Genomic DNA, 56532 nt, shown 5'->3' with positions numbered 1-56532 from the left:
CGGAGGATTAGGCATGGAAGTAATGAATGACGAGTTCTACATGTCGCTTGCGCTCGATATGGCCGAGCGGGCCCAGGGACAGACGGGAATCAATCCGGTTGTAGGCTGCGTCGTGGTCAAAGACGGCGCGGTAATCGGACTGGGTACCCATCTGAAGCGGGGAACGGGCCATGCCGAGGTGCACGCGTTGAATATGGCGGCAGGGCAGGCCGCGGGAAGCACCGCCTACGTAACGCTGGAGCCGTGCAGCCATTACGGCAAGACGCCTCCATGCAGCGAGAGGCTGATTGCCGAAGGCGTCGCAAGGGTCGTTATCGCTTGCGAGGACCCGAATCCGCAGGTTGCCGGACGCGGTGTTGCGATGCTCCGGGAAGCGGGAATCGAGGTCGAGGTCGGGCTGCTGCGCGAACGCGCCTTGCGGCTCAATGAGAAATTTATCAAATATATTTTGACGAAGCGCCCCTTTGTCACCTTGAAAACGGCCAGCACTCTGGATGGCAAAATCGCCACACGCACCGGAGACAGCAAGTGGATTTCCAACGAGTCGGCGCGGAAAATCGTACATACGCTGAGGCACCGGCACCAGGGGATCATGGTCGGCGTAGGCACGGTTATAGCCGATAATCCCTCGCTGACGACCCGGACCGAGGTGCCGGGCATTAACCCCGTGCGGATTATCATCGACTCCGGCCTCCGCACGCCGCTGGATTCGGCGGTTGTCACCGATGGGCAGGCGCCGACGATCATCATTGCGGCGGAAACCGCCGACGCCGCGAAGGAAGAAGAGCTGACGGCAGCTGGAGTACAGGTGCTGCGCTGCGGCGCCGGGCCGCGCGTCGATTTGGCAGCCGCTATGGATAGGCTCGGCGAGCTGGAGATCGGCTCGATCCTGCTGGAAGGCGGAGGAACCCTGAACGGGGCGATGCTGGAGCAGGGGCTGGTGGACCGCGTGGTGCTTTTCTTTGCTCCGAAGATTGTGGGAGGCGCCGGGGCGCCGGCTGCGTTTGCTTTTGACGGAGTGGACCTAATGAGGAACGCCGTTACGCTGCGGGGTGTGGAAGTGGAAGTTCTCGGAGATAATGTGTGCATCAGCGGCATACCCGAGCTGGTGTAAAAGGAGGGAGGAAGCAGAATGTTTACTGGACTGATTGAAGAAGTCGGCACGCTGCGGGGCGTTTCCTCGAGCGGAGAAGGCATGGTGCTGCATATCAATGCTTCAGGCATTATGGACGATCTTAAGATCGGCGACAGCGTCTCGGTCAACGGCGTCTGTCTTACGGCAACCTCCCTGAGCGACCACGGCTTTACCGCCGATGTCATGCCTCAGACATACCGCAACACGACGCTTAAGGAACTGAAGACAGGCAGCCGGATCAATCTGGAGCGTGCCATGGCGGCCGGTGGAAGGTTCGGGGGACATATCGTGCAGGGGCATGCGGACGGAACGGGAACGATCAAGAGTGTGAAACGCGATCAGAACGCGGTCGTATTCGAAATCGCGCCGGCCCGAAAGTCGCTGTTCAAGTTCATTATTCCGAAAGGCTCGATCACGATCGACGGTATCAGCCTGACGGTGGCGGTCGCGTCGCCCTCATCATTCACGGTGTCGATTATCCCCCATACGCTCGCCCAAACCGTGCTTGCCGATAAGCGGGCGGGGGACAGCGTGAATCTGGAATGCGACGTGCTGGGCAAGTACGTGGATCATCTCCTCCGGTACGGCTCATCTCCGCAAAACGAAGAAGACAGGGAAGAGGCCGAGGGCTCCCGCATCAGCACCGAATTTTTGGCAGCGAACGGTTTTTTATAAGATAGTCCATTTTCTAGGAACCAGGAGGTCAGAAAAATGAGTCATTATAACAATGAAGACATTCGTTTGGACCCGATTGAGGAAGCCATTTACGATTTAATGCGCGGCAAGGTCGTTATCGTCGTCGACGATGAGGACCGCGAGAACGAAGGCGATTTTATCGCTCTAGCGGAACGGGCGACCCCGGAAGTCATCAATTTCATGATTACCGAAGGGCGCGGACTGGTCTGCCTGCCGATTACGGCGGAGCGGGCGGCGGAGCTTGATCTGAAGCCGATGGTCAGTCAAAACACCGATTTCCACGGCACGGCGTTCACCGTGTCCATCGATCACAAGGATACGACGACCGGCATCTCCGCCTACGAGCGGTCGTTGACCGCCAAGGCAATTATGGACCCTAATGCAGGTCCTGCGGATTTCCGCAGACCGGGCCATATGTTCCCGCTGATCGCCAAGAAAGGCGGCGTGCTGCGCAGAAGCGGCCACACGGAAGCCGCCGTTGATCTGGCCCGCATGTGCGGCGCTTATCCCGCCGCAGTGATCTGCGAGGTCGTCAAGGAAGACGGCACGATGGCCCGTCTGCCCGATCTGCATGAAATTGCGAAGAAGCATGATCTGAAGCTGATCAGCATCGCCGACCTCATCCATTACCGGAATGAGAAGGAGAAGCTGGTCAACCGCGAAGTTTCGGTCCGCCTGCCCACTGATTTCGGCGAGTTCCAGACGATCGCCTATACGAACGAGGTGGATGATAAAGAGCATGTCGCTCTCGTCAAAGGGGATATTTCCGGTGACGAGCCGGTGCTGGTCCGTGTGCATTCGGAGTGCCTTACCGGCGATGTCTTCCATTCCCACCGCTGTGACTGTGGCCCGCAGTTCGAAGCCGCGCTGCGCCAGATCGAAGCCGCGGGCAAAGGCGTTCTGCTCTACATGCGGCAGGAGGGCCGGGGCATCGGCCTGATCAACAAGCTTCGCGCCTACAAGCTGCAGGAACAGGGTCTCGACACAGTCGATGCGAATCTGGAGCTCGGGTTTCCGGCCGATTTGCGCGATTACGGAATCGGGGCGCAAATCCTGAAGGATCTGGGCGTTCGCCGGATCAAGCTGATGACGAATAATCCCCGCAAGATCAAAGGGCTGGAAGGCTATGGGCTTGAGGTTGTTGAGCGCGTGCCGATCCAGATGCCGGAGAACGAAGACAATACGAATTACTTGCACACCAAGCAGTCCAAGCTCGGGCATCTGCTGAAGTTTGATAACATTGAGCAGAACGAAAGCTCGAAGGCGTAAGCCCGAAAGCGAGAGCAAATTTATTTGCAAGACGATCAATTACAAAAACCGACTAATATGAGAAAGGGTTGTTGATGAGTATGCCGCAGATTTTTGAAGGACATTTAGTATCGGAAGGTTTGAAATACGGGATTGTAGTAGGACGTTTTAACGAATTTATTACGAGCAAGCTGCTTTCCGGCGCACTGGACGCTTTCAAGCGCCACGGCGTCAAGGATGAAGAAGTTTCCGTCGCCTGGGTGCCGGGAGTGTTCGAAATTCCTCTGATTGCGCAAAAAATGGCCGAAAGCGGCAAATATGACGCCGTCGTTACGTTGGGCACCGTTATCCGCGGCTCCACTACCCATTACGATTACGTCTGCAACGAAGTAGCCAAGGGTGTAGCCGCAATTAATCTCAAGACCGGCGTTCCGACGATCTTCGGCGTGCTGACAACGGAGAACATCGAGCAGGCGATTGAGCGCGGCGGCACCAAAGCGGGCAACAAGGGTTGGGACGCGGCAGTATCCGCCATCGAGATGGCCAATCTTTCCAAATTGGTCTAAGCGGGAACCGGAGCGGACGGGCAAAGGCGTCTTTGCCGTGTCCAACATCCGGAATCTGTGATATAATAATAGTGAAAGAGTCTGCTGTACGGCACTTAAACCGAATTTCATTTTTAAGTATTCACACTTGTGTGGCGTCTGATCTCGGGCGCTGCACTTTACTTTTTTGAAATGTAAGAAAAACTCATATCGGAGCCTCTCGAAGATGTTGCCGAATCCCTCTTTAGCGGTTGTTTTTCTTGCAATATCAGGAAGTCTGGTCTTTGATGTTTATTCTTTCTGATATTATAAAAAGGCCCAAGAGGTCTGTATATCTTTAATTTCTAGTTGGCGGGAGGTGCCTCGTGACTGTATTGTACAAGCTGGAGACGTTTGAGGGCCCGCTGGATTTATTGCTGCATTTGATCGACAAGGCGGAAATCGACATCCAGGACATTCCGGTCAGCGAGATCACCGAGCAGTACATGGAATACTTGCGGAACATGCAGGAGCTCGAACTGGAAATTACAAGCGAGTTCCTGGTGATGGCCGCGACGCTGCTATCCATCAAGAGCAAGATGCTGCTGCCCAAGCCGCCCGTGATCGAAATCGACGATTTCGAATACTACGAGGATGACGATTACGATCCCCGGGCGGAGCTGGTGCAGCGTCTGATCGAATACCGCAAAATCAAGAGCATCGCTTCCCAATTGATGGATATGGAGAGTGAGCGCAGCCTGATTTTTACGAAGGAACCGGACGATTTGGCTCCCTTTGTGCCATCGCAGGTCGACAATACCCTGAAAGGGCTTCACGCTTCCGATCTGATCGCCGCATTCCGCAAGGCGCTTGGCAAGGCGGCCAGACGTTCCTCGTACGCGAAGATCACCAGAGACGAGATCTCGGTCAAGGACCGCATCCGCGATGTTTCCGCGGCGCTTCGGCGAACCGGGAAGGGCGGCCGGCTGCGCTTCTCGTCGCTGCTGGATGACAGCATGGCAAGGCATGAGATCGTGGCGACCTTTCTTGCCATTCTGGAGCTGATGAAGATGAAGGCGATCTTGTGCTATCAGGAGAAATTGTTTGATGACATTGTGATGGAATGGAGAGGGGCGGAAGACTTCGATGGATTACAAACGGCTGAAATCGATTATTGAGGGGCTGCTGTTTCTGGCCGGAGAGGACGGCTTGTCCGCCAAACAAATCGCCGAAATTACGGAGCAGCGGACGGATTTCGTTAACGGAGCTGTGGAGGAGCTGCGTCAGGAGCTGGCTTCTCATGAGCGCGGCCTTCAGGTCGTACAGATTGCCGGCAATTACCGGCTGGCGACGCTACCGGACCATGCGCCTTATTTCGAGCGTCTGGCTTATTCACCATCCCGAGCGTCCTTGTCGCAGGCGGCGCTGGAGACGCTGTCCATCATCGCTTACAGGCAGCCGATTACGCGGGTGGAGATTGAGGAGATTCGCGGAGTGAAGGCGGAAAGGGCCATCCATACGCTTACCAACAAGGATCTCATTCAGGAGGTTGGCCGGGCGGAGGCGGTGGGGCGCCCGATTTTGTACGGGACGACCAAGTCTTTTCTGGAGACGTTCGGGCTGGCCAGTCTGCAAGAGCTGCCGGAGCCTTCTGCGCAGGACAATGGAGATAATCTGGAGGAAGAAACGCAGCTGCTGTTCGACAAGCTTGATACGCGTCAGTTGACGATCGATGAAATGGAGCCATCATAATATATTTTGCAGATAATGAAGAATCATAGACGAATTGGGTCTATGATTTTTTTTGCATTGAAGAGAAAAAGCTTATTTACGGGGAGGTACGAGATGGATGCCTGGAGACGAATTTGGCGTTAAGCGAATTTTTCCAGTCTGAAATTGCCATACTAATCCAAGGAGTTCTTATCAAAGAATGCTTGGAGGGTACCACGTGAAGTTATGGCTGTTGATTGGTGTCCTGCTGCTGCTTGCGGTCGCGGTCCTGCTGCTCTCTTCCCGTATTTTTTTTCATCTCAGTCTGAACCGAAGAGGTCATGATGACCAAATCGTGCTTGATATCACCGCTCTTTTCGGACTTGTCAAGCTTCATTACAAGCTTCCGGCGCTCGTATTCGAAGGTTTCAAACGCGGTCTGCATGTCAAGCTGGAAGAGACCGGTGTCGCTCCGGTCAAATCGGCGAAGGACGAAGAGACGAATATTGACAAGGAGGATGTCTCGGAATGGATCGAATACGGAAAAAAAGCGCTGAAAGCCACGTACGGACTAAGACGCTGGACTGCCGAGACGATGTCTCATGTCCAGATTACGAAGCTGGACTGGTCCACCAATTTCTCGCTTGGTGATGCTGCGGGAACGGCCACGGCGGCCGGGGCGCTCTGGGGACTGAAATGGACGATCATCGGTTGGGCGTCCCAGTGGGTAAAGCTGATGCGTAAGCCACGCCTGTTTGTCGTTCCGGTATTTGAAGATACCGTGGGATTTTCCACCGAGGTTGATTGCAAAGGGAGAATATCGGCAGGCTACGCGCTGTATGCGGTATTGAGGCTGCTAGTACGGGCCATGCAAGCCGACGAAGGAATCAGGCAGTGGAAGGATATTATTCGCGAGATCCGCTCCCGGCGGCGTGAAAAAAGCGCGGCATGACTCCGCCGGTTTACATAGTAACGCTCCTTTCGGGGGAATATAAACGACGTGACGGAAATCTATTCCCTATATGCCGAAGGAGGATAACAATATGAGTGACCACCCCATTCAAGGTCTGATGCAGACCGCGATGGAAAACATCAAAGGCATGGTCGACGTAAACACCATCGTCGGCGAGCCGGTGGAGACGAAGGACGGCAGTGTCATTCTGCCAATCAGTAAAGTCGCTTTCGGTTTTGCCGCAGGCGGCAGCGACTTCAGTGTGGAAGACGACGACAAGCCTGTTGCCGGACAGAACGGCGTGAAGATTCTTCCGTTTGGAGGCGGCAGCGGTGGCGGGGTATCCATCCGACCGATCGCTTTTCTGGTCGTCGGAAGAGAAGGCGTGCATATCGTGCCGCTTGACAACCAGACCCATATTTTCGAAAAAATTATCGACTCCACTCCCGGGCTGATCGACAAAATTCAGTCGATGTTCCAGAACCAGGGCGGATCTTCCTCCGGACAGCAGCAGCAAAATACGCAGGCTCCTCCTCCCGTTCCTTCCGAAGCTGTTACCTTTACACCGTCTACCCCGGTGTAAGCTGTCGGGTTCTGACCCGTTTAGTTACCGGAAAATCCCGGGATCTCAGAGGATGGCTTACGGATGACAAGACCGGTTCGGCCGGGCCGCGCACATAAGGATATCGCACATTAGCTGCGGTATCCTTTTTTGTCTATATCTGAAAGAGAAACGATGTGTACGTTTCTCAAGATCTATTGGGAACCTGCTGAACCGGGTGCTGGAAGAGACCCGGTTGAGCAAGTCGATTTTGCGCGACCAGCAGCCTTTGGGACATACCGCTCCGCACGTCCGCATACACTTGTACAAAATGCTAAAGAGGAAGCCGGAGGATGAACATGAAAAGAGTACATTTCAGATCTTCTCTAGTCCTGGTCAGCTGCTGCCTGCTCCTGCTCTTTGCGCCGATTGCGGCGGCGGAGCCGGGTCGAGAAAGTGTGTCCACCCATGCCAAGGCGGCCTCGCTGATTGATGTGGAGTCCGGGCGGATCTTGTACAGCAGCCACGGCGACGAGCCGATGCTGATTGCCAGCCTGACCAAGATCATGACTGCCATCGTGGCGATTGAATACGGAGATTTGAAGAGCAAGGTCAAGGTTGGGAAGAACGCTTTTGCCAAAGAAGGGTCGTCCCTGTTTCTCAGACTGGGCGAAGAGATGACGCTCGAGAACATGCTGTACGGCCTCATGCTGCGTTCGGGGAACGATGCGGCGACGGCCATCGCGGAGCATGTCGGCGGTTCGGAGGAAGGCTTTGTTCACCTGATGAACGCCAAAGCCGAGGAGCTGGGTCTAAAGCATACCCATTTTGCCAATCCCCACGGGCTTGACGCCGAAGGGCATTATTCCAGCGCGAACGATCTGGCCGTTCTGACGGCCTATGCGATGCATAATCCCGTGTTCAAGGAAATTGTCAAGACTCAGGTCAAGACGGCGGGAAATCCGTACGAGCCATGGGACTATAAATGGAGCAACAAAAACAAGATGCTGCGTCTCTATGAGGGAGCGGATGGAGTGAAGACCGGCTATACGAAAAAAGCGCTCCGCTGCCTGGTCAGCTCCGCGACCCGGGGAGACCAGCAGCTTGTCGCCGTGACTTTAAACGATGGAAACGACTGGAACGACCACTCCGCGCTGCTCGATTTCGGCTTTAACCGGTTTCCGCTGGAAACGCTGATCGAGCGGGGGGAGAAGCTGCAGGGCTACGAGCTGGTGGCCGGACTGGATTTCTCCTATCCGTTTAGCACGGGCGAGCAGGAGCGGGTTGTCACCGAGCTGGTCTTGAACGGGAGGCCGAAGACGGCAGACAGCGCCGACAAGAGCTTCGGGCTTCGCGGGACGCTCGTGCTGAAGCTTGGCGGCGTATCGATCGGCCAAGTTCCTGTCTACGAGCCGGGCCGTCTCCCGCCGGCCACGACGCCGTACGCGGAGAAGTACGCGTTAACGCAGGCCCATCCGGCGGACAACTGGCTCCAGGCGATAGGCAGCGCGCTTCGCGCCCTGTTCCGGCTTGGAGCGGAAGGAGGGGGCTCTCATGATTAATGGGATATGGCTCGGCATGATCGTCATCGGTTTTGTGTTCGCTGCGGTGAACGGCCGGATGGACGCCTTCACCGGGGCGGTGTTTGACGGCGCGAAGAACGGGGTAACGGTCAGCTTTGGGCTGATCAGCGTCCTGGTGTTCTGGCTCGGCATCATGAAGGTGGCCGAGGATGCGGGACTGCTGCGGACAATCGCCAGGGCGCTCGGCCCGGTCGTCCGCTTTCTGTTCCCGGATGTGCCGAAGGGGCATCCGGCAATCGGCTATATTCTGTCCAATATGAGCGCCAATCTGCTCGGCCTGGGCAATGCAGCGACGCCGATGGGCATCAAGGCGATGCAGGAGCTGCAGACACTGAACCCCGACAAGGAGACGGCGACTCCCGCGATGTGCACCCTGCTGGCGCTGAATACCGCCAGCATCACGCTCATTCCGGCGACGCTGATCGCGATCCGCCTGAACTACGGCTCCGCCGATCCCGCGGGCATCGTCGGGACGACGCTGGCGGCGACCGTGGTCGCGACGCTCGCCGCCATCTTCGCAGACCGGCTGTTCCGCCGGCTGCATCTGCTGCGAAGGCCGCCGGAGCCGCCGGCGGCCCGCCTTTCCCGGACCGGGGGAGGCGCGGCTTCTCCGCCCCCCGGGGCGCATTCCGAAGCGAAAGGGTGACCGGCCTTGTACCAGTTGATCAGCCTGATATCCACCTGGGCCATTCCCGTCATGATCGCTTTTATACCTTTATACGCCTATGCCCGCAAGGTTCCCGTCTACGAATCGTTTGTGGACGGGGCCAAGGAAGGCTTTGGCACGGCGATTGGGATCATTCCCCATCTGGTCGGCATGATGGTAGCGATCAGCGTGTTCCGCGCATCAGGGGCGCTTGACTACCTGATGGGATTCGTCACGCCGATGTTGCGCGGTCTCGGCGTTCCGCCGGAGGTGCTGCCGCTCGGTCTGCTGCGGCCCCTGACAGGGACGGGCTCGCTCGCTTACGCGACTGAGCTGATCCGCTTACACGGTCCCGATTCGCTTATTGGCCGAATCGCCTCCACGATCCAGGGCAGCACGGACACCACCCTGTACGTGCTGACCGTGTATTTCGGCGCCGTCGGCATCCGTAACGGGCGGTACGCGCTCAAAGTAGGGCTCTTCTCCGACCTTGTCGGCTTTGTTGCGGCGATCGCGATCTGCCTGCTGGCGTTCGGCTGACGCTGGGTCTGAAGCCGGGATTGGTCGGTGGTGAGGGGATTGACTGGGGGGAGGAGGGCTAGTTAGGGGACGGCAGGCTTGTGGGAAGTGTAGGATGTGGAAATTCCTACTAATATACATCTTTTTTTCGTGGAAATCTCATCCCTGGCCCCAATTCCAGCGAAAGTGCAGGCATTTCTCCTTCCGTTCCCCGTTTGGCAGCGCGAAAGCTCCAAAAGATGCACATATGTAGGTTTGACCTCTTCCTGCGCAAAATACACCTGACAAACCTGCAGGTTTGCAGGAAAACGCCAGCCGCCGTACCCCGGACATGGACTGAAGAGTCGCAGTTATTTATTGGGTCAATGGGTGGTTTTGCAGGGACCGGCTGCCCGCCGAGCCCGCCACAGCCTTCATTGGCATGCCCGCTGGATGGACCCCGTCGCCCCCCGGGCCGCTTCTCCTGCCCCGGTCCAACTCAGCCGCCGCCCGCCGTGCCGCATCCCTAGCCCCGGTCCAACTCAGCCGCCGCCCCCAGGCCGCATCCCTAGCCCCGGTCCAACTCAGCCGCCCCTCAGGCCGTTTCCCTTGCCCGGGCCAACCCCGCCGCCGTGTACCCGGCCGCATCCCTTCCCCCGACCCACTCAGCCTCATCCCCCCGTGCCGCTTCCCATGCCCCAGCCCCAGATCAGCCGCCGCTTACCGGCGGCTTTTCCGGCGAGCGCGTAACGCGCTATCCGCTTTTATCATATGCTATTGAAGCAATGATAAAGGGAGGCGACGCTTGCGTGCCTTACAAAGGATTTATCATCCATACTTCAGTCTGTCCGTCTATCAACGGGAAAGGCTTTGATTTCTGGATCGACGCCTCGGGAACGGTCTATGCGGCCCCGCTTCTGACGGACCCGGACTATATTCACCTCTGTCTGGAAGGAGACTTTGGGCTTTCTTCTCCAGACGCTGAGCCCGCTGAGGGCAAGCGGCAGTTTTTTGGGGCCTGCAAGCTGATTCTTGACCTGGCCGCACTGTACGATATTTCTCCACTGATCGTGAAGCCCCATAACGATCTTTGCCCCGGCTCGTATTTTCCCTGGGACGAACTTGTGCTTTATCCCGGCGATGGTTATCATTAGTCTGAGGTGACCAATCGACAATGGAAAGATTACAGAAAATACTGGCACAGGCCGGTGTGGCTTCAAGACGCAAATGCGAAGAACTGATCCTGGCCGGCAAAGTGGAAGTGAACGGCGAGGTAGTAACCACGCTCGGAACGAAGGCCGATCCAAACACCGATATCATTAAAGTGTCGGGCAAGCCGATCTCGGGCGAGAATAAAGTCTATATTATGTTCAATAAGCCAAAGGGCGTAATTACAAGCGCTTCCGATCCGAAGGGCCGCAAAATCGTAACGGATTACATGAAGGGCATCAAGGAGCGGGTGTATCCGATCGGAAGGCTTGATTACGACACGGAGGGTCTGCTGCTGCTGACCAATGACGGGGAGTTTGCCAATCTGCTGACCCATCCGAAGCATCATGTGCCGAAGACGTATTTGGCCACGGTCAAAGGCATTCCCCACGGCACGGCGCTGGACAAGCTGAAGCAAGGCATCAAGCTGGAGGACGGCATGACCGCTCCCGCCGAGGTGGAATACAAGGATGTCGACGAGGAGAGCAACGAGTCGGTCATCAGCATCACGATCCACGAGGGCCGCAACCGTCAGGTCCGGCGCATGTTCGAAGCGATTTCCCATCCCGTGATCCGGCTGAAGCGGATTTCGTTCGGCGATATCCTGCTGCAGAACCTGAAGCGCGGATCTTTCCGTCATCTGACCAAGGACGAAATCAACGGGCTGCAGCAGCTTGCCAAAGCGGGACTGGCCAAAGGAAACAACACACGTAGAGACACATAATGTTCACAACTGACGCCAAGACCTGACGGAAAAATGGAACCGGATTCGTTATAATGTTCATAGGATGTTCACACTTCTTGTTTGCGATATGAACTGTATCACAGAAGGGGGCAATCTGTGTGGGCAAAGCGAGAAAACCGGTACAAATCATAATTTTGGCTCTGATCGTTCTGCTTGGCGGTTACGCCATTGGAACTTCGGCGTTTGGAGGAGGCGGCAAGCCCAAAGAGGGAAGCCGCGCTCCATCCATCGAGCTGCTCGGACTGGACGGTCAAACCCACTCGCTGGACGAATATAAAGGAAGGCCGGTTGTCCTGAATTTCTGGGGCTCATGGTGCGCTCCATGTGTGAAGGAAATGCCTGCGCTGGAGGCCCAGTGGCAGCAGTGGAAGAACCAGGGGGTTGTCGTACTCGGTGTCAATGTCGGCGAAGATCAAATGACGGTCGAGAATTTTGTAAACGGTACCGGGGTCCACTTCCCGATTCTGCTGGATACGGACAGGGAGGCGGTGCGCCGCTATGGGATTTCTCCTCTGCCGACTACCTTTTTTATCAATGCCAAGGGAAAAATAGATACGATCCATATCGGACAGCTTGATCTGAGCACGCTGAGCGCGCAAATCGGAAAGCTGGTGAACCCATGAACGGACGCTTGCCCCTGATTATCAATACAAAATGCGAATGCGGCCATCAGAATCCGGTCGGTACGGTGCTGTGCGAAGCATGCGGCAAACCGCTGCTGGATAATCCCGAATCCGGCGAGACGCTTGAAATGCGCTATGACGGCATGGCACGCCGCTCCCAAAAGGCCAATCCGGGCGTGATCGACCGGGTGTGGAACTTTTTTTCCTCGGTCAAAATCGCGGTCTATCTGATCGTGCTGACGCTTCTCGGCTCCACGCTGGGAACGATTTTCCCGCAGGAAAGCACGTTTTTGAATATCGATCCTTCCACGTACTACGAGCAGCGTTACGGCGCAGCCGGCGAAATCTATTACAGACTCGGCCTTTCCCATACGTATGAATCCTGGTGGTTCATCACCCTCCTGGTCATGATCGGGGCATCGCTTGTCATCTGCAGCCTGGACCGTGTGCTCCCTCTCTACAAAGCGCTCAGCCGGCAGCATGTCCGCAAGCACCGCCGCTTCCTCACCCGGCAGAAGGTGGTTTTTGTGATGAAGGTGGAGGAGGACCCTGAAGCCTGGACGGCAAGGGCGGTTCAACCTCTGAAGAAGCAAGGCTACCATGTCTTTACGGACGGCGGCGCGCTGCTGGCGGAGAAGCACCGGTTCAGCCGATGGGGACCTTACGTTATACATATCGGTCTGATCGTTTTTTTGCTTGCGGTACTGGCCAGAGGGCTGCCGGGCCTACAAATGGATCAGCATCTGGCTTTTCCCCAGGGCGATCTCATCCACATTCCGGATACTTCCTATTACCTGAAGAACGAGAAATTCACTGTGGAGTTCTACTCCGACGAAGAGATGCCCAAAGAATTCCGCGGCAAAAAAGTGCTCCCGAAGCTGTACGAAACGAATGCGGTACTGTACGAATGTACGGCGAACTGCGGCGATCCTTCCAAAAAGCCGAAGCTGACGAAGGTCGCTTCCCATGCCATCCGGGTGAACGATCCTTTAAGCTACAATGGAATGAAAGCGTATCAGTTTGATTACGACCTCACTCCCGTGCTGCGCTCCGTGACACCGAAGCTGGTGAATTCCGGGACGGGCGAGGCTTACGGCAGCTTTAAGCTGGAAATGAAAAATCCGCAGCGCACGTTCACCGCCGGACCGTACACGCTGGAGCTGAAGGAAAAATACATGGAATTCGGACTGGACCCGGAAGGGCGGCCGATATCCAAATCGCCGTATCCGAACGCGCCGGCCTTTCTTTTTCTGATCAAGGGTCCAAATTTGCCGCCTGACGGAGAGCAGTATTTCTATTTTCCGAAACAGAACGACAAGGCAGAGTTTCAGCAGGACGCGATCAACGACAAGCTTGGAGGCGGGAACCGCTTTCTGGAGCTTGAGGTGGGGGATATGAGCGGCGTCGATTTCTCGGAGTCGACCAGTTATCTCAACATCCGGGTGGACCGCGCGATGCCTTTCGTCTGGACCGGCGCCGGGATTGTCATGCTTGGCCTGGTGCTTGGCTTTTACTGGCAGCATCGGCGGATCTGGCTGATCGTGGAAGGGGGAGAGCTGACGCTTGGAGGGCATACGAACAAGAACTGGTTCGGCTTCCGGCGAGAAGTTAGCTCTTTCCTAAATAAAATGGGCATTTCTGCGGATGAAAAATCACTCGACAATGGGGGAGGCCAAGCATGAATCTGCTCCAGTTCAGCAATAATGTGTTTATCGCCGCCTTTTTCCTGTACAGCCTGGCGTTTATGTTGTTTACCATCGCCATCATGGGACGCAAATGGTCCGGCCGGAATCCGGAGGCGCATACCGCGCGCTGGGGTAAAATCGCTTTTGCCGTCTCATCCCTCGGACTCCTGTGCCATCTTGCCTACTTCTTCACCCGCTGGGCCGGCGGGGGGCATATCCCGGTCAGCAATATGTATGAGTTCATGACCTTCCTGTCGATGATGGTGATGGTTGCGTTTACTGTCATTTTCTCCATTTACCGCAAAATCCTGCTCGGTCTGTTCTCCGTTCCGATTTCCATTATAGTCATGGCTTACGCGGCCGTGTTCCCGCAGGAGGTGCAGCCGCTCATTCCTTCTTTAAGATCGATCTATCTCAATATTCATGTGACCCTGGCGGCGTTTGGTGAATCGTTCTTTGCGGTAGGCTTTGCGGCGGGACTGATGTATCTGCTTCGCACGGTCAATTTTAATGGCTCGTCAAAAAGCGACAAACGCCAGCAGTTCGGCGTCGAATTTACATTGTTCATCATCATCGTCATTATCGGATTTTTGGCTTCAGTGTTCGCTTTTCGGGCGTCTGGATACGAAACGGTTTTTATTAGAAGCAATGTTACCGTTGACAATCCCGGGCTGAATGATAGTACAATAGAGAAAGTCAGTTATAAAATGCTACCCTTTGTGGCACCTTACCATAGCGAAATTGAGAGCTTTCAGTCGTTTTTTGGCATGAAGGAACCGCTCTTTGAAGCGCCTTTCTGGATGAAAGGAGTCAATGCGGGGCGGAAGCTCAATACGGTCATCTGGTCGCTGTTGTCGGGTGCCGTCCTCTACGGCGTACTGCGCCTCCTTGTACGCAAGCCTCTGGGCAAAGCGCTTCAACCCGCACTTGATGGAATCGACGAAAGCGATCTGGATGAGATTACGTACAGGGCAATCGCCATCGGTTTTCCCATTTTTACACTGGGGGCTTTGATTTTTGCGATGATATGGGCCCAGGTGGCATGGGGAAGATTTTGGGGCTGGGACCCCAAGGAAGTATGGGCTCTTGTGACTTGGCTGTTTTACAGCGCCTATCTCCATCTCCGGCTGGCACGCGGATGGCAGGGCCGCAAATCCGCTTGGCTGGCCGTACTCGGTTTTCTGGTTGTCATGTTTACTCTGGTTGGCGTCAATCTGGTTATTGCCGGACTCCATTCTTACGCCGGTACAGACTAAGTATTCGGGCGTAGACAGGGGACGCCATTCTCAGGTAATCTTCTACTTGTATTCGATGAAGGGGTTGTTGTGAAATGGCAGAGCATCTGAACAGAATTCTGGTGGTGGATGACGAAGAACGAATCCGCCGGCTGCTGAAAATGTATTTGGAGAAAGAAGGATATGAAATCGACGAAGCGGAAGACGGGGAGATCGCGCTGCGCAAAGCGACCGCTGCCGATTACGGACTGATTTTGCTGGATGTCATGCTTCCCGGAATCGACGGGATCGAGGTACTGACCCGGCTTCGGGACGTGAAGTCCACTCCGGTCCTGATGTTGACCGCCAAGGGCGAAGAGATCAACCGCGTGCAGGGCTTTGAAATGGGCGCCGACGACTATGTCGTCAAACCTTTCAGCCCGCGTGAGGTTATTTACCGGGTAAAGGCGATTTTGCGCCGCTCGTCGGCTACCGCTTTTTTGTCCAAGGAGACCAATTCCAGCAACAATATCGTATTTCCGCATCTGGTCATTGAGCATGACGCTCACCGTGTTACCGCCGGAGGACAAGAGGTCAGCCTGACGCCGAAGGAGTATGAGCTGCTCCATTATCTGGCGGTTTCGCCGGATAAAGTGTTCTCGCGCGAAGAGCTGCTCAAGGATGTATGGAATTACGAATTTTTCGGCGATCTGCGCACGGTGGACACCCACGTCAAGCGTCTTCGCGAGAAACTGAACAAGGTGTCGCCGGAATCGGCGGCGATGATTACGACGGTGTGGGGCGTAGGCTACAAGCTTGAGGTCCCGAAATAAGGTGAACTTCTGGAGAAGCCTAGTCGGCAAGCTGTGGGTGACGATCATCTGTCTCGTCGCTGTCGTGCTTATGACACTGGGGCTGTTCCTGCTGCCATACATTGACAGCAACTTCGCCAATTCCGGCGCGATCAAACGATTGTTTATGTATACGGCTCTAATTGGTTTTTCCATGACGACCTTCTTCGCCTTGTTTCTGTTCACGAAGATCACGCAGCCGATGCAGCAGGTCATTGCCGCGGCGAACGCCATTCGCCGGGGAGATTACGGCAAGCGGCTGAAGCTGGTGACAAGTGACGAAATCGGCGAGCTGGCAACCTCCTTCAATCATATGGCGGCCGAACTGGAGGGCACGATCCGGAGCCTCAACCATGAAAAAGGGCTATTGTCCAGCGTGCTGCGCAGCATGAGCGATCCTGTGATCACTTTTGACAACGAAGGGCGGATCGTGCTGACGAATCCGCACGGCGAGTCCCTGCTGGAGAGCTGGAGCGATTTGAAATGGGAGCAGGAGGGGGAGGCCGACCCGGGAGAACCGTACGCAGACGCTCAGGGCGTTCCGCTACCGCTCCGTACTCTATTCCGGCGCACGCTTGAGGAGGGCGGAGATCACAGCTCCAATGTGCATGTCCGCCAGGGAGTATGGTCCGTGCATATGGCGCCGCTCTTTTCGGATAATCAGATTCAGGGCACCGTGGCAGTACTGCGCGATGTGTCGGAGGAAGTCAGACTTGAGAAAATGCGCCGCGATTTTTTGGCTAACGTATCCCATGAAATCCGCACTCCGCTGTCGATGATGCAGGGCTACAGCGAAGCGCTGCTGGACGGTATGGCGTCTTCGCCGGAGGAGAGCAGCGAGCTTGTGCAGGTAATCCACGACGAATCGCTGCGGATGGGACGGCTGGTCAAGGATCTGCTTGATTTGGCCCGGATGGAAGCGGGACATACCGATTTGCAGAAGGCTCCGGTCGACATGAACGAGCTGCTCGAACGGATATACCGCAAATTCTCCGTACGCGCCAAGGAACGGGAAATCGAGCTGCACTATATTCGAAAGAGCAGTGAGCTATGGCTTCATGATGCCGATGAGGATAAGCTGGAGCAGGTGCTGACCAATCTGCTGGACAATGCGTTCCGGCACACTCCAGCGGGCAAAAAGATCGATATCGTTGCCGATTGGGTCGCGTATTCGAACCGGTCTGAAATCGAAATCGAGGTTCGGGACGAAGGCGTGGGTATTCCAAACGAAGATCTTCCGTTTATCTTTGAACGCTTCTACAAAGCGGACAAAGCACGGGTTCGCGGGGAAACCGGGGGTACCGGCCTTGGTCTCGCCATTGTCAAGAATATCGTCCAATCCCACGGTGGGCACATCTCGGCGGCCAGCAAGCTAGGGGAAGGTACCTGCTTTACCTTGCGTTTGCCTGTCGAAAAACAATAAATTTTAAACATTACTTGCCAGCGCCTCTTGTTTCAGAGGTGCTTTTTGTTGAATGGAGCCGATAAATCTTGTTCTCCGTGGAACAAAACGTGTAAATAAGGGTATCCGTATGACAGGAGGATTTTCCATGAGAAATATGGCAATAGTTAAGCGCTTTATTTATTCTTCGCCAATCATCCTGCTGCCGGGCAAGCGCCCGGGCGGAGGCTTCCGATGAGCCGCTATATTTTGTCGCTTGATCAGGGCACGACCAGCTCACGGGCGATTCTGTTCAACGATGAGGCCCGAATTGTCGGGCAGGGTCAATACGGGAATACCCAGTATTTTCCACAATCGGGCTGGGTGGAGCATGATCCCGAAGAGATCTGGGAAATGCAGCTTCAGGCGGCAAGAGACGCCATTGCAAAGAGCAGCGCCGATGCCTCGCAAATCGCCGCGATCGGCATTACGAACAAGCGGGAGACGGCCATCGTATGGGATAGGGAGACGGGCAAACCGGTCTATCCGGCGATTTGTTGGCAGGACCGGAGAACTGCGGAGATGTGCGAGGAGCTTAAGCGAAGAGGGCTTGAGCGCGAAATCGGGGAGAAGACGGGGCTTGTGGCGGATGCCTATTTCTCGGCCACGAAGATTGCCTGGATTCTGGATCACGTAGAGGGCGCAAGGGAAAGAGCTGAACGCGGAGAGCTGCTGGCCGGAACGGTCGACACCTGGCTGATCTGGAAGCTAACTGGAGGGGCGGTGCATGCTACTGACGTCACCAACGCATCCCGGACGATGCTGTTCGACCTGCACCGTAGGGTTTGGGATGATAAGCTGATGGCCGAGCTGAACATTCCGGCATCGCTGCTGCCCGCGGTGCGGATGTCGGGCGGGTCCTTCGGAACGGCGCTCAAGGAGTGGTTCGGAGCGGAAATCCCCATCCTTTCGGTGCTGGGAGACCAGCAGGCGGCGCTCTTCGGCCACACCTGCCTGGAACCCGGTAGCGCCAAGAACACGTACGGCACTGGCTGCTTCATTCTGATGAATACCGGGAGCGAAGCGGTGGCTTCCCGTCACGGGCTGCTCACGACGGTCGCCTGGGGAATCGGAGATGAGCTTTACTACGCGCTTGAGGGCAGCGTATTTGTTGCGGGCGCCGCGGTTCAGTGGCTGGAGGAGGGGCTCGGCGTAATTGACAATCCGGGGCAGTCCGAGCAGAAAGCCCGGGAGGTTGACGACAGCGGCGGCGTTGTCGTGGTGCCTGCTTTTACCGGCCTTGGGGCGCCTTACTGGGATATGTATGCCCGGGGAGCGATATTCGGCCTAACGCGCGGTACGTCCTCCGCCCATCTGGTACGCGCGACTCTCGAATCGCTTGCATTTCAGTCAAGGGATGTGATCGGCGCGATGGAGAAGGATGCCGGAATGCAACTTGCCAAGCTTAGGGTCGACGGCGGGGCGGTCCGCAATGATCTGCTGATGCAGTTTCAGGCTGACATTCTGGGCAGTGAAGTGACGCGGACGACGTACGCGGAGACGACGGCGCTTGGCGCGGCTCTCCTGGCGGGACTACTCGCTGGCTTCTGGAACCGTGACGAGCTGCGGAGCTTCAATCCAGCGGAAAAGACCTTCACACCCGCCATGCCGGAGGCAGAACGGGAACAGCGCTATCGAATTTGGCAGGATGCCGTTTCGCGGACCCGGGGCTGGGAGAAGCATGAGTCTCCGTAAGGCTGGTTAGCAGCTTTTCTAAAGATATTCTACGTAAAAATGGCGGATCGCCGTTCCCGATGGGGGAGACGCGGTCCGCCTTTTGTAATCTAACCGTAATCAGCCGGCTGAATGACCCTGTTTCCCGGAGATTCTATCAAAATTTAAAAATCTGAATCGTCTTCTGCAGATTGAGGACGGCTCGGGTCATTTTTTCCGTCTCTTCGGTTACGTCTTTAAGGGCATGGATTTGCTCATTCATCGCCGCCGACACCTCCTCGGTTCCCGCCGCCGACTGCTCGGTGATCGCCGAAATATTCTCAACGGCTCCCGATATTTGAAGCGCGCTTTCAAGCATTTGGTCACTCTCGTTGGAAAATACGGCGATCTGTTCCGTTATGTATTGAACGCTTTGGACAATCTCGGAGAAAATATGTCCAGCTTCCAGAATTTTTTCATTTTGAATTTGAACAATCTCCTCGTTGATGGCCGTGTTTTCTACCGCCAGCGACATATCCGCTTCGATCCGCCGGACGAGCTTGAACACTTCGGTAGCGGCCGTGGCCGATTCTTCGGCCAGCTTACGGACCTCATCGGCTACCACGGCGAACCCGAGACCATGTTCCCCGGCTCTCGCCGCTTCGATGGATGCGTTCAGGGAGAGAAGGTTGGTCTGTTCGGCAATGTCCGAGATGGTCTTCGTGATCATCGTTATGCCGCGGGCATTCCTCGACAGCGCATCAATGCTGTCTGCAACCTTTTGCGTCGCTTCGATATTTCTTCTCATTCCTTCAGCTTGAACCTCGATGGATTGGCGTCCCTTATTAACCAGACTTAGTGTGTGTTCTGACCGGTTGTTCATTTCTTTCGTGGCATCGGTGTAATTTTTCACTTTATCCTCGATGCCCTTCACCGATTCCATCACGCCCACGATGTCGTTCGAGATTTCATGGGCACCCTGCGCCAGCTCGTGTGAAGAAGAGGCCACCTGAGCCATAACGATCTGCAGCTCCAGATTTCGTTCCTCGATACCTCGGCCGGCGTCCATAACATGGCGGCTAATCTGGGAAGCATCGCTCAATATGACTCTAAGCTTGTCAATCATGGTGTTGAACGTGCGGCTGATATCTCCAATTGAGCCCGATTCGTCGGCTCTGACAGTAAAATCTCCTTTCGAAATGCTGTGAGTCACGTTTGAAATGTCCTCAAATGTAGATGTAAGCGTTCTCTCAATGATGCGTGCCAGCGGATAGGTCAAGACGACCAGCAAAGCAATCAGCACAAGCCCCAGAATAAATTTGCCGATCAATGCAAAAACGACCAGCATCGGGATTGAGAATAAAGCCGCAATCAGAAAACAACCTGCGAGTACCCTTTGGCCCAACGGGAGCTTGCTCATCCAAGTCATACGAAATTCCCCCTTGTAAAATATTTCTGTACCAGTATAGGACTTAAGGCGGTCATGGTCTATTGTGAAAAATTCTTAATCTTTTTGGACGCCTGGCATCGTGAGTTAGTCGGATTTACGTATCACGGTCTTCGGCCGTAAGATATAGAGCGGCAATGGCCCGAGCCGCTTCCGCTACCTCTTGTCTCAGCTCTGAAGGCGCTATGACCATCACATCCGGTCCAAATGACAGGACAATGCGCCGGGCCGATTCGAACGTTTGGAACTCGGCCTGCACGCAAATCCATCTCGGTTCTGACGCAGGGGAGGAAGATGTCACCACCGCGTACCGTTCCTTCTCAAGCTCCGGGAGAGCGGTGTCCCGTATCCGCAGCTCGGCGGGATAGCGGGGCAGTGAAGCCCTGAAGTCCCGGGTGGACTGCTCCCAGTAGGCCTGAAGATCGAAATTCTCCGGCCGCTGAAAATGCTTCTCCAGAATCTCCGCATGAACGATCCGAGACATCCGGTAGGTCCGATGATCTCCTTCACAGGAAGCTACGGCGTACCAGATTCCTCTTTTGGCCACCAATCCCAGCGGATCGATGAGCCGCTCCTTTGGTTCATCCTGCCGGCCATACTGGATTCGGACGCTCCGGCATTCCCGCATCGCTTGCTGAAGGAGAGTCAGATAGGGAACGGATTCGTCTATCGGATGCCAGGAGATTCCGTCGATATGAACCTGACCGGACAGATTAAACCCGGATTCGGGGCCGATGGTGCGGTTAACGGCCTCCAGCTTGCGGGCCGCAGCGGCATAATCCTCTTTAATCCCGAGATCGTCCAGAATGACCGGATCGGCGGTCAGAAGCAGGGCCCCAATCTCCCGGGGCTTCATGCCCGTAAGCTGTGTCCGGTATCCTTCAGAGAGGCGCCAGCCTCCCTCACGCCCACGCTCCGCAAGTACGGGTACGCCCGCCGCAGATAAAGCCTCCATATCCCGGTGCACCGTCCTTTCGGATATTTCAAGCATTTCGGACAGCTGGCTGGTCGTCAGCTTGCCGCGGCTCTGAAGCAGTAGCAGTATGGACAGCAGACGGTCGGCTCTCATTGATGTATGCTCCTCCTTCACTCGTTATCGTCGTTATTATCCTTATAATATTCTGAATATATGACAATCGGTGACATAATTAAAGATTAAGCTGATTATGCAGCCTGAACATTTCCGCAAGTCCGGATGCTGAAGCCGGTAAGCCGAACGGAGACAGGCGAGTTCCGATTGAAGAGAGGGAGCGGGAATTGAAGACTTTGGAGGGCAAAGTTGCGCTGGTCACCGGAGCAAGCAGGGGGGCGGGAAAAGGCATAGCGCTGGAACTGGCCGCCGCCGGAGCATATGTGTATGTAACGGGGAGAAGTGTTAAAGGGAACCGGATAGGAAACAGACCGGGGGACATTGACGCTACGCTCGAAGAGATCGAGAAGGAGGGAGGCCGGGGAGCGGCGGTAAGCTGCGATCATACGAGGGGCGGGGACACAGAGCAGTTGATCTCGCGCATCTCTTCCGAGTGGGGCAGGCTCGATATCCTCGTGAACAATGCATGGGGCGGCAATGAGCTGCCGATTGATGAGCGGCCTTTCTGGGAGCAGCCGCTGGAGCATTGGAACCATATGTTCGATTCCGGCGTGCACGCCCAACTGATCACGAATTATTATGCGATACCGCTAATGAGGAAATGCCCGGGCGGTCTGATTATTCATACCACTTTTTGGGACCGGTATAACTACCTGGGCAACTTCTACTATGATCTGGCCAAGGACGCGCTGGTTCGCATGGCGTACGGATTATCCAGGGAGCTTAGGGGTGACGGAATCGCTGTCATTCCACTTTCTCCGGGCTGGATGCGGACGGAGCTGGTGCTGGACAGCTTTCATACGGATGAAGCACATTGGCAGGAGGTGGAGGAATTGGCTTCGACCGAATCGACCCGTTATATCGGGAGGGCGGCGAGCGCTTTGGCTTCGAACCCGAAGGTAATGGAGCTGTCTGGTGTTCCCCAGCAAGCGGGCCGGTTAGCGGAGCGATACGGGTTCACCGATATTGACGGCAGGGTCGTGCCGGTATTTCTAATGGAAAAATAAAAACGCCGGCTGCCCCCGAAATGGGCAGCCGGCGCTTTATCTATGCCGTCCTACAACTTAGCGTTGAACAATTTACAGCAGTACGACCTCAGTAGCCGTGTTGATCTCCGGCAGAGCGGCCAGCTTCACAAGCACCTCATTCGGCACTTCTTTGTCGACGGTCAGCAGCATAACGGCTTCTCCGCCCACAACAACCCGTCCAACCTGCATGGATGCGATGTTGACATCGTTCTGGCCGAGCAGCGTACCTACATTACCGATAATACCCGGTTTGTCGTTATGGGACACCAGGATTTGATGGCCTTCCGGAGCGATGTCGATCGGGAATTTGCCCACTTGTACAATCCGTTCGCCGTAGCCTTGCAGAAGCGTACCGGATACAAGGCGTTCTTCGCCGCCCTCGGCGAGGAGCTTCACTGTAATGAGGTTGGTAAAGCTTTTTGGCTTCGAAGCTTTTGTCACGACGACATTAACATCACTTGTCTTGGCCAGGTGCATGGCGTTGACGATGTTGGCGTCTCCGCCGAAGTGGCGGGACAGCACGCCTTTAACAATGTAACGGTTCAGCGGCTGAGTATCGACATCAGCAAGATCGCCGGCAAATTCAAGATGAATTTCGTTGATAACGCCCTTCGTAATTTGCGAAGCGAAGCTGCCAAGCTTCTCGCCAAGATTAAAGTAAGGCTGCAGCTTGTTCATCACGCTCGGCGCAACCGGCGGAATGTTGACGGCATTGATAAACGGCTCGCTCCGCAAAATATGCAGCACTTGCTCGGACACGTCGATAGCCACGTTCTCCTGCGCTTCCACGGTGGATGCGCCAAGGTGAGGAGTGACGATGATCTTCGGATGGGTCAGGAAAGGGTGATCCGCTTCCGGCGGCTCCTTCTCAAATACGTCGAATGCGGCTCCGGCTACGATGCCGGCATCGATGGCTTCCACGAGCGCTCCTTCGTCAATGACGCCGCCGCGGGCACAGTTGACGATGCGCATGCCTTTCTTCATAACCTCAAACTGCGGCCGGGAAATCATATGGCGGGTTTGCGGCGTCAGCGGCGTATGAACCGTAATGAAGTCTGCGCCCCGAACGATGTCGTCAACGGATGCCAGCTTGACTTCCAGCTTTTCCGCCCGGTCTGCCGTCAGGAACGGGTCATAGGCCAAAATATTCATGCCGAACGCTTTGGCGCGTTTGGCGACTTCGCTGCCGATCCGGCCCATGCCGAGAACGCCGAGCGACTTGCCGCGAAGTTCGACACCGAGGAACGATTTTTTATCCCACACACCGGTAATTGTCTTCGCATAGGCTTGAGGAATGTGACGGGCAAGGGCCATCATCATGGCGAAAGCATGCTCACAGGTCGTGATGGTGTTGCCGTCGGGAGCATTGATAACAACAACGCCGCGTTTGGTAGCTGCTTCCAGATTGATATTGTCCACGCCGACACCTGCGCGTCCGATAACCTTCAGCTTGGACCCGGCTTCAATGATTTTGTCCGTAACAGTTGTCTGGGAACGAACGAGCAGACCGTCGTATTCACCGATAATGGCAATCAGTTCGTCTTCGCTGAGTCCCGTCTTCTTGTCTACCGTTACGTCGCTTGCTTCCGTCAGCTGTTGGATGCCCAGATCACTGATCGGGTCCGATACCAAAATTTTAAACATGCTTTTCTTTTTCCTCCTTAAATGTGTAAAACACTTTATATTTTGAGGAGGCCCTAATGGGGCTCTCCGTATTACCTAAAGCCATTATTATCACAGGAGAAGGCGATCATACCGCATTTTCAGGCAAGCGTCAACGCGGTACCGCAGCAAAGACCAAAGCTGGAGCAAGGCCTGAAATGAAGGTATGCCTTCCGGGCGACCAGTAAAGATACAAGGCTGGCAATAAAAAACTCCCGACCCCATACTGCTTCCACAGTAAGGGACGAGAGTATCGTGGTACCACCCTAATTCACTGCATCATTTTACAGATACAGCCTTATTTCCTGTAAACAGGAACACTGGTAACGGAGATGATCCGATTGTGCCTACTAAAGTTCAACACAATATCTCAGGAGCGCTAAAGACTACCGTCCGTCACCGGCTTGCACCACCCGCCGGCTCTCTGAAGACCTTCAGTAACTTTGTTCCATCATCGCTTTATGCTTGATTAATTTTTCATAAATGTAACATGGCCATGCGACATGTGTCAATAGAATTTTAACGGATAATTGTGATATGATGCATTAGCCGGCTTAGTCGTAGAAGAACGGAAGCTCGGGAAGCGTCTCGTTGCCGTAGTATTGATTGCGCCACTTGGAGAAATCCCGCTCCCCGAAGGCGTCGGTCGATATCAGCAAGGAGGTCGCACCCTGGATGCTGGTCAGCTTAAGGGATTCTGCTGTGCCAGAATGGATCAGGTTGTCGATCTTGGCTGTTACGTCCTGCGGATCATAATCCGCAAAAACGCCGCGGTTCAACAGGATTTCCGCGATTGTAGCGTTCTTGAGCAGAAGAGGCATCTTCTTCCACTCGCCAATTGAAACCACCTTCGGATTCCCCGTTTCGGAAGGGATGGAAGAATTCGTCTGGGAACCCCATTTCAGCATCGAGTTATAATAATTGCTCTGGCCCAAAAGTCCGAATTTAACCGCGCCCTCCGCAAACTCACCGCTTCTGAGCGTCTTCGCCGCCTGGGCTCCTCCGGAGATCCCGGACGCCTGATTCGCAGCCTCGGAGAAGAGACGCAGGCTCTTCAGAATATTGAGCTGACCCCGCTCAAGAAGAGGAGAGTCGGGGAAGAGCGAGGCCTGATTGACTTGCGCGTAGGCATCATCCGCGAGCGAGCGAAGACTCTTAAGGATATTCGAGCTGTTATCGGCGCCTCCGGCCAATAGACTTACCTTCTCATTCCAGCTCCGCTTGAATTCCCGATATGGCGAAAATACGTTATGATAGAAGGTGACGAGATCCGTCTGGCGGTATGAGGTGTAGCTTTTTTCCAATTGTGCATTGGCGTTCGATTTCTCGTATTTGGCCTCGACCTTGTCGGCCCCGACCCTTACTCCGGTAAAGAACACGGCAAAGATAAGGATCAGGCAGAACAAAAATCCGAGGGTGTACAGCAGCGGGGATTGGGATGTGCGGCGATTCATAAGCGACGGCTCCTTTTTCAGTAAAGATAAATTGAGGATGAAGCATCCGGAAAACACTATTATAGAACAGGCAGGTTATGAATGAAAAAATTTAAATTCGGCGATATAAAAGTAAAAAAGGCAACCCCGGAGCAGTTAACCGACCGGCTGCTGCTTGTTAATCTCTATTTCACGCAGGCTATTACTCTTATTATCGGTTTGGTGTGGATATTATTTCAGAAAAGAAACCCCTTTCACATATTAAATTTTCCCGAGGGTGCCCGTTTTGCGGCCTGGGGCCTAGGTCTGGCGGTCATTATGCTCATCGTGGACTTCGTGTTAACCTATATTGTCCCCGAAGAAACGATGGATGACGGCGGGATTAACGAGCTGTTGTTCCGGGGAAGGCCGATCTGGCATATTGCGCTCATTGCCGCCATCGTGTCGGTCTGTGAAGAGCTGCTCTTTCGAGGAGCGGTACAGTATGCCTTCGGGCCCTATTGGACAAGCATTCTGTTCGCCATTATCCATGTCCGTTACCTGAGGCACTGGATTCCGACCGGCTGGGTGTTTGCGAGCAGCTACGGACTTGGACTGATTTATATTTATTCCGGAACGATCTGGGCACCGATATTATGCCATTTTATCATTGACCTGTTCTCAGGATTGGTGATTCGCTACAGGAGGGAGTCATGAGTGAAGAGCTCAGCCGGATAAAGTCACGCAAGAACAAAAAGATCCGCAAGGAAACATCCGGTATCCATGAAAAAAACGCGGGCAAAGCGGAAGCTTCCGCCTCAAAGAAAAAAGAACAGACGTCCTCGCCAACCCTCTCCCGTTCCCGTAAAAGCACCTCTGCTGGCCGTAAAACCGGGCAGGAAGGCCGGAAAACCACGGCCCCAAGAGGAAGAAAGAGGGCGGACCGCCCCAGACCGGGGGAGGAAGAGGAGCAATCCGCCCCGTCCCGATCCGCAACCTATCGTTCGGAACGGGTCAGACTCAGCAAGCTGTTTGTCAATTCGCTGAACGTACTGTTTATGATGCTCCTGATCCTGCTGGTATGGTGGGGAATCAAAGGCGCCCCGCCGCTGAGGACGCTATGGTAGCGGTTTGGGTTTTGCTTCTGGCCGCAGCCTGTCTGACCACGATCGGCACGGTTATGCTGGCCGAAGCATTTCGCAGCCGTCTAACTGAGACTGAAATTGCACTGGATACGCTCCCCGTACCGTTCGACGGTTATCGAATCCTGCTCGTGACCGATATTCATCGCCGGAGCCTTCCGCATAAGCTGCTGTCCGGCTTGAAGGGCAAAGTGGACGTTGTGCTGGTGGGCGGCGATATGACGGAGAAGAATTGTCCTCTTCAGCGTCTCCGGGCGAATATGGCGCTGCTCGCTTCGATCGGGCCTGTCTACGCCGTGCACGGCAACCATGATTACAAGGCGGATATCGGCGAGGTTGACCGCATACTCGAACACAGCGGGGTCCGGCTTCTGGCGGACGAGAACATTCCGCTGACAACGGAAGGAGCGCAGCTTTGGCTCACCGGCGTAGACTACCCTAGAACTGGCGGCAAAGTCGCCTATGCTCCGCTTCCGGACCTGCCTTCGGGCAAAGAGAAGGAATGCCGGATTATCCTTGTTCATGATCCGATGTGGCTGCTGAAGCGGAAGACCGTCCCTGCCGATCTCGTCCTTTCCGGCCATACGCACGGGGGGCAGGTGGTTTTGCCCTATATCGGCCGAAGACATGTGGAAGCTTTTTACCATATTTATTCGGCCGGAATGTTCCTGTGGCCCAAAGGTGACGGTACGGGAAAAAAAGCCAAGCTGCTGATCAGCCGGGGATTCGGTACCGCCCATTTGCCGCTGCGCTGGAACAGCCCGGCCGAGCTTAATATTCTGACGCTGAGGCGGAAGGGCGCCTGGAAATGACAGCGCTTGATTGATGACGCCGCCCGAAAATCGCTCGAAAGCTTATTTCCTCGGCCGAAAACACGTTAACAAAAAAAGGCGTCTTGTTCCATTATGGAACAAGGCGTCTTTTCGATTATCGCGTGCCCAGCTCGATGCTGCGAGGGTCGACAAAGCTGTAGCCCTTGCCTTCGAGCGTTGTCAGCAGCGTGTCAAGCGCTTCGGTTGTCCACGGAAGCTCATGCATGAGAATATTGCTGCCGGAGTGCAGCTGACTGGTAACATTCTTGACGATTTTCCCCGTTTTATTCTCTTCCTTCTCGCTCATTGTCCAGTCCAGCGAACCGTTAGACCAGGTCATGTACAGCAGGCCGTTCTCGGCCGCAACCTTCCTGCCAACATCGCCGCCCGCGCCGTGCGGAGGACGGAAGAATACGGGCGTTTCCCCGGTCACTTTCTTGACGATTCTCTGCACATCCTCGATCTGCTGTTTGACTTCCGCATACGGTTTGTCCTTCAGAACGATATGATCCCAGCTGTGATTGCCGATGATTCCGCCGCGCTGCTGAATCAGCTTCAGCAGCTCCGGATGCTCCTTGATCCGGTAGCCGTTGACGAAAAAGATCGCCTTGGCGTGATGCTTCTCCAGCGTGTCGAAGATGGCATTGATCGTCTTGGCTTCCTTAGGACCGTCGTCAAAAGTCAGCAGGACGATCTTTTTGTTCGTACTTTCCTCATTCGGCTTGATGTCGTAGTTCTTGTTCATATGATACAGGACCGGCACATCGGCATTCATCCCGCTTGCGGATTGCTTACCCGCATCCGTGGGGGTGGCGGAAGGTCCTGCGGAGGCTGTTGCTGCTGGCTCCGAAGACCCGGGCGCAGCAGGCGAAGCAGCCGCGTCGTTGCCTGAATCGGATGCCTGCGGAGAATCGGCGGGTGCTGCCGTCGCGGTCCCGGCGGGAGCGGAAGAAGCGATCGCGCTTTGCGTCGCAGCCGCGGAAGTCCCCTCGGGGGCCGCCGCGTTATCCGCTCCGCCGCCCGCGCCGCTGCACGATGTCAGCAGCAAGGCGGCCATCAGCAGCGCTGCTGTCTGTTTACCCACTTATTTCAACTCGCTTTCCTGTCGTTAGGCTGTATGAGGCGGATACTTTCCGCGAACACTAGTCATGATTTTACCACACAAGGAGGTAATAAATGTGAAGACTTCGTCATTTTTATGGGGAGTTATGCTGGGCGCCACCACCAGTATGCTTATGTCCAAGAAGCGCAATATGTTCATTCCATTTCTGGGGCAATCCGGCGCAGCCGACAAAGCCAAGAACAAAATCATGGATATGGCGATGACCGGCTTCGGCAGTTCCTCCTCGGGACAGCAGCAATCCAATGCGGCAAGCACCCATCAGGCAGGGAACAAGACGGAATCTCCTGTCCGTTCCAAGGAAGCCAACCTCAAAATGCTGAAGGATTTCATCCGCAGCAACCCTGAAGTCAAACGGGATGTCGAGCAGATTCTCAAAGAAACCCATACCGCCATACCCGGATTGTAATCACAACTATTTTTTGAAGAATCATTTTGGGGATGTTGTACCTTCAAAATGATTCTTTTTTTTGACCGCAAGTTCGGAGCATGGAGCCGATAAGTCACACATTTTTAAAATGTAAGAGGCCCCGCCTACATATTTGCGTGCATTTATCTCGGCAAAATGGTAACATACATACATATCAATCAACCTAATAACCATTTTTGGCTCATTACTCGGGACTCATCATACACTATAATAAACCTGAGCTTTCAAAAGGAGGATCCTGTCATGAGAATAGAGCGTTTAAGTCAAGATAAGATACGGATTTTCCTCACTTTTGACGACCTGAGCGAGCGGGGGATCCAGAAGGAAGACATGTGGCAAGAAGTCCCCAAAGTTCATGACCTCTTTACGGAAATGATGGATCAGGCATACAACGAACTTGGATTTGACGCAACCGGTCCTCTTGCCGTGGAAGTGTTTGCTCTGCCCGCACAAGGTATGGTCGTCATCGTCACCCGAGGCAAATACGATCATCAATACGGAGCGTCCGGGGAGGAAGAACTGCCCGATGAGATTTATGAGATGGAGGTTACCCTGGAACAGGCGGACTCCATCGTCTACGCTTTCCGCGATTTCGAAGTCGTGGTAGAAGCGGCGCATGTGCTCATCGGCAACATTACTTCCGCCGGCAAGCTTTACTCCTATAACGATAAATGGTATCTCTATTTTGATCCGAAGGAATATGAGGAGCCGGCGCTGTCGGCACTTGTCGCTGTGCTTGCCGAATTCGGGGATTCTTCCCCGGTAACCGAGACGGTGCTGGACGAATACGGCAAGACGGTTATGGCGGAGAACGCCGTTCAGCAGCTGTGCGCCTTTTTCAAACGCCAAGAATAATGCGGGAGGGAGATTAGTTATGACATTCCCTCTCCCTTGTCACCAACGCCGGCCGGCCCTGCCTGTTTCATAGGGAAAGAGCCGGCCTATTCTTTTATATTCACTAGCGGGGAGGAACGTTCGGTGCTTTTGTTATCGGTAGTTTCGTCGGCAGTGGCACCGGGACTGGCCCTGCTGATTTATTTTTACCTGAAGGACAAGTACGACCAGGAGCCGCTTCATATCGTGCTTAAAGTCTTTTTGCTGGGGCTGCTGATCGTGTTTCCGGTTATGATTATTCAGCGGGGACTGTCCTTGGGGCTGCATGCGGGTCCGTACACGGAATCATTTCTGATCTCCGCCGGAGTGGAGGAGTGCCTGAAATGGTTCGTGATGTATCATATCATCTATAACCACACGGAGTTCGACGAGCCGTATGACGGCATTCTATATGCTGTGGCGATATCGCTCGGTTTTGCGACAATCGAGAATGTGATGTACGCTTGGTACAGCCATGCGTCTATCGGTTCCATGTTCCTGAGAGCGCTGCTGCCGGTATCGGGGCATGCCATGTTCGGGGTTGTGATGGGTTATCATCTCGGGAGAGCCAAGTTCTCCAAAGGGGCCAGAAGCCGGGGAATACTCGCCGTCTCGCTGTTTCTCCCTTGGATGTGGCACGGGATTTATGATTTTATTTTGAACACGACATCAAGCTACTGGATCTGGTTTATTGTGCCGCTGATGGCTTTTTTATGGTACGGAGGCATGATCAAGGTGGCGCGGGCCAACAACCTTTCGCCTTTTCGCCTGCTGAAACGGGAGGAAGAGGTTAATCTTTAGCGCAAATGGACACACTGTTACCGGGATGATTTTCTGCAGGGAAACTGCCCGGAAGCGAGGTGTCTTTTTTGCGTGTAAAAGTGCGAATCGTATGCAAGCAGTGCGGGGAGAGCTATATTTTGCGCGGCATCCGAACCCAGGGCGTCATTCACACGGGATTCAAGCAGTGCCTTTGCAACTGCACCGAAGGTTTTTTGATTGAAGAGCAGGCTTGAGAGGCGAGCTTGCTCTTTTTTGCGTCTACAGGACCAGACATTGGCGGTTTCTCCGGGCACCGGTGCATAAGACTTCTTGACTTTTGTCAAACTAAGGGCAATAAGTTACCTGAAGGGAGTCTTTCAGCCATATGTACAGAAGAATGAGTGCCGTATTGTTCCCGATAACCGCAGTGCTGCTCATTGGAGCGCTTGTGTGGGGCTACCAGGAGAACCAGGAGAAGAACGCGGTCCTGCTGAAAGCAGAGAACCAGTATCAGCGTGCCTTCCATGACCTGTCTTATCATATGGAGCGGCTGCATGGCGAACTCGGCAATGCGCTTGCCGTAAGTTCCACCTCCGACGGAATGCACCGTAAAAGTCTTACAAATGTGTGGCGTTTGACGAGCGAAGCGCAGAATGAAATCAACCAGCTCCCCCTGACGCTGCTGCCATTCAGCAAGACCGAAGAATTCCTCTCCAAAATATCGAACTTCTCCTACAAGGCGGCGGTGCGGGATTTCAAGACCAAGCCTTTGAGCGAAGGCGAAATGAACAACATGAAGGCCCTGTATAAAAATTCGGGAGAAATCTCGAAGGATCTTCAGGAGGTTCAGCACAAGGTAATCACGAACCGTCTCCGCTGGATGGATGTCGAGTCGGCACTGGCATCGGAGAAAAAGGCCGAGGACAACACCATTATCGACGGCTTCAAGACCGTGGACAAACGGGTAAGCGCCTATCCGGAGCTAGATTGGGGTCCTTCTGTTGCCAGCGTGTATGATAAGCGTTCCGTCCGCAAGCTGAGCGGTCCCCCGGTTTCGGTGGATGATATCCGCCGCAAGGCGCTGAAATACGCGGATGTCGGCAGCGGAGCGAAGGTGCATATTACCGAGAACGGAAAAGGGACGGAATGGGCTTCGTATACGGCGACGGTCATTGGGACGAAAGAAACGGTCAGCATGGATTTCACCACAAAAGGCGGGCTGCTGATTTCTTTTAATAATAACCGCGAGGTCGGAAAGGCGAAGGTATCTATGGATGAGGCTGAAAGCAAGGCCCGCCAATTTCTGGAGCGAAAGGGTTATTCGAACATGGTGCCGGTCAGCGCCGACCGGTTCGACAACCTGGGGAACTTCACTTTTGTAACCGAACAGGACGGCGTGCTGATCTATCCCGAAAAAATAACGGTCCGCTCCGGACTCGATACCGGCGACGTTACCGGATTTCAGTCTAGCGACTACGTGGTCCAGCACCAGACTAACCGCAAAATTCCGAAGCCGGGAATCAGTGTTGACGAAGCGCGTAAAAAGCTGAATCCCGAGTTCCGTGAATTGTATCACCGTCTCGCCTGGATCGAGAATGATGACGGGGAAGAGGTGCTCACTTACGAGTTCGGGGGCCGGATCAACGGATCGCAATACCGCATCTACGAAAACGCGAATACCGGCATCGAAGAATCGGTGGAGGAGATCCGGACCGCTTCGGGCGCGCAGAAACAGTGATTTTCTGGAACTTCAGCAAGGCTGTCCGTATCCGGGTGGCCTTGCTTTTTTGCGGCGGAATTCGGCAAGAGATAACATTTCGTAGAGAATTCGGCAATATTTTCTCGCTTGGGTGTCGAAAAGGTGTCGAATCACATGGTATAATCGCCATTATAGAAGATCTTACTAATATAACGGCGGTGACAGGCTTGTATCCCAAAATCAACGACCACCTGTTCATAAAAGCAGCATCCGGCGACGCCGCCGATTCCGAGGCCGAATACCGGTCCAGAATTACGGAATGGGATGACGAATCATTTCTGATCGAAATTCCGATGCAGGAAGGTTCCGGGCGGCTCAAGAGACTTCATATCGGAGACGAGTTGTCGGTCTACTTCATGAGCGAGGGCGGAATCAAGAATTATTTTTACACGCATGTGCTTGGCTTCAAAGAGGATGTCATCCGCATGGTACGCATCCGCAAGCCTGCCGAAAATGAAATTATGAAAATGCAAAGACGAAGCTTCCTGCGTGTCAGCGCAGAGCTTGAGCTTGCGGCCAAAACGATTGGAGGAAGCCGTTTTCTGGTCCACACCGAGGATGTCGGCGGCGGAGGAACGTCGTTCTGGACGGACGTGAACGTACCGCTGGAACTCGGGGATCGGCTGCAGTGCTGGCTTCTTGTCCCTTACCGCAACGGATCAAGCGACCATGCATCCTTTGAGGCCGAGGTTGTAAGAATGAAGGAGCTTGAGAACGGACGGAGTCTGGCGATGCTCAAATTCGTGAACATCCAGGACGGCGAACGTCAAAAGATCATCCGTTTCTGCTTCGAGCGGCAGTTTGATTTTCGCAACCGCTAAAAAGGGGCTCCCGATATTTTTTGCGCGATATTGCCCCAAAGAGTTTCCGAATTCTCCAAAATTCGCGGTTTATCCCCGCTTTGAAGCCTGTATTTTGAGTCTATGCGATTTTGCACTACTGCATAAACTGTGGTATAATTTTATAAGTCGCAGGCAATGCCTGCTTTTTTCTTGAAGATATCAGAAGGTGTGGATTTGGCAATTCGGACCCTTTGGTATGTCGAGAAGAAACACCTGTCAAGCTCTGTCTTGGCTTTATTTTGAGGAGGGTTGCCCCTTTGGTTAGGCAGGGGACACATACTTTGGACAAAATCAACGTCGCCATCGACGGACCTGCCGGGGCAGGCAAGAGTACGGTAGCCCGAAAGGTAGCACAGAAGCTTTCTTACATTTATGTCGATACGGGAGCGATGTACCGGGCGGTTACCTGGTATTTGATCCGTAATGGCATTAAGCCGGAAGATCACGAAGACGTGCTTCAAACAGTGCGAAATATGGTGATTGAATTAATACCCGGACAAGAAGTGCAGAAAGTGCTGATCAACGGGGAAGACGCTACTCCTCATATCCGCACCCTCCAGGTCAGCGGCATGGTATCGCAGTACGCGGGAATCGAGTCCATACGAACCCGGTTAAGCCAATTGCAGCGCGAGATGGCGCTTGTCAAAGGGGTCGTAATGGATGGGCGTGATATCGGCACAACCGTGCTGCCGGACGCCGAAGTGAAGATTTTCATGACGGCAAGCGTGGAGGAACGGGCGCTCCGCCGCTACAAAGAGCTGAAGGATAAGGAGCAGGTGAGTCTGGAGCAGCTTGAGAACGATATTGCACAGCGCGATCATCTCGATCAGAATCGGGAGATTTCGCCGCTGCGACGTGCGGAGGACAGCATTCTGCTCGATACGACGTCGATGGATATCGATCAGGTTGTGGAGACAATCGTGTCCCACTGCAGATCTTATGCTCGCGGGGAGAGAAACCATTTATGATTTATGTGATTTGCCGAGGATTGCTTCGCATGATTTATGCCGTGTTGTTCCCGCTGAAAGTGGTCGGAGTTGACAATATTCCGAGCGAGGGCGGGGTGCTGCTGTGTGGCAACCACACGAGCAACCTGGATCCCGTAACCATGGGCATCAAGGTTAAACGCAAAGTGAACTATATGGCCAAGGCGGAACTGTTCAAGGCTCCGGTTCTCGGCCCGCTGGTCAGACAGCTTGGCGCTTTTCCGGTTAAACGCGGCGGCGTAAGCAAAGAATCCATTAAAACGGCGCTTAATTTGCTCCGAAACGGGCAAGTAATGGGGATTTTCCCTGAAGGTACGCGGAACAGCGACAGCGGAATTGCCAAAAAGGGAGCGGCAACCTTTGCCCTCCGCAGCGGCGCGGCTGTTGTTCCGGCGGCGATTATCGGCCACTACAAGCCATTTCGCCGGATGGTCGTCGTTTACGGCGCTCCGATCAATCTGAGCGAATATGCCGCAAGCGGCAGCGATTCGGCTGAAGCGGTTACCGATCTGATCATGGCCCGGATTCGGGAGATGCTTGAGACCGGCAAGCCGAGCAGTAACTGATGCGATTTACGAAGAAGCTAAAGATTCCTCCGCCGGAAAGTGGCATAGCCGTTATTTTTTGGCACATAATAGGGATTAGCAATTAAAGCGGGGCTTTCTTTAAAGAGGTATGTTTTGAACCCTGCTCTAGTGCGGGTTTAAATAAATGGGGTTTTGAATCGAGGAGGGTAATCACATGTCTGAAGAAATAAGAAATCAGGAAGCTGCGGAGACTGTGGAAAACAATGAATCCGTAGAAGCGGTAGATTCCGCTGCGAACAATCAAGAGGAAGTGGCAAACCAGGATGAGCTGGAGCAAATCATTTCCTTGAAAAAGGGCGACACCGTGAAAGGAACGATCGTCAAAATCGAAGATAACCAGGCTTATGTCAGCATTGGATATAAATATGACGGTGTCATTCCGATTCGCGAATTGTCCTCTGTTCAGCTCGACAATGCCGCTTCGGCAGTCGAAGTAGGACAAGAAGTGGAATGCAAGGTTGTCAGCATCAACGACAACAAGGAAAGTCTTATTCTTTCCAAACGCGCTGTGGACAGCGAGAAATCCTGGGATGATCTGGAGAAGTATTACAATTCCCAGGAAGCCTTCGAAGTTACCGTCGCCGACGTTGTCAAAGGCGGTCTGGTTGCTGACGTGGGCGCGCGCGGATTTATTCCGGCTTCCATGGTTGAGCGTCATTTCGTTGAAGATTTCAGCGATTACAAAGGACGTACACTGCGCGTCAAAGTGAAAGAGCTTGACCGTGAGAACGGTAAAGTTATTCTTTCCGCCAAAGAAGTGCTCGAAGAAGAATTCGAAGCCAACAAGCAAAGAATTATGTCCGAGCTTTCCGAAGGCCAAATTATCGAAGGTACGGTTCAGCGTCTGACTCAATTCGGCGCGTTCGTCGATGTAGGCGGCGTTGACGGTCTGGTACACGTGTCCGAAATCGCTTGGACCCATGTCGACAAGCCTGCCGATGTTATCTCCGAAGGCGATAAGGTACGTGTGAAGGTACTGAAAGTCGATCCGGAAAAAGGTAAGATCAGCCTGAGCATCAAAGCGGCACTGCCGGGTCCTTGGGATACGGCTTCCGACAAAATCCATATCGGCGATGTGGTAACTGGCGAAGTTAAACGCCTTGTTAACTTTGGCGCGTTCGTTGAGCTGTTCCCTGGCGTTGAAGGTCTCGTGCACATCTCCCAAATTTCCCATAAGCACATCGGCACGCCGCATGAAGTGCTTAAGGAAGGGCAAGAAGTTCAAGTTAAGGTTCTGGATTTCAATCCGTCGGAGAAGCGCGTTTCCCTGAGCATCAAGGAAACGGAAGAAGCTCCAGCGCCTAGCGCCAAGCCGGAGAGAAACAGAGATCGGGCGCCTAAAGAAGTGCTTGACAACCCTAACGTTTCGCTTAGCAACCAAGGGCTCAGCTTCACGCTGGCCGAACGTTTCGGCGACAAACTGGACAAATTCAAGGAGAAATAATTCCTCTTTTTGTCTGACATAACGGGTATACTTATCGGCGAACCCTTTAGTTAAGGGTTCGCCGATTGTGTTTTCGGGCGTTAGCCAAAGGTAAGCTTTTTTGCTATGATGGGAAACGTAAGACAGACAGGAGGAATGAAACATGGCAAGACCCGTTGTGGCCATCGTAGGGAGGCCTAATGTCGGGAAATCGACGATCTTCAACCGGCTGATCGGTGATCGGCTGGCTATAGTCGAGGATAAACCCGGAATCACCCGGGACCGGATATACGGCGTAGCCGAGTGGAACGGCAAGGCGTTCAGCGTAATCGATACGGGCGGTATTGAAATCGATGGCGAGGACATGATCCTAAAGTCCATCCGCGTACAGGCGGAGCTGGCGATCGAGGAAGCGGACCTTATTGTATTCATGTGCGAAGCGAAGAGCGGACTCACGAATGCGGACGAAGAAGTCGCCCAGCTGCTGTTCCGGTCGGGCAAGTCGGTGATTCTGGCTATCAATAAAGTGGACAATATGAAGCGGGCCGAGGACATCTATGAATTCTACAGCCTCGGATTCGGCGACCCGATCGGTATTTCCGGCAGCCACGGCACCGGAATCGGCGATCTGCTGGATGCGGTTACGGAGCGGCTGCCGGAGCCCAAGGAAGAAGAGTATGACGAGGATGTCATCCGCGTTGCGCTGATCGGACGCCCGAATGTGGGGAAATCGTCGCTGGTCAACGCCATCCTCGGCGAGGAGCGCGTTATTGTCAGCAATGTGGCGGGCACGACCCGCGACGCGATCGATACACCGTTCGAACAGGATGGACAGCGATATGTTCTGATTGATACCGCTGGTATGCGCAAGCGCGGCAAGGTGTATGAAACGACCGAGAAATACAGCGTGATGCGCGCCATGCGGGCAATTGAACGGGCGGATGTTGTACTGGTCGTCATTAACGGCGAGGAAGGCATTATCGACCAGGATAAGCATATCGCGGGTTATGCCCACGATGCCGGCAAGGCCTCGATATTTGTGGTTAATAAATGGGATGCCGTCGAGAAAGACGACAAGACAATGCAGCATTTTGAGAACAAGATCCGCGACCATTTTCTGTTCATGACCTATGCGCCGGTTGTCTTTCTGTCCGCGCTCACGAAGCAGCGCCTGCAGAAGCTGCTGCCTGTCGTGCAGCATGTCGCGCAGCAGCACTCTCTCCGCATCGCCACGCATCTGCTCAACGATGTCGTGTCGGATGCCGTTGCGATCAACCCGCCGCCGACAGACAAGGGCCGCCGTCTTCGTATCAATTATGTGACGCAGGTGGCCGTGAAGCCGCCGACGATTGTTGTATTTGTAAATGATCCGTCACTGATGCACTTCTCCTACGAGCGTTATCTGGAGAACAAAATCCGCGGTGCGTTCGATTTTCAGGGCACGCCGATCCGAATCTTTACAAGGCGTAAATCCGACGATGAATAGGGGAGAAGAAGCGTGGCGTTAGAGATTGTGGTTATTGTAATCAGCTATTTGCTCGGCTCCATCAGCTTTAGCGTACTGCTGGCGAGACTGCTTAAGGGAATTGATATCAGGCAGTACGGTAGCGGAAATGCCGGGGCAACCAACACGCTGCGGGTGCTTGGAACAGGCCCCGCCATACTGGTGCTTGTTCTCGATGTGCTCAAAGGCATTGTTGCTGTTTGGCTTGGGGTGTGGGCCGCAGGCTGGGGAAGCGGTGTCGCGGCCGCATGCGGTATCGCAGCCATTATCGGGCATAACTGGCCGCTTTATTTTCATTTCAAAGGCGGTAAAGGGATCGCGACGACGATCGGCGTCATGGCGACGCTGGCCTTTTTTCCCGCGCTGTATGCCGGAATTATCGCCATTCTGTCCATCGTTATTACCCGTTACGTGTCGCTCGGGTCTCTTCTGTACGTTGCACTGACGCCGGTGTTCCTGCTGATCACCGGGTTTACATATCCGGTGCTGTGGACGAGCCTCGTCATCGCCGTCTTTGCATTCTGGCGGCACCGGACGAATATAATTAAAATTGCGCAGCGGCGCGAGAATAAAATCGGCTCCAAACCCAAAGGAGGGAAACGCGTTGTCTGACAAAGTCGCCGTACTGGTCGCGGGCAGTTGGGGAACAGCGCTGGCAAGCGTTCTGGCAGCGAACCATCCGGAGATATATTTGTGGACGCGAAATCAAGCTCAGGCTGACGAAATCAATACGGCCCACACGAACGAGCATTATTTGCCCGGCGTCTTTCTGCCTAAGGGCATTATTGCCACGACCAATATGGAAGAAGCGGTTACTGACGCAAAGGCGGTCGTAATTGTGGCTCCTTCTTCGGCCATGCGCCAGGTAACCCGCAGTCTGAAGGCTTATTGGAAGGAAGATATGCTGTGTGTTCATGCGACCAAAGGCTTCGAGACGGAGACAATGAAACGGATGTCCACGGTGATCGCCGAGGAGCTGGGATGCGAGGAGGGACGCATTGTCGTCTTATCCGGTCCGAGTCATGCGGAGGAGGTCGTCCGCCATTGCCCGACAACAGTCGTCGTCGCATCACTGGATGAGAACGCCGCGAAACAGGCACAGGATCTGTTCATGAACAACGACTTCCGGGTCTACACGAACCGGGATATGGTTGGGGTTGAACTAGCGGGAGCGCTCAAGAACATCATTGCGCTTGGCGCGGGAATGTCCGACGGTATCGGTTACGGCGATAATGCCAAAGCTGCGCTGATTACCCGGGGGATCGCCGAGATTTCCCGTGTGGGCGTTGAGCTCGGTGCGAATCCCCTGACCTTCGCCGGACTGGCCGGAATTGGCGACCTTGTTGTAACCGCGACAAGCAAGCACAGCCGGAATTGGCGGGCCGGTTCCATGCTCGGGCAGGGCAAACCGCTGGATGAGGTGCTGGAGTCGATGGGCATGGTGGTGGAAGGAATCCGCACGACCCAGGCGGCTTATGCCATCTCGGCCAAACTGGGTGTGCAAATGCCGATTACGGATCAAATTTATCATGTGCTGTTCCTCGGACGGAGTCCGCGGGAAGCGGTCGAAGCGCTGATGGGACGCGATCCGAAGGCCGAACTGGAGTCCATTTCACAAGAAACCTGGGAGCAGTGGCATACCTGAAGCATACTTGGGATACGCCCAACACCTTTCGCCTGTTAGCCTCATATGCTGTATGGGGACTGACGGAGGAGGGATACGAAATGAATCGAAATTTTCCCAAGAACGCATTGAACGCCATCAATAAAAAGGCGGGCAAAAATATCACAGAAGGCGCTGTGAAAAAACTGGCCAGTACGGTCAAACCGGGAACGCTGCAAAGTGAAGCCCAGCTCCGCCAATTGATCAAGCAGGTGTCCGCGATGGCCAAAGTGCCTGTGAGCGAAGACACGATCAAAGATATTATCGGTGCGGTGAAAAAGACCGGAACGAATCCGAGCAGCCTGGAAAGCTTAGTGAAGATGATGATGAAAAAATAAGAGTACCCATGATAAGAGAGCGGAAGGACCGACCGGTTCCGATGCTCTTTTTTTTCGTCCGTGTTATAATGAATATACTTACAATTCCAGCTGAATGGAGGCGTACGTATGGACCCGATGTCGAAAATGTGGCTGTCTCTCATTGCCATTTTGATTATGGGGTTGTCCGTATTTCTTATTACATTTGCCCGCAGCAGGACGAAGGGCCTCTTGCGCGGCGTGTTGTCTGTCATCGCCTTTGTGATTATGCTGCTTGGGCTGCTTGGCGGCGCGGCCTCAATTATGTAAGCCGTTACATATTTCGGATTGAATCGGTTCACGATTTTTGATGGAATGGGGCGTGGGGATATGCTGGACGGAAATACAATGCCACTCGAATTGCGTCAGGATCTTGTACAGGCGTTAGGCGCATTAAGCGCTGCGGGAGAGGGAAACCCGCCGTTATGGCTGCTGGGAGGGAGCTGCGGATTGCTGCTGCACCAAGTGCCGCTGACCGCGCCTCCCCGGGATATAGATGTGTATGCGGATCTGGATGCGGCAAGCAGGCTTCACACGGCTTTAAGACGTTATGCCTGCGGAGAGCCTGCGGAGGACTGGAGCCGCGGCTGTTACTCGCTGATCGGCCATTACCGGCTGGATAATTATCATCTGGAGCTCGTATGCGGGTTCGAGGTGTGCAGCGGTCCGTCGAAGTATGTTGTGGAGGCGGAGGTTTTGCGGGGGAACGCGCCTGAGGTGGATTACCCCGGTATTGGAAAGCTATGCCTGATGCCGCTGGCTCATGAATTTGTATTCAACGTGCTTCGCGGACGAAGAGACCGGTTTGAGGCGATCGCCGCTGTCATGAGACAAGATTTGCCGGCCCATCTGCCTTTGCTGCAAAAACTGATCCGCCGCAATTCGTTGGAGCATTCCCATATCGGGCTGCTTGGCGAACTGTTAGGCTTAACTGCGCTTTGTTCATAAGAGCCATTTTAAAATGAATCAAACAGTAAACAGTAGGAGGAAATAGGGCATTCATGAAACCGCAAAAAAGATATAAGGTCACCTTTTTGCCTGAAGGAAAGCAGACCGAGGCCGCAAAAGGACTTTCGCTGCTGGAAGCGGCGCGGAGGGCGGGCGTCAAGCTTGCAACCCGGTGCGGCGGCAAAGCCGGATGCCTCATGTGCAAGGTCCGGGTGGACGCGCAGGAAGCCGGAGCGGTGAAACCGCCCGGAGATGCCGAGCGCCGGAAGCTGGGCAGCCAACTGGACGAAGGCGTACGGCTTGCCTGTCAGGCCGAGGTCTGGGGCGACGTCCGGGTAACCGTTCCGGAGGACCCGCTTAAAGCCGCTGTTCGCCGCAGGCTGGAAGAAGCCCGCCGGGAACGGGAAGATGAACTGTGGTGAGAATACGAGAGGAAGGATGCTTGGCTTGGTGAGATTCATTCGGGGAGGCATTCCAATGTCATTGCGCGCCGGGTTGCTGGGTACGCTGATCCTTGCTCTATTGCTGCCCGGTTGTATGTATCCCGGAAGGGAGAGCGGCGGTTCAACTGTCAGTTACCGGGAAAGCGTCAAACGGATTCAGACCGCTGTCGACGACTATTACCGGGACGAAGGCTTGCTTCCGATTATGAATGCCGACGAGACAACGCCAAGATTTGAGAAATTCCGGATTGATCTGGACAAGCTGAACCAAAAGGGTTATCTGGACAATATTCCGGCGACGGCCTTCGAAAAAGGCGGAACCGCCTGCTTTTTGCTGCTGGATGAGGAGAAGAATCCGACGGTCAAAGTCATGGATCTCGTCACCGTCCAAGCGGTGAATGATGTCCAGCGTAAGGTGAATCTATACCGTTCGTCCCACGGCGGTCAGCTGCCTGCTGCAGAAGAGGTATATCCCGGACTGTATTCGGTTGACGGGAAAAAGGCCGGAACGGAAAATCTGAAGCTGACGAGCGTGTACTCCGGTGAGGAGATGGGTTACATCATGGACCGGGCCGGTAGTGTTTATGCGGATTATGTGCTTGATATTATGACTGCGGTGGACAAAGGGTCGGCACATCCCGCTCCGGATGAGGATCTGCGATCGTATCTGCTGGATAATTCCTGGTTTGTTCCCGTCAAGTCGCTCCCGTACTACTGGTCGGGAGGGCAGCCCGTTCCCCGTCCTTCTTCCAATTAAATTAAAGAGGCGGACTAACCCAATAAAAGTATTTTGCGCAAAAGGCGGTTTTCCGGGAGGGAGCCGTCTTTTTCGCGTTGTCCCTAAAGCCATCGTTTGTCCACAACTCCTTTTCCGAAGAGTTCTACTCCGGGCGGCATCCTCATATACATGACTAGAAAGCTTCCGGGCGCCGGGAACGACTGCCGCGTAATTGCTATTCAAGGAGGAACAACCTTCAAATTGCGTGAAAGCAGGTCATAAATCCGCAATGGGTACATATGATGATACTAGTCCAAATGCATGTCCGAGCGTTCTTGAGTTTACCGCGGGGCAAAAGCTTACGGATCTTACGGACCAAGCTTCAGCCGGGCAGTGCGAAGTCCGGTTCATGGCTCTTTTTAGGCGATGGACACCGGCGGCAAGCGCGAAGTCGATGCTCTTCAGGCATTTTTCTTCGGAAGTATATGAGGAGGGGATCTCTTTTGGAAAAAGTGGATATTTTCAAGGACATTGCCGAACGTACCGGCGGAGACATCTATCTGGGAGTCGTCGGCGCGGTCCGGACGGGGAAATCGACCTTTATTAAGCGCTTCATGGAAACAATCGTACTGCCCAACATCACAAGCGAGGCGGACCGCGTGCGTGCTGTGGATGAGCTGCCGCAGAGCGCGGCGGGCAAGACGATTATGACAACCGAACCGAAGTTCGTTCCGAATAATGCGGTTCAGATCAAAGTCGCCGAGGGACTGGAGGTCAATGTCAGGCTTGTGGATTGCGTCGGCTATGCGGTCGATGGCGCCAAGGGTTATGAGGATGAGAACGGTCCGCGGATGATCTCCACGCCGTGGTTCGAAGAACCGATTCCCTTCCAGGAAGCTGCGGAGATCGGCACGCGCAAAGTGATTCAGGAGCATTCGACGCTGGGCGTCGTCGTCACGACAGACGGCAGCGTGGCGGAGATTCCGCGCAGCTCCTATGTGGATTCGGAAGAACGCGTCGTGGCAGAGCTGAAGGAGGTCGGCAAGCCGTTCGTGCTCGTCATCAACTCGACCCGGCCGAGAAGCGACGAGACCCAGCAGCTCCGCTCCGAGCTTGCCGCCAAATATGATATCCCGGTTATGACGCTTAGCGCAGCCACCATGACAGAAGAAGACGTGACCGGCGTGCTGCGTGAAGTATTGTATGAATTCCCCGTGCATGAAGTGAACGTCAATCTGCCGAGCTGGGTGATGGTGCTTCCCGAAAATCACTGGCTCCGCAGCAATTACGAGAATTCGGTGCGCGATACGGTCAAGGATATCCGCCGGCTGCGCGACGTCGATCGGCTCGTTAGCCAGTTTGCGGAATATGATTTTATCGATAAAGCCGGTCTGAGCGGCATGAACATGGGGCAGGGTGTAGCGGAAATTGACCTGTACGCTCCCGAAGAACTGTACGATCAGGTCCTGATGGAGGTGGTCGGCGTCGAAATCCGCGGCAAGGACCATCTGCTGCAGCTGATGCAGGAGTTCTCCCATGCCAAGCGGGAATACGACAGGTTCTCGGAAGCGCTGGAGATGGTCAAGACGACCGGCTACGGTATTGCGGCGCCTTCTCTGGCAGAAATGGCGCTTGACGAGCCGGAGTTGATCCGCCAGGGTACCCGCTTCGGAGTTCGGCTGAAGGCAACGGCGCCGTCCATCCATATGATCCGCGTCGATGTCGAATCGGAGTTCTCGCCGATTATCGGTACGGAGAAGCAGAGCGAAGAGCTGGTCCGCTACCTGATGCAGGATTTCGAGAACGATCCGATCAAAATTTGGGAGTCGGATATTTTCGGCCGGTCGCTGCACAGCATCGTCCGCGAAGGCATACAGGGCAAAATCGCCATGATGCCGGATAACGCCCGTTACAAGTTGCAGGAAACGCTGGGCCGCATCATCAACGAAGGCTCAGGCGGCCTGATCGCGATTATTCTGTAAGGCGCTTCAAGCGAGCGGAACAACAAAGGAATAGAAAGAGCGGGACCACGGCGTCCCGCTCTTTTTTTTGGGCAGTCAAGGGCGAGACCTCATCTTTTGGGGCTGTGGGATAAGGATTGAAGCCGCAGGAAATCATTTCAGCTTGTTTTTTTAGGAACGCCTTGAAATTATGGATGGCCTGTATTACTATAAATTTGTTGCGCATCCGGGGAAGGATGCTGTAATGTTTCACTTTACGAAATAATCACGTATATTTTACGTTGAAACGGAAACAGTGAACAATAAGGGAGAATTAGCCAGGGAGGTGAGAAGAAATGAATAAATCTGATTTGATTAATCAAGTGACGGAAGCAACTGAACTTCCCAAGAAGGATGTTACCAAAGCGGTAGACGCCGTTTTTGAGGCGATTACAGCAGCATTGCAGGATGGGGACAAAGTACAGCTGGTCGGATTTGGAAACTTCGAAGTCCGCGAGCGTTCCGCACGTAAAGGTCGCAATCCGCAAACCGGTGAAGAAATCGAAATTCCTTCCAGCAAAGTTCCGGCATTCAAACCGGGCAAAGCGCTTAAAGACGGAATTAAATAAGATTTCTACATATCCGTACTATAATCTTGATTTTAAGCATCATGCCGCCCTTCCAGGCGGCATTTGTTTTTAGGAGCGGGAAGCGGCACGTTACGAAGAGAGGAGATTAGCGATGAGCGACAGCAAGAACGCGGCCGGCCTGGATTCGCCGGCCGGCGATTATATCGTGATCAAAGCCAAAGAGAACGGCGTTCAGGTGATCGGACTGACGAGAGGCCTGGATACCCGGTTTCATCATACCGAAAAGCTCGACAAGGGTGAGGTGATGATTGCCCAGTTTACCGATCTTACCTCAGCGATGAAAATCCGCGGCAAGGCGGAGATAATGACCAAGCACGGACAATTGGAAAGCGGGATCTGAACCAGCAGGCATAGCCTGCTTTTTTTTGACATATAAGAAGGTATAGGTTGTAGTATCGGAGTGGTGACCTTATTGTGCTATGCGCAGACAATGCCGCAAGGTGTAAAGGGGGATGAACAGATGAACCGGACCTGGTGGATCGGAGCGGCGATGCTGCTTACAGCGGCGTCTGCTGTCCTGCTTCCGAAGCTGGAGAGCCTTCATTCTTCCGAGCTGCGCGCCCACGGAACGGTGGAAACCTTATCGCCCGGATCAAGCGGCGTCGTACTGAGCAACCGGAATCTGGTCGATGCGGTGGGCAGCCTGACATTATCCCTGCCGATTGGCAGCGTGGATTGGGAGGACGGCGTGCTGTCGCTGGATTTGAAGGTGACGGACAGCAGTCTCCAGCCGAAGGAAGTGTACGCCGCTATGGCCAAGACATTTGATTTTGCATTCCGGAATACGGAAAATGTCGACCAGGTGATGCTGAGAGTCATCGCGGAGGACAAATGGCTGGGCACGGCCCGCCTGCTGCTGGCTGCGGACGCCAGACGCCGTGAACTGTCTCCCGAGCTGCTGGGAGAACTTGAGATGACGGATAATGTTCCGCTCCCGGAACCGCTCATGGCGGCTTTTCGGATAAGCGAATCCAACCTGTGGAAAAATCAGTTCATTGGTCCCTAATCCGGGTAAAAAGGTACTAAGAGGCTTGAAGCAGCGCGGGTACAGGGCCGTGCGCCACCCCAAAACATGTGCTATAATAGACAAGATTGTGAACAAACGATCGGTCATACTTTATATTGGCTCGGAGGCTCGAATGAAACCGTACCGCATACCGCAACTGGCTAAATCTTATACGGACTACGACATGATTCAGCGGCATACGGAACTGCCGCCATTTTCGGATGCCCGGGGATCGTTGTTATATATATTTCTGAACCATGGCGCGGCCCGGCAGCCCGGCGCAGAGCTGTATACGCTCGTTACCGGTCTTGTGCAGCTGGGATTGGACACCCATGAGTCGATTGACCTTCCGGCGGGAGCTCCGGGAGAGGATTCCATGCGCCCTCGGCAGCTCAGAGTGCTGGCCGGAGATTATTTCAGCAGCTGGTTCTACCACCTTTTGGCCAAGAGCGGCGAAGTCGGGGTCATCGGGACATTAAGCTCGGCGATCGCCGAGTTTAATGTGCTTAAAGCCCGACTGTACAGCAAGGCCAAAGAGCTGAGGCTGACGGCTGAAGGCTACCTGCAGGATGTGGTGCAGCTGAACATGCGGCTGTTCCGCGCATTTACGCCTTTGATCGACCATCGGCTGACGGACGCGTGGGAGAAACTGCTGTACGAATTCAGCCGCTTCGAGACGGTTGCGCTGGAATTGAAGCGGGGAGTAGCACCCGCCGAGGCGCTGGACGGTTACTGTTACTGGCATCTGCTGGAGGCGGGTAGCGAAGACGAGAGACGGCAGCTTCGGGAACGGAAGCTTGAGCCCCCGGACTGGAAGAAGCTGAAGATGAAGTATAAATGCGATTCACTGCTGACGGACAAGCTTCATCAGGCGGTGGAATCCATTCAGGGAATCATTCAGGAGCTCAGGGACGAAAGCCTGATCCGCGAGCTGCGGGCGGCGCTCGACCGCTTCCTTCTGCAGGCGAAAATTACGGGACAAGCAGCAGGGGAGGCATAAGACATTTCATGAACAAATCAACGGTAACCGGCGATAACGGAGTCAAGCCGAAGGAACAATATGTGCACTCCGTATTTGAGAAAATCGCCGGAAAGTATGATACGATGAACGATATTCTCAGCTTCAGGCGCCATAAAACCTGGAGACGGTTCGCCATGGACAAAATGGCGATGCGCCGCGGCGATACCGCCGTAGACTTATGCTGCGGCACCTGCGACTGGAGCATCGCGATGGCGGAGACGAGCGAGACCGGCGAAGTCATCGGGCTCGATTTCAGCGAGGGCATGCTTGCCGTAGGCCGCCGGAAGGTGGAGGAGCGCGGGCTCGAAGACCGGATTACGCTGGTGCAGGGCAACGCGATGAATCTTCCGTTCGGAGACTGCTCGTTCGATTACGCGACGATCGGCTTCGGTCTCCGCAATGTACCCGACCCCGTCCAGGTGCTTCATGAAATGAAGCGCGTGGTGAAGCCCGGGGGGATGGTCGTCTGTCTGGAATTGTCCAAGCCGACGATACAGCCCTTCAAGGGTATTTATTATTTCTATTTCAGACGGATGCTCCCGCTGCTCGGCAAGCTGTTCGCAAAGAGCTACGAGCAGTACAAATGGCTTCCCGAATCGCTCGCGCTGTTTCCGGACCGCAAGCAGCTGGAGCGGATTTTCCGGGAAACCGGTCTAGAACGTGTCGAATCGTTCCCCTTGACAGGAGGCATCGCTGCATTACACATTGGGCTCAAGGAGAATGTGGATGTTTAAGAAAATCGGTATTTTTCTTCAGATGATCAAGTTTGAACACACGGTTTTTGCTCTTCCGTTTGCCTTTATGGGAGCCTTGCTCGGATCGATGGTCATGTCGGGCTCTCTGCCTTCCTGGCGGGATATCGGCTGGATCATCATTGCCATGTTCGGCGCGCGCAGCGCGGCGATGGGCCTCAACCGGCTGATCGACCGGGTAAGCGATGCTAAGAACCCGCGTACGGCAGGTAGAGCCATTCCTGCGGGACTGCTGAAGGTTGGGGAAGTGATCGCTTTTATCGCTTTTTCCTTCTTCCTGCTGTTCTGGGCAGCTTTCAAGCTGAATCCGCTGTCGGCGAAGCTGCTGCCCATTGCGGTCTTTCTGCTCGTGTTCTATTCTTTTACGAAGCGTTTTACCTGGGCCTGCCATTTAATACTCGGCCTGACGATCGCGCTTGCCCCGCTTGGAGGTTGGGTCGCAGTCACCGGCAAGGTGGACTGGACTGCGATGGTCTTTTATCTCACGATCGTGTTCTGGACGGCCGGCTTTGATGTCATCTATTCCTGCCAGGATGTCGAGTTCGACAGGAAGGAAGGGCTTCACTCCATCCCGGTCCGGTTCGGCGTTGCAGGAGCGCTTAAGATCGCCAAGGTGTTTCATATCTTGACCGGTCTTGGTTTTATCTCGCTGCTGTTTCTGGCCCATTTGAGCTGGTGGTACATTGCCGGCATGGTGATCGCTTATATTATTTTGTTCTATGAGCACCATATCGTGTCGCCGAATGATTTGAGCCGGCTGCAGACGGCGTTCTTTACAATGAACGGGGTGCTCAGCATCGTGGTATTTTCCTTTACTTTGATTGACTTGGTGGTGCAGACTTACAAATGAGCATTTCAGGCTCCAAAGGATTCGTTGTTGGGATTACGGGGGCGAGCGGCGCCATTTACGGCGTACGCCTGGCGGAAACGCTGCTGTCGCTCGGCCGGACGGTGCATCTCGTTATCAGCAATGCGGGCTGGCGCGTTCTCAAGGAAGAGCTGGGCTGGAACGTCTCGGACCGGGAGGGCGTTCTGAATGAACAGTTCAGAGGCCGTCCCGGTTCGTTGTTCTATCATCCCGTCGCTGATATCGGTGCTTCCATTGCAAGCGGCTCCTTCCGGACCGAAGGCATGATCATCATGCCCTGCTCCATGGGAACGCTCTCCGCCGTGGCGAACGGCTCCTCGGACAATTTGATGACCCGAGCGGCCGACGTGATGATGAAGGAAGGGCGTCCGCTCGTGCTGGTGCCGCGGGAGACGCCGCTGCATGCGATACATTTGGAAAATATGCTGAAGCTGTCACGGCTCGGCGTGCGCATTATTCCGGCCATGCCGGCTTTTTATTTCGGGCCGCAAAGCATGGACGACCTGATAAACTTTATGGTCGGTAAGGTGCTGGACAGCTTCGGAATCGATCATGATCTATTTCGCAGATGGGGGGAGTGACTTGCATGAAGAGCGGCGGTCCTGCCATAATCGGCAAAATCAGCTATACCAACTCATGGCCCGTTTATCATCACTTTGATCCTTCCGTTCTATCTTTTCCGGCGCGGATGGTAAGCGAGGTGCCCTCCGTGCTGAACCGGGGCATGGCCTCCGGCGATATCGATGTCGGGGCGCTCTCTTCGTTTGCCTTTGCAGAGGCCAGCGACCGGCTGCTGCTGCTGCCGGACTTGTCCGTCAGCTCGGACGGTCCCGTGGGATCGATTTTTCTCTTCTCTAAGGGAACGGTAGAGGAGGCGGCGAACGGCATAATTGCTGTGACGAACACGTCGGCCACCTCGGTGAACCTGCTGAAAATTTTGCTGGAAAAGGCGATAGGCGGCCAGCCCGAGTACATAAGCGCCGAGCCGGATCTGGAGAAGATGATGGAGCGGGCCGACGCTTGTCTCCTGATCGGCGATCACGCCATCCGCGGCATGTGGCAGAATCATCATTATACCGTTACCGATCTGGGAGAGCTATGGAAGTCCTGGACAGGCCTCGGTATGACCTTTGCGGTGTGGGCGGTAAGCCGAAAATCGGCGCGTGAGGTTCCGGAGGCCATCGGCGAGATTTACCGGGCTTTTGCGGAGAGCAAACGGAGCGGGTTAAGAAACCTGGAGCCGGTTGTCCGGGAAGCCTGCGGCCGGATCGGAGGGACTCCCGAGTACTGGTACGGTTATTTCCGCAATTTATGTTATGATTTTGGAGAAAGGCAGCAGGAAGGCCTGAATCTCTACTTCCGGTATGCCTACGAGATGGGATTGCTGCCCCGGAAGGTGAAAATGGAGTTTTGGAGCGATAATCTGTTGACACGGGTGAAGGAATGAAACGACTGCAAATGTTCGGCCTGCTGAACAAGGATATGGAAGCCCTCGAAAAGGAGCTGTACCTTAGCGTACAGGGCGACGATCACCTGCTTACGGAGACGTCGCTGCACCTGCTGAAGGCAGGCGGCAAGCGGCTACGACCTGTATTCGTGCTGATGGGCGGCAAATTCGGCACTTACGATCTCGGGAAGCTGAAGCGGGTGGCCATTCCCCTGGAGCTGATTCACAGCGCCTCCCTGGTTCACGACGATGTCATCGACGATGCCGATACGCGGCGCGGCGAGCCGACCGTCAAGGCCAAATGGGGCGACAAAATCGCGATGTATACCGGCGATTACATCTATGCCAAGGCATTGTCCATAGCGGCGGAGCTGCCGAATCCGCGCGTCCACCAGATTCTCTCCAAGGCGATGGTGGAAATGTCGGTCGGCGAGATGGAGCAGATCCGCGATTTCTTCAACAGCGGGCAGAGCGTCCGTCACTATTTGCGCCGGATCCGGCGCAAAACCGCACTGCTCATCGCTATCAGCTGCCAGCTCGGAGCGTTGGCCGCCGACGCGGAGCCGAAGGTCGCACGGCAGCTCTATAATTACGGCTACAATGTGGGAATGGCTTTCCAGATCCGCGACGATTTACTCGATCTGTCGGGGACGGAGAAGCAGCTCGGCAAACCGCCGGGCAGCGATATGCGCCAGGGCAATATCACCCTGCCGGTCATCTACACGATGGAGGACGAACGGCTTCGAGCCTCTCTTCTGAGCGAGCTGGAGCTTATCCGGGAAGGGCTTTCCGGAGTAGGGAGGGCAATCGACATGATTCTCGCCGGAGACGGCATATCCCGTGCGGAGCAGCTCGCCTCGCGATATATTGAGAAGGCGCTGACGGCGCTCGATAAGCTGCCAGATAACCGCACGAAGGGCAATTTGCGCGACATCGCCCATTTTGTAACCGGCCGGAAGTTCTGACGGTAGCATCAAGGCTTTTTATCAGGATCAGCATTTTGTGAATGCACGGTTAACAGCCGCCCCCTTTTTTGGTAAGATATCGTACAAGACCATCATTCGTAAGGGAAAATGGAGAGTGAACCCTATGGAAAAGACGTATTTGATGATCAAGCCTGACGGCGTGCAGCGCGGTCTGATCGGCCGCATTGTGTCGCGATTTGAGGACAAGGGCTTTAAGCTCGTGGCCGCCAAGCTCATTACGATAACCGATGAACAGGCCAAGCGGCATTACGCGGAGCATGAGGGCAAGGACTTCTTTCCGGGTCTTGTCTCGTTCATTACTTCCGGCCCCGTCTTTGCCATGGTCTGGGAAGGCGACGACGTCATTGCCCTGTCAAGGCTGCTGATCGGCAAAACCAAGGTGGGCGAAGCGCTTCCGGGTACAATCCGCGGAGATTTTGCCAGCCACACGCCGCTCAATCTGATTCACGGTTCCGACTCTCCCGAGAGCGCAGCACGAGAAATCGCCAACTTTTTCGCTCCCGAGGAACTGAATGATTACAAGAAAGATATCGGGGCCTGGATCTGATCCGGGTGACATGACAGGGGTAGATGAGGATGTTGCCTGAACGCGAAGCGCCGGCGGCGGACCCAGATTATACAGGGTTCATTCACAATGTCAATAAAAGTACGGGCATCGACTTGTCACAGTACAAGGAAGCCCAGATGAAGCGGCGTCTGACGACCCTTCGCACGAAGAACGGTTTCCATAGCTTTTCCGACTTTTTTGCTGCGATGCTGAAAGACAAGCAGCTGTTCTACGAATTCCTCGACAGGATGACGATCAACGTCTCTGAATTTTGGCGCAATCCGAACCGTTGGGAAGTGCTGCGCGATCATATTCTGCCCGAACTGCAGGGAAGCGGCAAAAGGCTGAAGCTGTGGAGCGCCGCCTGTTCGACCGGCGAAGAGCCGTATACGCTCGCGATGATTCTGTCCGACAAAAAACTACTGTCCCAGTCGGGCATTCTGGCTACCGATATCGACGATGGCGCGTTGTCCAAGGCACAGAATGGTCTGTACCTGGAGCGTTCGCTGAAGGATGTGCCCAAGGATGTGGCTGCGCGGTATTTTACGCCGGAGGGCCATATATTCAAGGTCAGCGGGGATTTGAAAAAACATATCGATTTCCGCAAGCAGAATCTGCTGCTGGACAAGTTCGATACCGGGTTTGATCTCATTATCTGCCGGAACGTGATGATTTACTTCACGGAAGAAGCGAAGGACAAGCTGTATCACAAGTTCTCGGCCGCTCTTCGCCCGGGCGGCTACCTGTTCGTCGGGAGCACCGAGCAGATTTTCACCCCTTCCAAATACGGATTCGAGTCTACGGAAACGTTCTTCTATCGTAAAAAATAGCCCGGGCACCGCCGGATTCCGGATGCGGGCAGCGCGAGGTATACTTTCGGCCCGATGCAGAGATACTGAATGATAGAGTCAGTATGCCAAGCGAAAGGTCGTTAGGAAATGGATAAAAGCAAGGTGATTGACGCATACCGGCGGGGATTTATCACCGTGAGGGAATGCGGTCAAATTCTCGGTGTGGAGGACGTTCAGCTTCAGCGCCTGCTTCAGCAGGAGGAGAGCAAAACGCCTTGCCCGCAGCAGAGCCAGCATGTCGGGGGGTAATACCGTCCGCTACGTCCAGCTAAAGCGCCGCCCGCTCCTTAAATGGGGTTTGGGCGGCGTTTTTTGTTTAATAATGAAAGAATGGATAAGCTTTGGGCTTTTCTTGTCAAAAGGGATTTCCCTATACTATAATGAGCAAAGGTCATTACGGATTTTAGCAGTTTACAGTTTGAAAGCGCGAAGGGGGAACGCAGCATGAGTTTACGTTATTTAACCGCTGGGGAGACGCACGGTCCCCAGCTTACGGCGATTATTGAAGGTCTGCCCAGCAATCTGCAGCTGGATTTCGAGCAGCTTAATTTTCAATTGCAGCGGCGTCAAAAGGGATACGGCAGAGGCCGCCGCATGCAGATCGAGAAAGACACCGCCCAGATTGTCGGCGGAGTGCGCCACGGCGGCACAACCGGAGCTCCGGTTGCGCTCGTTGTAGAGAATAAAGACTGGACGCACTGGAAGAACATCATGAATGTCGAGCCGATTCCAGGCGCGGACGAGGATAAGCGTCGGGTTAACCGCCCCCGCCCCGGTCATGCGGACCTGAATGGGGGCCTGAAATACAATCAGACGGATTTGCGAAATATTCTGGAGCGTTCCAGCGCACGGGAAACCGCTGCGCGTGTGGCTTGCGGCGCGGTTGCGCGGCAGCTGCTGGAAGCATTCGGCGTAAAGATTGCCGGACAAGTGATCCGGATCGGCGAGATCGAAGCTCCCGCAAACGATCTGCCGATCGACGAGCTGATCGCCCGTACGGAGGAATCCTCGGTCAGAGTCGTGGACAAGGAAACCGAGAAGAAGATGGAAGCCTACATAGACCAGATCAAGGAAGAAGGCGACTCCATCGGCGGGATTGTGGAATGTATTGTTGAAGGGCTCCCCGTTGGCCTGGGCAGCCATGTGCAGTCCGACCGCAAGCTCGACGGCGCTATCGCCGGAGCGGTGGTGTCGATCAACGCCTTCAAGGGCGTGGAGATCGGCATCGGCTTCGAAGCGGGCAAGCTGCGCGGCTCCAAAGTGCATGACGAAATCATGTACGATTCCGGCCGCGGATACTACCGGGCGAGCAACCGGCTCGGCGGCTTTGAAGGCGGCATGACGAATGGCATGCCGGTGGTGGTGCGCGGAGTAATGAAGCCGATTCCGACGCTTTACAAGCCTTTGCAAAGCGTGGATATTGACACGAAAGAGCCATTTACAGCCCAGGTGGAGCGCTCCGACGCATGTGCGGTGCCCGCGGCCTGCGTAGTTTTGGAGAATGTGGTCGCCTGGGAAATCGCCAAGGCGTTCCTGGATAAATTCGGCGGCGATTCCATGGAAGAAATCCGGGCCAATTACAACAACTACCTGGCCCAACTGGAGAGCTATTAATATGCGGAGAATTAATGTAGCTTTGGGTGAACGCTCCTATCCGATTGTGATTGGAAGCGGAATTCTGGAGGGCATTGCCGGCCTGTGCGCGGAAGCCGGATTTCCGGTCCGCAGCCCGCTGCTGATCGTGAGCGACAGCGCGGTGGCCCCTCTGTATCTTTCGGAATTGGAGGAGCGGTTAAAGGCCGGAGGCTACACCGTTGTCAGCCATATCATTCCGGCGGGAGAGGCCTCGAAATCGCTGACCGTCTATGAAGAAGTGATGACGACAGCGATCTCAGCCGGACTGGACCGCAGCTCAGCCGTTCTGGCGCTGGGCGGCGGTGTCGTCGGCGATCTGGCGGGCTTTGTGGCCGCGACCTATATGCGCGGCATCGGCTTCATGCAGATTCCGACAACGATTCTGGCGCACGACAGCAGTGTTGGAGGCAAGGTAGCGGTGAATCATCCGCTGGCGAAAAATATGATCGGGGCGTTCTACCAGCCGAAGATGGTCGTGTATGACCTGAATACGCTGCTGTCGCTTCCTCCGCGCCAGGTGCGTTCCGGCTTGGCCGAAGTCATCAAGCACGGGCTGATCCTGGACCGTGATTTCGCCTATTGGTGCCGGGAGCATGCGGCCGAGCTGCTCGCTCTGGACCCTGAGGCGCTCGGCTACGCGCTGGAGCGCGGCTGCGCGATCAAGGCGGATGTCGTGGGCGAGGATGAAAGGGAGCACGGCCTTCGTGCCATTCTGAATCTGGGACATACGATCGGGCATGCCGTTGAAGCGGTGGGGGGCTACGGAACCTTCCTGCACGGTGAAGCGATCTCCATAGGAATGGCGGGTTCCGCGCTGCTCGCAGCCAAGCTGGGCCGTTCGCGTTCCCTGTACGAGGAGACAGTTTCCCTGCTCAGCTCGCTGGAGCTTCCAACGAGACTCCCGGCAGAATACGGCGAGGAAGAGATTATAGAAGCAATGATGCACGACAAGAAATTCAAGGAAGGCCGGATAACGTTTATCGTTCCCGATGAGATCGGCGCCGTCAGCATTGTGAACGGTGTTGAGGAGTCCGCGGTTCGCGAGGTTATCCGGCAGCTTAAAGAGGAGGGGAGCCCATGGTAAACCGCGGCATCCGCGGAGCGACTACCGTCACCAGCAACGAGGAACAGGAAATTTTGCGGGAAACGGTACTGCTGCTTCGGGAAATGGTCGAACGCAATAACATTATCGCCGAAGATATCTGCAGCGTGTGGATTACGATGACCACTGATCTGGATGCAACTTTCCCGGCTCGGGCCATCCGCGAAATCGAAGGGTGGGAGCTCGTGCCTTTGATGTGCTCGACCGAAATTCCGGTCAAGGGCAGCCTGCCGAAATGCATTCGCCTGATGGTGCAGGTCAATACGGACAAAAGCCAGCGCGAAATCCGTCATGTCTATCTGAACGAGGCGCAGAAGCTGCGTCCGGATTTATCCGAGAGTAAATAACTAACGGTTATTTTCCTACCGAACTTATAAGTTTTCAATGGCCCCGCAATGTACAAGGTATCTTTCTCGAAGCATTGGAGTTCCTTGCGGGGCTGTACTTAAGCTTAGATGACAGGTTTACCGAGGTCTGCATAAGGGAGCTTGCCCGAAAGAGGGCGAGGATTTCCAAATAATAGGTTGTCTCAGGGGTTGTCAATGAGCGTTTGTATCATGTATAGTGTAATCAGACGAGTGAAGCAGAGTTAGATCAGAGTTGAGATGAGCAGAGAAGAGCTGAGTGATAGGGATTTATTGTTGATACAGCAGAAGGCGGGTATGCCAAGCGCGGGATTGCGGACACGAGGTTCGCAGGGACGCACGGATATTTGAGCATGACCTGTGCCTGATTGTATCGTTTAAGATCGATCTCCACCCTTGGAGATATCGTCTTGTTCGGATATTGGTTGTTGCATTGCTTTGAATGCGGGGATCTTGTTTGCATCTTCCGGGGCAGAGCGGTTGCAATTGCCTGATGCCGAAATCCCGCTCTTTTTATACGCTTGCTTAACCTAACCTCTACTTCGGTGGAGGTTTTTCTGTATTTTCAGCTCGAATACCCTTTCTAAAGTTCAAGGAGGAACGACAAATGACCAGTCCCAGTGTTGAACAAGTGATATCGCTCTCGCGGCAGTATAACCTCATTCCGGTGGTAAAGCGGCTCCTGGCCGATATGGAAACGCCGATCCGGATTTTTCAGCGGTTTGCTGGACGCAAGAATGCCTTTCTGCTGGAAAGCGTGGAGGGCGGCATCCAATGGGCCCGGTATTCGTTCATCGGCAGCGATCCGTTCCTGCTCATTTCCGGCAAAAAGGGCGCCATCAACGTGGAAATCGGCGGCGAGAAAAGGCAGCTGAACGGCAAACCGATTGAAGAGCTGAAAGCCCTGCTCCGTTCTTACCGCAGCCCGAAGCTTGCGGAAATGCCCCCGTTCACCGGGGGGGCGATCGGATTTTTCGGTTACGATCTGCTTCAGTATTACGAGAAGCTTCCGGCGCATGCCAGCGACGATTTAAAAATGGACGATATCCGTTTCATGTTCTGTGACCGGATTATCGTGTTCGACCATGTGAAGCAGCAGATCCTGCTGGTAGGAAATCTTCACATAAAAGATGGAGACAGTGATTCTGATATCCTGGCCAATTACGAGCAGCTGGACCGCAAGCTGGAAGAGATGGCGGAGGAGCTGCACAGCCAGGGACCGCAGGAAAATCTGAACCGGCGCAGCATTCCGCAGGATATCGAGCTGGGCGATATTCACTCCAATCTGACGAAGGAGCAGTTCGTCGGCAATGTGGAGAAGGCCAAGGAATATATCCGGGCTGGCGATATTTTTCAGGTCGTGCTGTCCCAGCGGTTCCATATCAATACCGAAGTGTCCCC

General features: G+C 54.5%; 63 protein-coding genes and 1 other annotated feature (1 of these 64 running past the window's edge). Of the genes, 58 read left to right on the top strand and 5 right to left on the bottom strand.

The window, feature by feature from the left end; translation table 11 throughout:
- Positions 1-13: 13 nt before the first annotated feature.
- From ribD to glpK, 19 genes are all read left to right on the top strand, one after another.
- Entirely contained in the window at positions 14-1114 is a 1101-nt protein-coding gene (gene ribD / locus PSAB_RS16200; protein ID WP_025335636.1) for a bifunctional diaminohydroxyphosphoribosylaminopyrimidine deaminase/5-amino-6-(5-phosphoribosylamino)uracil reductase RibD, read from the top strand.
- Between the two features lie 18 nt (positions 1115-1132).
- Positions 1133-1810: a riboflavin synthase gene (locus tag PSAB_RS16195; protein WP_025335635.1), complete on the top strand. Its 678-nt coding sequence runs from the start codon at positions 1133-1135 to the stop codon at positions 1808-1810.
- A 36-nt stretch (positions 1811-1846) separates the two neighbouring features.
- Positions 1847-3100 carry a bifunctional 3,4-dihydroxy-2-butanone-4-phosphate synthase/GTP cyclohydrolase II gene (locus PSAB_RS16190; protein ID WP_025335634.1) on the top strand — a complete coding sequence of 418 codons (1254 nt, stop codon included), beginning with the start codon at positions 1847-1849 and terminating at the stop codon, positions 3098-3100.
- Between the two features lie 80 nt (positions 3101-3180).
- A complete protein-coding gene (gene ribH / locus PSAB_RS16185; RefSeq protein ID WP_025335633.1) occupies positions 3181-3645 on the top strand; it encodes a 6,7-dimethyl-8-ribityllumazine synthase in 465 nt (154 codons plus the stop codon).
- Between the two features lie 344 nt (positions 3646-3989).
- Positions 3990-4781 (top strand): segregation and condensation protein A, encoded by a 792-nt coding sequence (locus PSAB_RS16180; RefSeq protein ID WP_025335632.1) that lies wholly within the window; start codon positions 3990-3992, stop codon positions 4779-4781.
- On the top strand, positions 4750-5355 hold the full coding sequence (gene scpB, locus PSAB_RS16175) for an SMC-Scp complex subunit ScpB (protein WP_025335631.1): 606 nt from the start codon (positions 4750-4752) through the stop codon (positions 5353-5355). Before PSAB_RS16180 ends, scpB begins: the two co-directional genes overlap by 32 nt.
- Before the next feature lie 196 nt (positions 5356-5551).
- Positions 5552-6265, top strand: coding sequence for a DUF2953 domain-containing protein (locus tag PSAB_RS16170; RefSeq protein WP_025335630.1), 714 nt, complete (start codon positions 5552-5554; stop codon positions 6263-6265).
- 91 nt (positions 6266-6356) lie between these two features.
- Positions 6357-6848: a GerW family sporulation protein gene (gene ytfJ, locus PSAB_RS16165; protein ID WP_025335629.1), complete on the top strand. Its 492-nt coding sequence runs from the start codon at positions 6357-6359 to the stop codon at positions 6846-6848.
- A 311-nt stretch (positions 6849-7159) separates the two neighbouring features.
- On the top strand, positions 7160-8368 hold the full coding sequence (locus PSAB_RS16160) for a D-alanyl-D-alanine carboxypeptidase family protein (RefSeq protein WP_025335628.1): 1209 nt from the start codon (positions 7160-7162) through the stop codon (positions 8366-8368).
- Entirely contained in the window at positions 8361-9035 is a 675-nt protein-coding gene (locus tag PSAB_RS16155; RefSeq protein WP_025335627.1) for a nucleoside recognition domain-containing protein, read from the top strand. Before PSAB_RS16160 ends, PSAB_RS16155 begins: the two co-directional genes overlap by 8 nt.
- 51 nt (positions 9036-9086) lie before the next feature.
- Entirely contained in the window at positions 9087-9575 is a 489-nt protein-coding gene (locus PSAB_RS16150; protein WP_051529874.1) for a spore maturation protein, read from the top strand.
- 767 nt (positions 9576-10342) lie between these two features.
- A complete protein-coding gene (locus PSAB_RS16140) occupies positions 10343-10687 on the top strand; it encodes a hypothetical protein (RefSeq protein WP_025335624.1) in 345 nt (114 codons plus the stop codon).
- 20 nt (positions 10688-10707) lie between these two features.
- A complete protein-coding gene (locus PSAB_RS16135) occupies positions 10708-11466 on the top strand; it encodes a pseudouridine synthase (RefSeq protein ID WP_025335623.1) in 759 nt (252 codons plus the stop codon).
- Between the two features lie 119 nt (positions 11467-11585).
- Positions 11586-12110 (top strand): redoxin domain-containing protein, encoded by a 525-nt coding sequence (locus PSAB_RS16130; RefSeq protein ID WP_025335622.1) that lies wholly within the window; start codon positions 11586-11588, stop codon positions 12108-12110.
- A complete protein-coding gene (gene resB, locus PSAB_RS16125) occupies positions 12107-13792 on the top strand; it encodes a cytochrome c biogenesis protein ResB (RefSeq protein ID WP_084266539.1) in 1686 nt (561 codons plus the stop codon). The genes PSAB_RS16130 and resB overlap by 4 nt, the downstream gene beginning before the upstream one ends.
- On the top strand, positions 13789-15051 hold the full coding sequence (gene ccsA, locus PSAB_RS16120; protein ID WP_025335620.1) for a cytochrome c biogenesis protein CcsA: 1263 nt from the start codon (positions 13789-13791) through the stop codon (positions 15049-15051). Before resB ends, ccsA begins: the two co-directional genes overlap by 4 nt.
- Before the next feature lie 74 nt (positions 15052-15125).
- On the top strand, positions 15126-15842 hold the full coding sequence (locus tag PSAB_RS16115; RefSeq protein ID WP_025335619.1) for a response regulator transcription factor: 717 nt from the start codon (positions 15126-15128) through the stop codon (positions 15840-15842).
- Between the two features lies 1 nt (position 15843).
- Positions 15844-17283, top strand: coding sequence for an ATP-binding protein (locus PSAB_RS16110; RefSeq protein ID WP_025335618.1), 1440 nt, complete (start codon positions 15844-15846; stop codon positions 17281-17283).
- 213 nt (positions 17284-17496) lie between these two features.
- On the top strand, positions 17497-18996 hold the full coding sequence (glpK, locus tag PSAB_RS16105) for a glycerol kinase GlpK (RefSeq protein WP_025335617.1): 1500 nt from the start codon (positions 17497-17499) through the stop codon (positions 18994-18996).
- Between the two features lie 136 nt (positions 18997-19132).
- Here glpK and PSAB_RS16100 read toward each other — a convergent pair whose 3' ends face one another.
- Both PSAB_RS16100 and PSAB_RS16095 read right to left on the bottom strand, forming a co-directional pair.
- Positions 19133-20383 (bottom strand): methyl-accepting chemotaxis protein, encoded by a 1251-nt coding sequence (locus PSAB_RS16100; protein ID WP_025335616.1) that lies wholly within the window; start codon positions 20381-20383, stop codon positions 19133-19135.
- Between the two features lie 115 nt (positions 20384-20498).
- Positions 20499-21470, bottom strand: coding sequence for a helix-turn-helix transcriptional regulator (locus PSAB_RS16095; RefSeq protein WP_025335615.1), 972 nt, complete (start codon positions 21468-21470; stop codon positions 20499-20501).
- A gap of 188 nt (positions 21471-21658) precedes the next feature.
- On the opposite strand from PSAB_RS16095, the gene PSAB_RS16090 reads away from it, so the two are divergent.
- A complete protein-coding gene (locus PSAB_RS16090; RefSeq protein WP_025335614.1) occupies positions 21659-22498 on the top strand; it encodes an SDR family NAD(P)-dependent oxidoreductase in 840 nt (279 codons plus the stop codon).
- 72 nt (positions 22499-22570) lie between these two features.
- On the opposite strand, the gene serA is transcribed toward PSAB_RS16090, so the two are convergent.
- On the bottom strand, positions 22571-24163 hold the full coding sequence (gene serA / locus PSAB_RS16085) for a phosphoglycerate dehydrogenase (RefSeq protein ID WP_025335613.1): 1593 nt from the start codon (positions 24161-24163) through the stop codon (positions 22571-22573).
- Between the two features lie 56 nt (positions 24164-24219).
- Between serA and PSAB_RS25815 the strand changes: the two genes are divergently transcribed.
- On the top strand, positions 24220-24369 hold the full coding sequence (locus tag PSAB_RS25815) for a hypothetical protein (RefSeq protein ID WP_158442597.1): 150 nt from the start codon (positions 24220-24222) through the stop codon (positions 24367-24369).
- Between the two features lie 49 nt (positions 24370-24418).
- Positions 24419-24645: a binding site (T-box leader), on the bottom strand.
- 90 nt (positions 24646-24735) lie between these two features.
- On the opposite strand, the gene PSAB_RS16080 is transcribed toward PSAB_RS25815, so the two are convergent.
- Positions 24736-25635 carry a hypothetical protein gene (locus PSAB_RS16080; RefSeq protein WP_025335612.1) on the bottom strand — a complete coding sequence of 300 codons (900 nt, stop codon included), beginning with the start codon at positions 25633-25635 and terminating at the stop codon, positions 24736-24738.
- 81 nt (positions 25636-25716) lie between these two features.
- On the opposite strand from PSAB_RS16080, the gene PSAB_RS16075 reads away from it, so the two are divergent.
- From PSAB_RS16075 to PSAB_RS16065, 3 genes are read left to right on the top strand one after another with little or no spacing between them, the layout of a single operon-like run.
- Positions 25717-26310, top strand: coding sequence for a CPBP family glutamic-type intramembrane protease (locus PSAB_RS16075; protein WP_025335611.1), 594 nt, complete (start codon positions 25717-25719; stop codon positions 26308-26310).
- A complete protein-coding gene (locus tag PSAB_RS16070) occupies positions 26307-26720 on the top strand; it encodes a hypothetical protein (protein WP_025335610.1) in 414 nt (137 codons plus the stop codon). The genes PSAB_RS16075 and PSAB_RS16070 overlap by 4 nt, the downstream gene beginning before the upstream one ends.
- On the top strand, positions 26714-27547 hold the full coding sequence (locus PSAB_RS16065; protein WP_025335609.1) for a metallophosphoesterase: 834 nt from the start codon (positions 26714-26716) through the stop codon (positions 27545-27547). Before PSAB_RS16070 ends, PSAB_RS16065 begins: the two co-directional genes overlap by 7 nt.
- A 115-nt stretch (positions 27548-27662) precedes the next feature.
- Here PSAB_RS16065 and PSAB_RS16060 read toward each other — a convergent pair whose 3' ends face one another.
- On the bottom strand, positions 27663-28631 hold the full coding sequence (locus PSAB_RS16060) for a polysaccharide deacetylase family protein (protein WP_025335608.1): 969 nt from the start codon (positions 28629-28631) through the stop codon (positions 27663-27665).
- A 94-nt stretch (positions 28632-28725) separates the two neighbouring features.
- Between PSAB_RS16060 and PSAB_RS16055 the strand changes: the two genes are divergently transcribed.
- From PSAB_RS16055 to trpE, 34 genes are all read left to right on the top strand, one after another.
- Positions 28726-29076, top strand: coding sequence for a hypothetical protein (locus PSAB_RS16055; RefSeq protein WP_025335607.1), 351 nt, complete (start codon positions 28726-28728; stop codon positions 29074-29076).
- A gap of 264 nt (positions 29077-29340) precedes the next feature.
- Complete coding sequence (locus PSAB_RS16050; protein ID WP_025335606.1) at positions 29341-29952, top strand: genetic competence negative regulator; 612 nt, start codon at positions 29341-29343, stop codon at positions 29950-29952.
- A 123-nt stretch (positions 29953-30075) separates the two neighbouring features.
- Positions 30076-30771: a glutamic-type intramembrane protease PrsW gene (gene prsW, locus PSAB_RS16045; protein ID WP_025335605.1), complete on the top strand. Its 696-nt coding sequence runs from the start codon at positions 30076-30078 to the stop codon at positions 30769-30771.
- Between the two features lie 68 nt (positions 30772-30839).
- Positions 30840-30986 carry a hypothetical protein gene (locus PSAB_RS25980; protein WP_165094449.1) on the top strand — a complete coding sequence of 49 codons (147 nt, stop codon included), beginning with the start codon at positions 30840-30842 and terminating at the stop codon, positions 30984-30986.
- 131 nt (positions 30987-31117) lie between these two features.
- On the top strand, positions 31118-32470 hold the full coding sequence (ypeB, locus tag PSAB_RS16040; protein WP_025335604.1) for a germination protein YpeB: 1353 nt from the start codon (positions 31118-31120) through the stop codon (positions 32468-32470).
- 188 nt (positions 32471-32658) lie between these two features.
- Complete coding sequence (locus PSAB_RS16035; protein WP_025335603.1) at positions 32659-33312, top strand: flagellar brake protein; 654 nt, start codon at positions 32659-32661, stop codon at positions 33310-33312.
- A 278-nt stretch (positions 33313-33590) separates the two neighbouring features.
- Complete coding sequence (gene cmk, locus PSAB_RS16030; RefSeq protein ID WP_025335602.1) at positions 33591-34301, top strand: (d)CMP kinase; 711 nt, start codon at positions 33591-33593, stop codon at positions 34299-34301.
- On the top strand, positions 34298-34885 hold the full coding sequence (locus tag PSAB_RS16025) for a lysophospholipid acyltransferase family protein (protein ID WP_025335601.1): 588 nt from the start codon (positions 34298-34300) through the stop codon (positions 34883-34885). The genes cmk and PSAB_RS16025 overlap by 4 nt, the downstream gene beginning before the upstream one ends.
- 175 nt (positions 34886-35060) lie before the next feature.
- Positions 35061-36350 (top strand): 30S ribosomal protein S1, encoded by a 1290-nt coding sequence (rpsA, locus tag PSAB_RS16020; RefSeq protein WP_025335600.1) that lies wholly within the window; start codon positions 35061-35063, stop codon positions 36348-36350.
- 142 nt (positions 36351-36492) lie between these two features.
- Positions 36493-37815, top strand: a complete 1323-nt coding sequence (gene der / locus PSAB_RS16015; protein WP_025335599.1) for a ribosome biogenesis GTPase Der — start codon at positions 36493-36495, stop codon at positions 37813-37815.
- Positions 37816-37827: 12 nt separating this feature from the next.
- Positions 37828-38445, top strand: a complete 618-nt coding sequence (plsY, locus tag PSAB_RS16010; protein ID WP_025335598.1) for a glycerol-3-phosphate 1-O-acyltransferase PlsY — start codon at positions 37828-37830, stop codon at positions 38443-38445.
- Positions 38438-39478, top strand: coding sequence for an NAD(P)H-dependent glycerol-3-phosphate dehydrogenase (locus tag PSAB_RS16005; protein WP_025335597.1), 1041 nt, complete (start codon positions 38438-38440; stop codon positions 39476-39478). Before plsY ends, PSAB_RS16005 begins: the two co-directional genes overlap by 8 nt.
- A gap of 80 nt (positions 39479-39558) precedes the next feature.
- Positions 39559-39834 carry a stage VI sporulation protein F gene (locus tag PSAB_RS16000; protein WP_025335596.1) on the top strand — a complete coding sequence of 92 codons (276 nt, stop codon included), beginning with the start codon at positions 39559-39561 and terminating at the stop codon, positions 39832-39834.
- Positions 39835-39942: 108 nt separating this feature from the next.
- Complete coding sequence (locus PSAB_RS15995) at positions 39943-40122, top strand: DUF2768 family protein (protein WP_025335595.1); 180 nt, start codon at positions 39943-39945, stop codon at positions 40120-40122.
- Between the two features lie 78 nt (positions 40123-40200).
- Entirely contained in the window at positions 40201-40800 is a 600-nt protein-coding gene (locus tag PSAB_RS15990; RefSeq protein ID WP_144240527.1) for a hypothetical protein, read from the top strand.
- Between the two features lie 53 nt (positions 40801-40853).
- Positions 40854-41222 carry a 2Fe-2S iron-sulfur cluster-binding protein gene (locus PSAB_RS15985; protein WP_025335593.1) on the top strand — a complete coding sequence of 123 codons (369 nt, stop codon included), beginning with the start codon at positions 40854-40856 and terminating at the stop codon, positions 41220-41222.
- Between the two features lie 55 nt (positions 41223-41277).
- A complete protein-coding gene (locus PSAB_RS15980) occupies positions 41278-42000 on the top strand; it encodes a DUF3939 domain-containing protein (protein WP_038595990.1) in 723 nt (240 codons plus the stop codon).
- A gap of 464 nt (positions 42001-42464) precedes the next feature.
- Positions 42465-43943, top strand: a complete 1479-nt coding sequence (gene spoIVA / locus PSAB_RS15975) for a stage IV sporulation protein A (RefSeq protein ID WP_025335591.1) — start codon at positions 42465-42467, stop codon at positions 43941-43943.
- 314 nt (positions 43944-44257) lie between these two features.
- Positions 44258-44530: an HU family DNA-binding protein gene (locus tag PSAB_RS15970; RefSeq protein ID WP_025335590.1), complete on the top strand. Its 273-nt coding sequence runs from the start codon at positions 44258-44260 to the stop codon at positions 44528-44530.
- A gap of 112 nt (positions 44531-44642) precedes the next feature.
- The gene (mtrB, locus tag PSAB_RS15965) at positions 44643-44891 is read left to right on the top strand and encodes a trp RNA-binding attenuation protein MtrB (protein WP_025335589.1); all 249 of its coding nucleotides are present in this window, start codon (positions 44643-44645) and stop codon (positions 44889-44891) included.
- A gap of 120 nt (positions 44892-45011) precedes the next feature.
- Positions 45012-45557, top strand: a complete 546-nt coding sequence (locus PSAB_RS15960) for a hypothetical protein (RefSeq protein ID WP_025335588.1) — start codon at positions 45012-45014, stop codon at positions 45555-45557.
- 133 nt (positions 45558-45690) lie between these two features.
- Positions 45691-46557 (top strand): heptaprenyl diphosphate synthase component 1, encoded by an 867-nt coding sequence (locus PSAB_RS15955; RefSeq protein WP_025335587.1) that lies wholly within the window; start codon positions 45691-45693, stop codon positions 46555-46557.
- An 8-nt stretch (positions 46558-46565) separates the two neighbouring features.
- Positions 46566-47312, top strand: a complete 747-nt coding sequence (locus PSAB_RS15950) for a demethylmenaquinone methyltransferase (RefSeq protein ID WP_025335586.1) — start codon at positions 46566-46568, stop codon at positions 47310-47312.
- Positions 47305-48180 (top strand): UbiA-like polyprenyltransferase, encoded by an 876-nt coding sequence (locus tag PSAB_RS15945; RefSeq protein WP_025335585.1) that lies wholly within the window; start codon positions 47305-47307, stop codon positions 48178-48180. Before PSAB_RS15950 ends, PSAB_RS15945 begins: the two co-directional genes overlap by 8 nt.
- The gene (locus PSAB_RS15940) at positions 48177-48779 is read left to right on the top strand and encodes a UbiX family flavin prenyltransferase (protein ID WP_025335584.1); all 603 of its coding nucleotides are present in this window, start codon (positions 48177-48179) and stop codon (positions 48777-48779) included. Before PSAB_RS15945 ends, PSAB_RS15940 begins: the two co-directional genes overlap by 4 nt.
- Positions 48780-48784: 5 nt before the next feature.
- The gene (locus PSAB_RS15935; protein ID WP_025335583.1) at positions 48785-49645 is read left to right on the top strand and encodes a menaquinone biosynthetic enzyme MqnA/MqnD family protein; all 861 of its coding nucleotides are present in this window, start codon (positions 48785-48787) and stop codon (positions 49643-49645) included.
- Entirely contained in the window at positions 49642-50610 is a 969-nt protein-coding gene (locus PSAB_RS15930; protein WP_025335582.1) for a polyprenyl synthetase family protein, read from the top strand. The genes PSAB_RS15935 and PSAB_RS15930 overlap by 4 nt, the downstream gene beginning before the upstream one ends.
- A 124-nt stretch (positions 50611-50734) precedes the next feature.
- On the top strand, positions 50735-51178 hold the full coding sequence (gene ndk / locus PSAB_RS15925; RefSeq protein ID WP_025335581.1) for a nucleoside-diphosphate kinase: 444 nt from the start codon (positions 50735-50737) through the stop codon (positions 51176-51178).
- 29 nt (positions 51179-51207) lie between these two features.
- Complete coding sequence (locus PSAB_RS15920; protein ID WP_038595985.1) at positions 51208-52008, top strand: CheR family methyltransferase; 801 nt, start codon at positions 51208-51210, stop codon at positions 52006-52008.
- Between the two features lie 108 nt (positions 52009-52116).
- Positions 52117-52278 carry a hypothetical protein gene (locus PSAB_RS25975; protein WP_193373900.1) on the top strand — a complete coding sequence of 54 codons (162 nt, stop codon included), beginning with the start codon at positions 52117-52119 and terminating at the stop codon, positions 52276-52278.
- 195 nt (positions 52279-52473) lie between these two features.
- Complete coding sequence (aroC, locus tag PSAB_RS15910) at positions 52474-53643, top strand: chorismate synthase (protein WP_025335578.1); 1170 nt, start codon at positions 52474-52476, stop codon at positions 53641-53643.
- A gap of 1 nt (position 53644) precedes the next feature.
- Positions 53645-54748, top strand: coding sequence for a 3-dehydroquinate synthase (gene aroB, locus PSAB_RS15905; protein ID WP_025335577.1), 1104 nt, complete (start codon positions 53645-53647; stop codon positions 54746-54748).
- Positions 54742-55113 carry a chorismate mutase gene (aroH, locus tag PSAB_RS15900; RefSeq protein WP_025335576.1) on the top strand — a complete coding sequence of 124 codons (372 nt, stop codon included), beginning with the start codon at positions 54742-54744 and terminating at the stop codon, positions 55111-55113. Before aroB ends, aroH begins: the two co-directional genes overlap by 7 nt.
- A 625-nt stretch (positions 55114-55738) precedes the next feature.
- Positions 55739-56532, top strand: partial view of an anthranilate synthase component I gene (gene trpE, locus PSAB_RS15895; protein ID WP_025335575.1) — the 5' portion only. The gene runs 760 nt beyond the window's last position; only the first 794 of its 1554 coding nucleotides appear in the window; it begins with the start codon at positions 55739-55741; the stop codon falls past the right edge of the window.

Origin of the sequence: Paenibacillus sabinae T27, from assembly GCF_000612505.1 — a bacterium.
GTDB lineage: Bacteria > Bacillota > Bacilli > Paenibacillales > Paenibacillaceae > Paenibacillus_AQ > Paenibacillus_AQ sabinae.
This window is presented reverse-complemented; position numbering and strand designations above follow the sequence as displayed.

What these genes read in the sequence shown, in the direction of transcription:
- ribD (WP_025335636.1), top strand. Translation starts at nt 14, where the DNA reads ATGGAAGTAATGAATGACGAGTTCTACATGTCGCTTGCGCTCGATATG.
- PSAB_RS16195 (WP_025335635.1), top strand. Translation starts at nt 1,133, where the DNA reads ATGTTTACTGGACTGATTGAAGAAGTCGGCACGCTGCGGGGCGTTTCC.
- PSAB_RS16190 (WP_025335634.1), top strand. Translation starts at nt 1,847, where the DNA reads ATGAGTCATTATAACAATGAAGACATTCGTTTGGACCCGATTGAGGAA.
- ribH (WP_025335633.1), top strand. Translation starts at nt 3,181, where the DNA reads ATGCCGCAGATTTTTGAAGGACATTTAGTATCGGAAGGTTTGAAATAC.
- scpB (WP_025335631.1), top strand. Translation starts at nt 4,750, where the DNA reads ATGGATTACAAACGGCTGAAATCGATTATTGAGGGGCTGCTGTTTCTG.
- ytfJ (WP_025335629.1), top strand. Translation starts at nt 6,357, where the DNA reads ATGAGTGACCACCCCATTCAAGGTCTGATGCAGACCGCGATGGAAAAC.
- PSAB_RS16160 (WP_025335628.1), top strand. Translation starts at nt 7,160, where the DNA reads ATGAACATGAAAAGAGTACATTTCAGATCTTCTCTAGTCCTGGTCAGC.
- PSAB_RS16155 (WP_025335627.1), top strand. Translation starts at nt 8,361, where the DNA reads ATGATTAATGGGATATGGCTCGGCATGATCGTCATCGGTTTTGTGTTC.
- PSAB_RS16150 (WP_051529874.1), top strand. Translation starts at nt 9,087, where the DNA reads ATGATCGCTTTTATACCTTTATACGCCTATGCCCGCAAGGTTCCCGTC.
- PSAB_RS16135 (WP_025335623.1), top strand. Translation starts at nt 10,708, where the DNA reads ATGGAAAGATTACAGAAAATACTGGCACAGGCCGGTGTGGCTTCAAGA.
- resB (WP_084266539.1), top strand. Translation starts at nt 12,107, where the DNA reads ATGAACGGACGCTTGCCCCTGATTATCAATACAAAATGCGAATGCGGC.
- ccsA (WP_025335620.1), top strand. Translation starts at nt 13,789, where the DNA reads ATGAATCTGCTCCAGTTCAGCAATAATGTGTTTATCGCCGCCTTTTTC.
- PSAB_RS16115 (WP_025335619.1), top strand. Translation starts at nt 15,126, where the DNA reads ATGGCAGAGCATCTGAACAGAATTCTGGTGGTGGATGACGAAGAACGA.
- glpK (WP_025335617.1), top strand. Translation starts at nt 17,497, where the DNA reads ATGAGCCGCTATATTTTGTCGCTTGATCAGGGCACGACCAGCTCACGG.
- PSAB_RS16100 (WP_025335616.1), bottom strand. Translation starts at nt 20,383, where the DNA reads ATGACTTGGATGAGCAAGCTCCCGTTGGGCCAAAGGGTACTCGCAGGT.
- PSAB_RS16095 (WP_025335615.1), bottom strand. Translation starts at nt 21,470, where the DNA reads ATGAGAGCCGACCGTCTGCTGTCCATACTGCTACTGCTTCAGAGCCGC.
- serA (WP_025335613.1), bottom strand. Translation starts at nt 24,163, where the DNA reads ATGTTTAAAATTTTGGTATCGGACCCGATCAGTGATCTGGGCATCCAA.
- PSAB_RS25815 (WP_158442597.1), top strand. Translation starts at nt 24,220, where the DNA reads ATGGGGCTCTCCGTATTACCTAAAGCCATTATTATCACAGGAGAAGGC.
- PSAB_RS16080 (WP_025335612.1), bottom strand. Translation starts at nt 25,635, where the DNA reads ATGAATCGCCGCACATCCCAATCCCCGCTGCTGTACACCCTCGGATTT.
- PSAB_RS16075 (WP_025335611.1), top strand. Translation starts at nt 25,717, where the DNA reads ATGAAAAAATTTAAATTCGGCGATATAAAAGTAAAAAAGGCAACCCCG.
- PSAB_RS16070 (WP_025335610.1), top strand. Translation starts at nt 26,307, where the DNA reads ATGAGTGAAGAGCTCAGCCGGATAAAGTCACGCAAGAACAAAAAGATC.
- PSAB_RS16065 (WP_025335609.1), top strand. Translation starts at nt 26,714, where the DNA reads ATGGTAGCGGTTTGGGTTTTGCTTCTGGCCGCAGCCTGTCTGACCACG.
- PSAB_RS16050 (WP_025335606.1), top strand. Translation starts at nt 29,341, where the DNA reads ATGAGAATAGAGCGTTTAAGTCAAGATAAGATACGGATTTTCCTCACT.
- ypeB (WP_025335604.1), top strand. Translation starts at nt 31,118, where the DNA reads ATGTACAGAAGAATGAGTGCCGTATTGTTCCCGATAACCGCAGTGCTG.
- PSAB_RS16025 (WP_025335601.1), top strand. Translation starts at nt 34,298, where the DNA reads ATGATTTATGTGATTTGCCGAGGATTGCTTCGCATGATTTATGCCGTG.
- rpsA (WP_025335600.1), top strand. Translation starts at nt 35,061, where the DNA reads ATGTCTGAAGAAATAAGAAATCAGGAAGCTGCGGAGACTGTGGAAAAC.
- der (WP_025335599.1), top strand. Translation starts at nt 36,493, where the DNA reads ATGGCAAGACCCGTTGTGGCCATCGTAGGGAGGCCTAATGTCGGGAAA.
- PSAB_RS16000 (WP_025335596.1), top strand. Translation starts at nt 39,559, where the DNA reads ATGAATCGAAATTTTCCCAAGAACGCATTGAACGCCATCAATAAAAAG.
- PSAB_RS15995 (WP_025335595.1), top strand. Translation starts at nt 39,943, where the DNA reads ATGGACCCGATGTCGAAAATGTGGCTGTCTCTCATTGCCATTTTGATT.
- PSAB_RS15990 (WP_144240527.1), top strand. Translation starts at nt 40,201, where the DNA reads ATGCCACTCGAATTGCGTCAGGATCTTGTACAGGCGTTAGGCGCATTA.
- PSAB_RS15985 (WP_025335593.1), top strand. Translation starts at nt 40,854, where the DNA reads ATGAAACCGCAAAAAAGATATAAGGTCACCTTTTTGCCTGAAGGAAAG.
- PSAB_RS15980 (WP_038595990.1), top strand. Translation starts at nt 41,278, where the DNA reads ATGTCATTGCGCGCCGGGTTGCTGGGTACGCTGATCCTTGCTCTATTG.
- PSAB_RS15970 (WP_025335590.1), top strand. Translation starts at nt 44,258, where the DNA reads ATGAATAAATCTGATTTGATTAATCAAGTGACGGAAGCAACTGAACTT.
- mtrB (WP_025335589.1), top strand. Translation starts at nt 44,643, where the DNA reads ATGAGCGACAGCAAGAACGCGGCCGGCCTGGATTCGCCGGCCGGCGAT.
- PSAB_RS15960 (WP_025335588.1), top strand. Translation starts at nt 45,012, where the DNA reads ATGAACCGGACCTGGTGGATCGGAGCGGCGATGCTGCTTACAGCGGCG.
- PSAB_RS15955 (WP_025335587.1), top strand. Translation starts at nt 45,691, where the DNA reads ATGAAACCGTACCGCATACCGCAACTGGCTAAATCTTATACGGACTAC.
- PSAB_RS15950 (WP_025335586.1), top strand. Translation starts at nt 46,566, where the DNA reads ATGAACAAATCAACGGTAACCGGCGATAACGGAGTCAAGCCGAAGGAA.
- PSAB_RS15945 (WP_025335585.1), top strand. Translation starts at nt 47,305, where the DNA reads ATGTTTAAGAAAATCGGTATTTTTCTTCAGATGATCAAGTTTGAACAC.
- PSAB_RS15940 (WP_025335584.1), top strand. Translation starts at nt 48,177, where the DNA reads ATGAGCATTTCAGGCTCCAAAGGATTCGTTGTTGGGATTACGGGGGCG.
- PSAB_RS15935 (WP_025335583.1), top strand. Translation starts at nt 48,785, where the DNA reads ATGAAGAGCGGCGGTCCTGCCATAATCGGCAAAATCAGCTATACCAAC.
- PSAB_RS15930 (WP_025335582.1), top strand. Translation starts at nt 49,642, where the DNA reads ATGAAACGACTGCAAATGTTCGGCCTGCTGAACAAGGATATGGAAGCC.
- ndk (WP_025335581.1), top strand. Translation starts at nt 50,735, where the DNA reads ATGGAAAAGACGTATTTGATGATCAAGCCTGACGGCGTGCAGCGCGGT.
- PSAB_RS15920 (WP_038595985.1), top strand. Translation starts at nt 51,208, where the DNA reads ATGTTGCCTGAACGCGAAGCGCCGGCGGCGGACCCAGATTATACAGGG.
- PSAB_RS25975 (WP_193373900.1), top strand. Translation starts at nt 52,117, where the DNA reads ATGGATAAAAGCAAGGTGATTGACGCATACCGGCGGGGATTTATCACC.
- aroC (WP_025335578.1), top strand. Translation starts at nt 52,474, where the DNA reads ATGAGTTTACGTTATTTAACCGCTGGGGAGACGCACGGTCCCCAGCTT.
- aroB (WP_025335577.1), top strand. Translation starts at nt 53,645, where the DNA reads ATGCGGAGAATTAATGTAGCTTTGGGTGAACGCTCCTATCCGATTGTG.
- aroH (WP_025335576.1), top strand. Translation starts at nt 54,742, where the DNA reads ATGGTAAACCGCGGCATCCGCGGAGCGACTACCGTCACCAGCAACGAG.